Genomic DNA, 57,671 nt, shown 5'->3' with positions numbered 1-57,671 from the left:
CAGCCGCGGCCAGCGTATTGGCCGCGTGTCGTCAGAATGGTTCAACCGGCCGGCGGACGAGCGATACCTTTCGCTCAACGACCTTGGAAATGCGGTGAAGAGCCGGTCGGAGCGCAGCAAGACCCGCATCGTCGAAAGTGAGCTCATCCGCGTCGAGGCCAGCCGAGACGATCCGGAGCGCCTGAGGCTAATGCTGCCCGATGCGCCTGCCCCTGTTGCCCCCACGCATTGGAGTTTTGGCCAACTCGCCAGCCTGGTCGGCGCACCGGCCACCTATCTGCGGCAGCTTCCAGCCCCGCTCGCCGCGATCAATCTCCAGCACGGTCTCCTCAACCACCGCACCGAGCAGGTGAAGACGCTGGAAATTGAGAACGGACGCCTCGAGCTGCGAGCCGTAACAGGCCCAGATTACGGCAGAATATTTGACTCAGAACTGGTCGACGCCGTGCAGAAGATAGCCGGCAACGGTACCGGCGACACGCGTTGGAAGGTACCCGGCGTGCTGGACTGGTCGACGGGAATCTACAATCCGCACGTCGACATCTCCAGCGACACCACGACGCTCTACGCTTCTGATCGCGATATCTTCGTGTTCCTCGTCGATGATCTGAACCCGATCGAGGCCGGGCGGCTGCCGAATGGGGAACCGGATCTCTATTTCCGCGGCTTCTATTGCTGGAATTCCGAAGTCGGAGCCCGCACCCTCGGGATCGCCAGCTTCTATCTGCGCGCGGTGTGTCAGAATCGCAATCTGTGGGGCGTGGAAGATTTCGAGGAAATCACCATCCGCCATTCAAAATACGCGGCCTCCCGTTTCGCCCTGGAAGCCGAGCCGGCCCTGATCCAGTTTGCCGATTCCTCCCCCATGCCGTTCGTCAACGGCATCAAGACGGCGCGGCGAAGGATCGTTGCCAGAGACGAAGACGATCGCCAGGGCTTCCTGCGCAAGCGCGGCTTCTCCAAGTCCGAGACCACAAAGATCATCGATACTGTTCTCATGGAGGAAGGCAGACCACCGGAATCGATCTTTGATTTCGTGCAGGGCATCACGCGGGTCGCGCGCGACAAGTCGCATCAGGATGTCCGCCTGGACATGGAGGGCAAAGCCAAGAAGCTTCTCGATTTCGCCAACTGAGTCCACAGAAGCCGGCGGCGAAAACTCTCGCCGCCGGCCTCGCCTTCGGCCGTCTCCATCAATTCCAGCGCGGTCCTCCGCGAGGCAAGAGGACGGCGCTCTTTTCGTGGGAGAACCCGGTAACGCCAACAAGCAGGAGGCCCCTCGGGCGGCTCGGTCGAGTCGAGATCCGCGAGCCGGGGCCGGGTCGGCGTGAGGCTTGGAGGCAGAGGGGGGAGGGGAGGGTTTTTGACGGGCTTGGAGGTTCGGGGAGAGGCCCCGGGCCGCCCGTCATGGAGAACCTTGACCATGGCTAAGAACGCCATTCAGAAGATCGCGATGAACGCCGCGGAGAATATTCCCTATGACAAGCTGGTGTTGTCGCAGAAGAATGTTCGGCGCATCAAGGACGGCGTGTCGATCGAGCAGCTGGCCGAAGACATCGGACGGCGAAAGCTGATCCAAAGCCTGAACACCCGTCCCGTGCTCGACGGCGAGGGCGAGGAGACCGGCACGTTCGAGGTGCCCGCCGGCGGCCGACGTTATCTCGCGCTCGGCATCCTCATCAAGCAAAAGCGCCTGGCCAAGAACGAGCCGATCCCCTGCATCGTCAACCGCGGGCAAGAGACCTCGGCCGAAGAGGACTCGCTTGCCGAAAACCTGCGGCGCGCCGACCTGCACCCGCTCGACCAGTTTCGGGCCTTCAAGACGCTTAGTGATCAGGGGTTCGATCCGGAGGAGATCGGCGCCCGTTTCTTCGTGTCGCCGGCGACAGTGAGGCAACGCCTGCGGCTAGCATCGGTATCGCCGAAGTTGCTCGGCTTCTACGAGAAGGATGAAATCCGGCTCGAGCAAATCATGGCGTTTTCGATCTCCGACGATCACGCGCGCCAGGAACGGATCTGGGAGCGAATTGCCAGCTCGCACACGCAGGAACCCTATTACATCAGGCGCCTGCTGACCGAGACGACGGTGCGAGCCGATGATCGCCGGGCCGTCTATGTCGGTGCCGAAGCCTATGAAGCGGCTGGAGGTGTCATCCTTCGCGACCTGTTCGAGCAGGATTCCGGCGGCTGGTTCCAGGATGCCGCACTCCTCGAGCAGCTTGTCTTCGACAGGCTGAAGGTGGATGCCGAGGCGATCCGCGCCGAAGGCTGGAAATGGGTGGAGGCGGCGATCAGCTTTCCCTATGGCCACACCTCCGGAATGCGGCGCATCTACGCCGAGGCGCAGGAGCTCAGCGCCGAGGAGATCGAACGCTACGACGCCCTGAAGGCCGAATACGACAAGCTGGATGCGGACTATGCCAAGGCAGAGGAGACCGACGAAGCAATTGAGGCGAAGCTCGACCAGCTGGGTGCCGAGCTCGATGCAATCGATGATCGCCCTCAAAGCTACGACCCTGCCCAGAAAGCCATCGCCGGTGCATTCGTGACACTCGCTGCGAACGGGCAGCTGCAGGTCGATGCCGGTTTTGTGCGCGCCGAGGACGAACCGCGGCCCGAGACCAGGGAGGTCAATGATGACGAGGAAGGGGACGCCGAGGGCCGAGCACGATCCGACGGCGACGACAGTAATGGTGTTGTTGTCAACGGCAAGCCGGTGGGTGACAGCTCCGAAGACGAAAGTGAGGACGATGGCGTCAAGCCGCTGCCTGATCGGCTCATTTTTGACCTAACCGCGCAGCGGACGCTGGCGTTGCGCAATGCGCTCGCCGGCGACGTCGACATCGCCTTTGTAGCGGCACTTCATGCCTTTGTCCTGCAAGCGTTCTATCGCTTCGCCCCTGACACCTGCCTGGAGATGAGCCTGAAGAGCGGCAGCTTCAGCCAGGTCGACGGTCTTGCCGAGACGTCCTGGGCAAAGGAGATCGCCGAGCGGCACCAAGCCTGGGATCGCGACCTACCCGAGGAGGCGGAGGGCCTGTGGGCGTTCCTTCTCGATCTCGACGAGCCAAGCCGCAAGGCGCTGTTCGCGCACTGCGTCTCGCTGACCCTCAATGCGGTGGTCGAACCCTGGAACAGGCGAGCGAAGGCGCTCGAGCATGCCGACGTGCTTGGCCGCTCGCTCCAGTTCGACATGGTCGACGCCGGCTGGACGCCCACGGTCGAGTTCCTCGGGCGGCTCACCAAGGCGCGGATTCTACAGGCTGTCCGTGAAGCTCGTGGCGCAAACTCGGCGCAACTGATCGACCACATGAAGAAGGACATCATGGCCCGTGAAGCCGCCCGTCTTCTCGAAGGCTCGAACTGGTTGCCCGAGCCGCTGCGCGTTGAGGTCGATGAAGTGTCTGTCGATGCTGGCGACGCGGTCGCCGGCGACATGTCGGACGAGGCAGCCCTCGACGGCGATGCCGCCGAGCTGCCGGCCTTCCTCGCCGACGATGCGGATCCATCCTCCGATGAACCGGTGACCATCGACGGCGACGAAACGGACCACCTCGAGGCCGCCGAATAGTCGGCCTCCCGGTCCCACCGGTCCGGCACCTTCGCCGGACCCTTTTCAGTTCCAACTCACTCTTAAGCCCGGGATCGCCATAGCGCGCCCGGGCGTTTTTGTTTCATGGAGATCGACATGTTCGACTGGAAAAGATCCTGCTCCTACGACGAGCAGCAGAAGAGACGTTTCCACACCACAGCCCGTTCACAGCTGAAGAAACTCGCCGCCGAACTTGCGCTGCCGCAGGGAAGCTTTGACCTGCGCTCAAACAGGGCGGGCATAGCGGTTTGCGGTGAAATAACCCTGCACCATGACCGTGCCTACATTCAGGTCGGTCAGTTCGGTCTGTCCTCAGGTCACGGCATCCTGATCCGCACCTGCAAGGGCCGCAAGGACTGCACCGGCGGGGCCAACCACTTCGTCGCACTCGGCATGCTGGACGACATTCCGGCGCTCGCCGCCGCCGTCCGTGCCATCACCGGGGTTGGTCGAGACGCTTCGTGTTCCTCTGAGCGACGCGCCGCCTAAACCCCTGCAAATCCCATCATCGCCAGTGCACGCGCCGGCCGCGGGCTCTGCCCGTCGCCAGCCACAACACAGCAAGCAGTTGCCATGGCGCGGTAATGCCGCGCGTGGCCGAGCTGCGTTCAGGAGACCCCATGACCGCACATCCACCCTTCAGGAAGGTGCTCGACGGCGTTGCCACCCGCGAGCAGATGTTTCAACTGTTCAGCCGACACAAAGACACTCCCGGCATCGATCCGCTTTCCGGCACTCCCTATTCAGCCGAGTGGTTCGAGATCACCGCGTCCGAATACCATTTCATGCTCGATTTGTTGCCGCCGCTCTTCATGCGCACCGGCATGTTCGGCATGTCGGAGTATAAGGCCGGCAACGTGACCAGCGAATTCTTCGCGATCCGGATCCGGGGCCGCGAGCGCTGGTTTCACGGCTTCTGCGATCTCACGGATCGGCAGTCGCCAGACAAGATGCGCGCCGCCATCATCGCCCACGAGACCGGCGCGAGCGACAGCATGACCCGCTCGGAAGCTCGAGGCGATCTGGAACATAACCCCTGTCGAACTCAGGGGGACCGCCCGCAACGCAGACCCCGAGACCGGGTGGGCCGAACATCGCGGCAAACGCACGATTCTCATCAACGCCGGAAGGCATGATGCTGCCTTCAAGCTGCTCGATGATCTGTCGGATCTCGAGATCGACGAGTTCCTGTCCAAAGTGCGATTGCGTCGGAGCTGACGAAGGAAGGCGACGATGGACATCTATAAGAACCGCGCCTCGACGCCGAAACCTCTCCATCACGGTGACCGACTTTCGCTCAATGTATGCACCCGCGTGCGGCGCATCCTCAGCTGTTGAGACCTTCGAGATCGTATGGCCAACTGCCCCGAGTATACGAGTATATAAGCATCCGGCCCTCAGAAAAACTTCGGGTCAGTGCCAGCCACGCGGGAGGTATCCGGCATTGCGTAAAGCGCCGATGAACAGGCTGGCCGGGCCGGCGATACTCGTCCTGGCCTGCGTTGCGAGCGGCAGCGTGTTCCAGTCCTCCAAAGGAGCGATAAAGCTGGAGAAAGCGCCATTGACCATGCAATGGCTGGTCAAACGGCCTTGCTTATCCAGCACCAGAACGCCTGTCTGATTGCTGGGATACCGGATGGCGGCGACGCGCTGAAGTTCCATGTCGCCATTGATGCGCAAATTGAAAAGCAGGACGCCGTGGCTTCTGTGGGCGATTTCTGAAACTTTTTCCGCGAAAGGAACAGAAAGCGCACGAACGCTGTCGACCGCCATCCCGAAAACAAGCGCGTCCAGCTCATCCGCCGCCATGAGGAGATTAGTTCCCAAGAAAATAGGGATTGCAATCGCTCCAACCGGATTGTGCACAGTCATCGCACTCCGCCGGCTAGACGCCTGAACATCGGTGTATGAGGCAGCTCTCTCTCGGTAGGCATGTTTGCCCCCGTTGATTTAGCCGGTTGCCCTAGGCCCATGACACACCGCTTGCTCGTTGCGGGGCTTCTCCGATAAAGCACGGCGAGAGCGATAAGATACGTCGGATACTCGCTAACACGAACAGCGACTTGGCTTGCAAGTCATGTTCACATCAAGGAACAGACTATGAAGCGCCAGATCCGGCCATTCATCGTGGAGGTGAAACAGAGGCGCGGTAAGCAGAAGCCTAGCCATTCGATCTGGGGCGATCTCGACCTGTCCAAAATTGCCACGGAGATGACGCAACCGGCTCATGCTGCTCCGCTCCCAAATTCCCAGGTCATTGACTTCAGTATAAGACCCCTTGATGCTGAAGAAGGGGAAACACCACAAGCGGAGTATATGATGGCCGATTTTCACGACGCTCAGACTGTTCAGACGACAGGAGCCCCAGCCAAAGTGGAAGTGCCTGAATCCAAGAAGAAAGTTCCGCGAGCAAAGAAAGCGAAGGCAGAGCTCGTAAAGCCGGTCCGCAAGAACGGAGCGAAACCTACACCCCAGGCGGCGGAAGCTCCCGTGGCAGCGAAGACCGCCCGCAAGACATATTCCGAGAATGAACGCGCCCAGAAGCTTGCCCAGATCGAGAAATCGATCGCTGGCGGCGCGACCAGCAAGATTGCGGTTGGCCAGGCCGGCATATCCGAGCAGACCTACTATTATTGGAAGAGGGCTGCCGCACCTTCTTCAGACAGCGGCGATCTCCGTGATCTTGTCGCGCTCGAAGAAGAGAACAAGCGCCTCAAGAGCCTGCTTGCCGACCGTCTGCGCAAGGAAAATGCCGAGCTCAAGAGGAAGCTGGGCCTGGCCTAAGGCATACTGAAGCAGCCACGGAAATTCCGCCGACACTCAAGGCGGTAGCGGCGGCATATCGCCTTCGCCGACCCGCCACACCCAGGAGCCGATCTTCGGTCGCGCGGCGATCATTTCGTCGAGCGACACTTCGAAGTTCTGGTCCGCTCCGGCCGGAACGACAAAGAGCGCGATCGGCTCGTCCCTGGTCTGAAGCAACGCATTGGCGATCGGCTGGTCGGGTTGCAGGTCAAAGCGCAATCCCTTCACACTCTTCTCGCGAAGGCGGGCGAGCCCATCGACGAGCCTTTTCTCCGGGACAGTCTCGTAGGGAATCCAGTTCTCGGACACCACCATCAACGCGACCTCCTCGACAATGGCGAGGCCGGCCGGGTTCAGTCCGAACGTCGCGATCGTCATGAGATGCGAGCTGGAATCCGCTGCCCACAGCGACAATTCTTTTTCAAAACGCGCCTGCAAGCGGCGATGCAATGCATCGTCGATGATGAAGGGAAAACCAGGTAAGTGCCTGATGACGAGTTTCTGACCGGAGCGGGCGGGCACGATCTCCTTCACTTCGCCGACCAGGACGAGCAACTTTCGTGGACCTGATTTCGGCGGGAGCGCCGTGCCGAGAACCGCGTTGCGACGCTGCTCGATGGCTTGCCTGTTCTCGGCCCGAAACGGCTCGGGCACGAACAGGATATCGGCGAGTGGTCCGCCCCTCACTGTCATTTGCCCGGCAGCCTCGAGGAGATGCCAGCGGACATTCCACCAATGCCGTTTGCCGGCCCACCTCGATGTCCAGACCGTCAGTTCGGCCTCGTGCCAGAGATAATGAAGCAGGCTACGCAGCGACATTCTCCTGGGATCGGCGGTTACGCTGGCGGAACTTTGCCCCGCAGGCACCGATGCCGCGCGGCTCCCTGTCTTCGACAGGCTGAAGTCCAACTTGAGGGCGGCCAAGCCGTTTTGCGGATCGAGCTGTATCGCGCTGCCCATCAAGGCGCCCAGCCCGGACAGTTCGTAAGGTGATTCATAGGAATCACAGGACGGATCATGCCCGCCGCCGCTGAGCGGCATGCGCTTGATCAGATGAAGGTCGCCGATGCGGGCGATGTACATCGGGCAGCCTGGCTCGCGGCACAGGCATAGCGGACGCTCGGTGCGGGCATAGGCGATTGCAAGCGCCGCCTGCAGGTCAGGCGCTGCCTCATCGTAGACCGCACTGCCAATTCTGAACCGTCGCATCACCTCCACAGCTCCAGGTCGCCGCCGCATCCCTGTGTGCGCATTCAAGTCATGGGTTTGCGCAGAGCGCAACCCCTTTTGGTGCATCGGCGCCAGAGGCAGAGGGGAGGCCGGGACGAGTGTGGCCCGGCTGGCGCGGAGAGAGTGCCGGCGCGGGCGCCACACCCCTCTCGCGAAGGACATTTCCATGAACATTGTTTCGCCCACACCGGCCGTTGCCCGGACTGCTGCTCCCCTCGACGCGCCGACGCCTGCCTCCATCAACAACGCCCAGGCAATCCATCAGGCGGGAACGCTGCTTTTGCCTTTCCTAGAACAGGGCGAGCCTGTCACCACCGCCGCACTGCGCACCGCCATGACGACCAGTTTTGGCGGCAGCGATGCGCAAGGGTTGTGGGTCTGGAAGGACGCCTATGAAGCGCTCGAAGTTGCCCAGGTGCTGTTTTTGCGCCGGTTCGGCCCTGCGATCCTGTCGCGGTCGACCACGCCGCAGGCAACGCTGGCGATGATTAAGCGCATTGCCGAACTACTTCCCACCCATACGCGACGGTCCGACGAGAGCCAGGCCCTGCAGCAGCTCTCCACACCCTTGCCGCTGGCCTTCGTCACGGCGCACGCCGCGGCGGTCGCATCTTGCGACCTCGTTCTCGAACCCTCGGCCGGCACGGGCCTGCTCGCCGTTCATGCCGAAATGGCGCGCGCCTCGATCGCCCTCAATGAGCTTGCCGCGACGCGGGCCGATCTCCTCGGCCTGCTGTTCCCAAGGGTCCCCGTCTCGCGGCACGACGCCGCCCATATCGACGATCATCTCGACGCGGCCATCGAGCCGTCCGTCGTGCTGATGAATCCACCCTTCAGCGTCGGCGCCAATGTCGAGGGCCATGTCACTGATGCGGCATGGCGGCACCTCTCTTCCGCATTCGCACGCCTGCGTCCAGGCGGGCGCCTCGTCGCCATCACCGGCACCGGGCTGTCTCCGGAAAACCCCAAATGGCGGCCGGCCTTCGAACGCCTGCAGCAGCAGGGCACCGTCATCTTCACCGCGGCGCTCGACGGTCGTGTCTACGCCCGCCATGGCACCACCACTGAGACCCGCTTGACCATCATCGACAAAGTTCCTGCTACCGACCCGACCGGGTTCGTCCGGTCGCCGGGCAAGGCCACTGATGTCGAAACGTTGCTCGCCTGGATCAGGGATCTGCCGACCCGGCTACCGGGCGGTTTTCCCGATTCGATCGGCGCGCTGTCCAACGTCATCCCGCGCAATGCCGCCATGCACATGAGCGGCCGATCGGCCGCGAGAGCTTCACCCCTCGCTGTCTCAACGGCGGTCCGCCCGATTGCGCGGGCGAAACCAGCCAGCCAGGTCAAGGCAAACAGCACGCCGGCAGTCCCCCTCGCCTATGAGCTACGCGACTGGATGCCGGAAGAGGGCCGCCGCCTCACCGATTCGATCTACGAACCCTACGCGCTCCAGTCGATCGACATTCCCCGCGCAAAGCCGCATCCGACGCCGCTCGTGCAGTCGGCCGCAATGGCCGCCGTCGCGCCGCCAAAACCTTCCTATCGGCCGCTTCTTCCTGATGCGATCATCGATGAGGGCCTGCTGTCGGACGCCCAGCTCGAAAGCGTCATCTATGCCGGCGACGCCCATTGCGGCCATCTCGCCGGCACCTGGACGGTTGACGAAACCTGGCATGTCGTCTCGGCCGCCCCAGAAGGGGCTGCGAACGCTGTCCGCTTCCGCCGTGGATGGTTTTTGGGTGACGGAACCGGCTGTGGCAAGGGACGGCAAGTCGCCGGCATCATCCTCGACAACTGGCTGCAGGGGCGCCGCCGTGCAATCTGGATTTCCAAGTCGGACAAATTGCTGGAAGATGCCCAGCGCGATTGGGCAGCACTCGGACAGGAAAAGCTTCTCGTTCAGCCGCTGTCGCGCTACCGGCAGGGCACGCCGATCCGCCTTGCCGAGGGCATCCTGTTCACGACCTACGCGACGCTCCGCTCGCAGGAACGGGAGGGCAAGAAATCCCGGATAGCCCAGATCCTCGACTGGGTGGCCCAAGAGTCAGGGAGGGCCGAAGGCCCGACGGCGATTAAAGAAAACCCGACGAGGATTGGAGGAAACCCGTCGGGGGCCAAAAAATCTTTCGATGGCGTCATCGTCTTCGACGAGGCCCACGCCATGGCCAACGCAGCTGGCGGCAAAAGCGAGCGTGGCGACGTCGCCCCGTCGCAGCAAGGAAGGGCGGGACTGCGGCTGCAGCACGCCCTTCCCGACGCGCGCGTCGTCTACGTCTCCGCGACCGGTGCCACCGCGGTCGAGAATCTCGCCTATGCGCAGCGTCTCGGCATCTGGGGCAGCGAGGATTTTCCCTTCGCCAACCGCGCCGAATTTGTCGCCGCGATCGAGGATGGCGGTGTCGCGGCGATGGAAGTGCTCGCCCGCGATCTCAAATCGCTCGGCCTCTATGCGGCGCGTTCGCTCTCTTATGACGGGGTCGAATACGTCTTGCTCGAGCACGCGCTGACCGAGGAACAGATCCGCATCTACAACGCCTATGCAGATGCATTCCAGGTCATTCACAACAACCTGACCGCCGCGCTCGAGGCGACCAACATCACCAGTGAGTCCGGCACGCTGAACCGCAACGCCAAGGCAGCGGCGCGCTCAGCCTTCGAGAGCACCAAGCAACGCTTCTTCAGCCATCTCATCACCTCGATGATGACGCCGACCCTGATCGGCGCGATCGAAAAGGACCGGGTCGAAGGTCATTCGGCGGTCGTGCAGATCGTCTCGACCGGCGAGGCGCTGATGGAACGACGGCTTGCCGAGATTCCGACCGAGGAATGGTCTGACCTGCATGTCGACGTCACGCCGCGCGAGTACGTCGGCGGCTACTTGATGCACTCCTTCCCCACCCAGTTGTTCGAGGAATATTCGGACGCGGAAGGCAACGTCTATTCGCGGCCGGTCCACGACGCCGACGGCAATCCCGTCCAATGCCGGGAGGCCGTTCGCCGGCGCGACGAGATGATCGAAAAAATCGCATCGCTGCCACCGGTCGGCAGCGCCCTCGACCAGATCATCCATCATTTTGGCACCGACACCGTTGCCGAGGTGACCGGCCGCTCGCGCCGCATCGTGAAGAAGACCGGCCGCGACGGTATCGACCGGCTGGCCGTGGAAAACCGCCCTGGCTCGGCCAATCTCGCCGAGACCCAGAGTTTCATGGATGACGACAAGCGCGTACTGATCTTTTCGGATGCCGGCGGCACCGGCCGCTCCTATCATGCCGATCTTGGGGTGAAGAACCAGAGGCTGCGCAAGCACTATCTGCTCGAGGCCGGCTGGCGCGCCGACAACGCCATCCAGGGTCTCGGACGGACCCACCGCACAAATCAGAAGCAACCGCCGCTGTTCCGGCCCATGGCCGCCAACGTGAAGGCCGGCAAGCGCTTCCTGTCGACGATCGCACGACGGCTCGACACGCTGGGCGCGATCACGCGCGGCCAGCGTCAGACCGGCGGGGCAGGGCTGTTCCGTGCCGAGGACAATCTCGAAAGCCCCTATGCCCGCGCAGCGTTGCGGCAGTTCTATCATCTGCTGCACCAAGGCAAGATCCAGGGCTGCTCGCTAACGACCTTCGAGACCGTGACCGGGCTGTCGCTGACGAGTGACGAGGGGGGGCTGCGCGACGAACTGCCGCCGATCACGACCTGGCTCAATCGCCTACTGGCGTTGCGCATCGAAACCCAAAATCTGCTGTTCGAGGTGTTCGAGCAGCTAATGGCGGCTAAGGTCGAGGGCGCGATCGCTGCCGGCAATTATGACAAGGGCCTGGAGACGATCACGGCGGAGAGCATGGTCGTCACCGATCGCCGCGCCGTCTACGCGCACCCGGTCTCCGGCGCGCAGTCGCATGTGCTGACAGTCGCGCGCAAGGACCGCATCCGGCCGCTCGGGCTCATTGATGCGCTGGCCATTGCCCGTGCGGAGCCCCAATCGGTTCTGCTGGTGAACACACGGTCGAGCCGCGCGGCGATCCTGCTGCCGACGGCGAGCCTGATGCTCGACGACGGCGCGATAGAGCATCGCGTGCGCCTGCTGCGGCCGACGGACGAGCTGCGCTTCGGTCTCGACGCCCTTGCCGAAACACACTGGCAGCCGGCCGACCGAAAACTGTTCTGCGAGCTGTGGCAGGCAGAAGTCACCGCCGTCCCGGAGTTCACCACCAGCACCTTTCACATCGTGACGGGTCTGCTGTTGCCGATCTGGCGTCGGCTGCCGGATCATGATTGTCAGGTCTACCGGATCCAGACCGATGCCGGCGAACGCATCCCATCGGTCGTCACATCGCGCCGACGCTTGTCGCGACCATGTTCCGCAATCTGGGGCTCGACGATGTACCCAAGCTCGCCCCGCAAGATGCCTGGACTGGGCTCGTGGAAGGCAGGATCGGACTGCAACTCGCTGACGGACTGATCCTGCGCCGCAGTCGGGTGATGAACGACCACCGTATCGAGCTGATCGGCTTTACCGACGCTTTTCTTCCGCGGCTGAAGGCGCTAGGCCTGATCGCCGAGATCATCTCCTGGAAGCTCCGGCTGTTCATCCCGACGAGCGAGCAAGGACCGTCCATCCTCGCCGCGCTCCTCGACCGACACACACTGGTCGGCGTCACCGACCAGGCGGCAGCGGCGTGAGGGGAGAGACGATCATGACCGTCTCGGCCTCCGAGCTGGCACACCGCCTTGGCGAACATGCCGAGGCGGTGTGCCGCGAATATCTCTCCAACGGCCATCGCTCCGGCAACTACTGGATGGTCGGCGATGTCCGCAACACGCGCGGCCGCTCCATGCATGTGCGCCTCAAAGCGGTGGGCGGCAAGGCAGCCGGAAAGTGGGTCGACGAGTCGTCGGGGGAACATGGCGACCTGCTCGACGTCATCGAGCTGAGCTGTGGTCTGGTCGACTTCCGCGAGGTCGCGGACGAAGCACGTCGCTTCCTCTCCATGCCGCTGCCATCGCCCCAGCCCCTTGGCGCGCAGCGCCAGCCTGCCGCGTCACGCGGTTCCCCCGACGCCGCGCGTCGCCTGTTCGCCATGTCGCAGCCAATCGTTGGCACGCCGGCCGAACGATACCTCGCCGGCCGCGGCATTCTGCTCTCCTGGCATGAGCACGCGCTGCGCTTCCATCCCGGCTGCTACTACCGGGATTTCGTGACCGGCGAGACGCGGACCCTTCCTGCCCTCATTGCCGCTGTCACCAGCTTCGACGGGAAGATCACCGGCCTGCAACGCACCTGGCTTGATCCCTCGGGTCAGGGCAAGGCGCAACTCGCCGATCCACGCCGCTCACTGGGTCATCTCTTGGGCAACGCCATCTGGCTTGGCCTTGAGCCCGGTGCGCTCGCCCCGGTCATGGCCGCCGGCGAGGGGTTCGAGACGATGGCGTCGCTTAAGGTGGTGATGCCGGCGCTGCCGGTTGCCGCCGCCACTTCGGCCAATCACCTCGCCGGCCTGACCTTCCCGCCTGGCTGCCGTCGCCTCTACATCGCGGCCGATGCCGATGCCGCCGGCCGGCACGGCATCGAGCGTCTCAGCCAGCGAGCCGGCGAAGCCGGGATCCTCGCCCTGGTGTTGCGGCCGCAGCTCGGCGATTTCAACGACGACCTGCGTCATCTCGGCCCGGCCCATCTCGCAGCATGGCTCAGTGACCAGCTTGTCCCGGAGGATGCCCGTCTCTTCCTGCCGCCCGGATGAATGGGTCGGGCCGGCACGCGGGCCGGCGCGGCGTCGCCGGACAGCCTGCAGACATGGCGGCGCTCCACCAGAGAGGCCGCGCCCGCGGCCGGCCTGAGAGGCGACCCCTGCCACCCCCAGTCACGGCCGCAACGGCTTCGCCGTCCTCCGCTCGCGCTCCGGCCTTCGGTGCGGCCGCGCCCGGCGCGCGGCCGGGATGCGCTGTCAGGCCGCGATAGGCGCGGCCATAACCGACGGAGACACGCCATGACCTACGAGCTTCCTCTCGACGACGCCTACGAGCCCTACCACGCCTCCTCGCCGACCGACCGCGTCATCCTCGAACTGCAGATGTACGGCCATCGCCCGCATCAGGACGAACCTGATCCTCGGCCACTTCCCGACGACGAAGTGATCCGGGCCGGCCTCGCCGGAATCGTCGAGACCTTCGCCGGCATGCTTGGCGACACCAGGCTCGAACCCGATCTCGACGACCTGCTCTGGTCCTTCGCAAACGTCTTCCACCGTGCCGCCGAGCGCGTCGCCCGCAGCCTCGACCGCAACGAGGAGGCGCAGCGTTCGAGCCAGCAGGAGCAGGACGGCTCCGAGGTGAAGTCGGTCGAGCTGGAGCGGCTGACCGCGGAAGGCATCACCTATATCGAGCGCCGCAACGTGCTCGAAATCATGCGCGACGAGGCGGCCGACCTTTACGAGGCGCAGACCGGATCGGCCTGGCGGCCGCGCACCGGCTCCAAGGTTAGCCACCAGGCGATGACCGCGGCGGTGATCGACAGCCGCGACTTCCTCGCCGCCCGCCGACACGCCGAAACCGAGGTGCTGGTGCCTGCCGGGACCAAGATCGCCTTCGCCGGCGGCCTCGACTGCAACGATCACGACCGGATCTGGGATGCGCTCGACAAGGCCCGCGAGAAGCATCCCGACATGGTCCTGCTCCACGGGGGCAGCCCGCGCGGGGCCGAGCGCATCGCCGCCTGCTGGGCGGAAAACCGCAAGGTCACGCAGATCGCCTTCAAGCCGGATTGGAACCGGCACGCCAAGGCCGCACCGTTCCGCCGCAACGACCAGCTGCTGTCGGTGGTGCCCTACGGCCTGATCGTCTTTCCCGGCTCCGGCATCACCGAGAACCTCGCCGACAAGGCGCGTCGGCTCGGCATCCCCGTCTGGCGGTTCGCGGAGGACGGCGCGTGAGCGCCGTTTTCTTGCAAATCCAGAAAATCTGGATAATATGGAGACTGATCAAGGAGTCCAGCCATGCGCCAGTTCACGACGGGGGATCTCAACAAGCAGGTAGGCGACGTCACCGACGTTGCCAGCCGCGAACCCGTTATTCTCACCAAGCACCGGAAACCCCGGTTCGTGCTGATGAGTTACGAGCACTACGAACGGATGCGCATCGGCGGCGATCCCCGCCGCGCATACCATGTCTCCGAGATGCCGGAGGAACACGCGGAACTCTTCGACGCCGAGATCGACCGGTTGGCGCGCGGGGAAGGATACGATGATGAGCGGTAGATTTCTGCCTGGTCAGGTGATCTCCTACCCGTATCTTTGGGCATGGCAACACGAGCGCGGCGAAACGGAAGGCCGCAAGAGCCGACCGACCTGCGTGGTCATCGCTGTCCGCGGCGCAAGAGATGGCCTGACCCATCTCGCGCTCCTGGCGATAACCACCCAGCCACCGACCAGCGATCGGTCGGTTTGGAAGTCTCCGCTATCGAGTGCCGCCGCGCCGGTCTGACCGATCTCAAACGCTGCTGGATCGTGGTTGACGAATACAACTACGATATTGCCGAACGCTCCTGGTACATCGAATCCGACGGTAAGCCCCTCGGTCGTTTCAGCAAGGCATTCATGATGAAGATCGCAGGCGCCTTTATCGAAGCGCGCAGCGAGGGCCGCCGCGTCAGCCGTCTGGATTGACGTCCTCTTTTCGCGGCCATACGGACGGGTTGCCTCGCAGCGACCGTCGATAAGACTTTCGTAAAGCGACATATATATATTGCAATAGTAAGAGCTATTTACTTTTACTAATGAAAGTCGCATAATCTATCTTATGGAACTACCGAAATGAAGTCGCCCCCGTTGCCACGCCGCCGCCGCGCCGAACAGTCAGCGGAGTCGTTCCGGTCCACCCACGGAAGGCCCTCACAAAAGAATTGGCGTCTTCGAAGCCAAGCAACAAAGCTATTTCTGCGCTCGACATCATTGTCTTGCGCAAATAGTGCTCGGCCAGTGACGAGCGTACCGAATCGAGAGTTTGCTGGAACGAGGTGCCCTCCTCCTGTAGCCTGCGCTGAAGCATTCGGGTCCCAACTCCCAATCTTTTGCCGACCGACCGCATGGTAACGTCGCCAGCCGGCATGGCTTCAAGCAAGGCGCTCCTAACGCGCTCAACCATGCTCGCAGTCCGGTCAAGATCAGCCAATCTCTGGCGCAACCAAGGCTCGAAAAACAGCCAAATCTTGTGGTTTTCGGTCAGGAACGGACGATCGATATCCGATGCGGCGAATACCAGAGTGGCCTGGGCTGCGTTCTCAACGGCGACGCCGAAAAAGTCTTGATACAATGCTGCGTCATTTCCGGCTGCATCGACTGTCATCGGCCAGCCAACTTTAAGCGGTGTCACGCCGGTGCGCGTCGCAAGTCGTGCAAGCTGCACAAACAAGACCAGTTTGAAGGCCAAAAACACACTGGGCGGCGGCTTCGTCTGATCCAGGAAATCGATGGTGACGGTCGCTTGAACCGGGGTCCTGTCGAGCGTGATCACCATCGGCGCGATCAGCCGGACATACTTGGCAATTCGCTCGATAGCGTTGCCGAAGTTGGCGCTGCACCGGGCGGCAAATAGCTCGGGGTCAAACCAGTCGCTGGTCATGACCTGCGCAATCCGTAACGGCGCCAGCAAGGAGGCGTCCAGGGATCGCGCCTCAGCCTCGATCGCCTCCCAAAGCTTGAAGAATTCCACTGACGTCAGGCGAACCTGGTCACGCGCGAACAGATCACCTGGCAACTCTGCGCGGCGCAATATGGGCGGCGCAGCCAAGCCTGCGTCCTGCATCAGCAGTCGCCAGCCTGGCCATACCGCATAGTCCAGGGTCGAAATGGATCGGCCAGCGGCCGCTGCAAGCGGTTTCGTCATCTCCCGATTTTATTGTGCAGATCATGCCAAACAAAATTCGGAACACGCCAATCTTCGGTGGCCCGCATCCGGTGACGGGCTTCACACCAGCGGTCGCGATCATCGCGACCCGCGGCCCGTCTGCATCCGCCCCACCTGGCTGGATTCTGTCGCGCGTGCGCGTCTAGTGCCAGCCCGCGGCCATCCTGTCCTGGCGCGGAACGACGGACGCGTCGTTGACGTCGCGGCGAATTAGTTGTTGCCGGAATTAAGGCGCCGCAGCATGGCGCCGCGGCCTCTCAAGCCCTCGACTAAGATCTGGCGCTCAGCCTGCGTAAGCGTTTGGGCGAAATCGATGACGGCCTTTTCAAGACGCGTGCGCAAGGCAATGTCAGCCGTCCGGACTGCCGACAGCTGCGCTTCGACGGCCGTCCGGTCCAGCGGGTCCTGCGCGATAAGTCGCGCCAGTTCTGCGCGGCCGGCGCGTGCGGCTTCGAACCGTTCGGGGCTCATTGTGTCCGCTCCAGGCTAATCGTCACGCTCGGCCTCAAGATGATTGCGCAGATTGCGGCGGGCGCGCGCGAGAAGGCTTTCCAAGGCTTCGACGCTGATGCCCATGACATCGGCGGCGTCGATATTGGAAAGTTCCTGATAGTACTGGCGCTGCCGATCGGGAAGTATCGCCAGCGCTGTTGCGATCGATTGCCTTTCGCCGCGATCGCGCAATCTCTGGTCGGGGCCAGGCCCCGGGTCGGCCCGGTCGGGCGGCTCTGCGATATATATTTCACGGCGCCTGCGGAGGCGGTCATGGCAAAGATTGAGCGCCCACGCGATGCAGCCATGTGTCGAAGCGTGCGTTCCCCGCCTCCCAGTCCGGTGACTGGCGCCATATCCGGAGGAACACTTCCTGTGCGACATCCTCTGCCTCGCTACGATCACCCAGCATGCGTGCCGCAAGTCCGAGCACGCGGGGCAGCTTGCGGGAGATCATGCTGCGAACCGCCGCCTGATCGCTTCGCGCGATCCGGGCCAGAAGGTCCTCGTCTGTCTCCTGGCCACTCAAGGATAATGTGCCCGCAAATCTTTGCCTTCACTTCTTGGCCAATGCCTTTCGCGCTGAAAGCTCCTCAGCCGAAATCATGCCGTCTGCGTTTGTATCGATAAGATCGAAACGCCGTCTTGCCATCGGATCAATCTCGGCCTTTTCGAGAAAGCCGTCATTGTTCTTGTCCAGTGTTGCAAACACTTTTGAGGGGTCACGCTCGCCCTTGCCCGCGGCCGGACGCGCTTTCCATTCGTCCAGTGAGATTTTGCCGTCGGTGTTGGTGTCGGCACGCATTATCCGTATTTCGAACGCCGACTGAAATTCGGCCAAGGCCAGCTTGCCGTCGCCATTCTTGTCACCGAGCGGCGCGGCCGCCCCCGCCCCCGTGCAAAGCGGGATGATTGCGGGCATGGATATGCTGCGCTTGAGGAAGGTCTTCATTGCGTGGTCCTTTCGGTCGAGGTTCAGGCTCGATCGTTAAACGCCGGCAAAAACGATATCCGTCGCCGGTTGGACCGCTTTCTTTGGCTGGAGCACTTTGATCACCTGTGAAATTCAATAGGACGTGGAATGGCGTGGCCGCATGATGGTCGTGACGACATCACCAGCGGCCGGAGTCGCCCCCAAGCGGAAGCTCGCTCGCTCCGGGTCAATTCACGGCCGTGACCAAATGCAGCTTATCCCTGGCAGGCGGTCCGCCCCCTGCCAAGGGCAAGGTCGTCATCAAGGCAGATAGCGCTTTCCTTGTTCTTATTGTCTTCACCTCTCGCCCATCATCTCATGTCGCGCCAGATGGGGTGTGCTTCACGTGTACGACCTAAGCGAGACTCCGAGAGGCAAATTTTCCGGCCCAATAAAAGTCCCGCCGGACCCTTGATCGCCAGAAAATGAATCCCCAGTGGGCACCAACCCGCTGGTCCGGGCCCCTCTGGTGAGAGCCTCGGCACTCTTGCGATGTCGGACCGATTTTCTGACAACCCGTGCCGACAGGGGATTGCCCTTGAACCTCTCATTTTTGTTCGTCGAGTGGCTGGGAACGCCGCTCTGGATGTGGTCGAGCTTTTTTGCCCTCTTATCGCCATTTTGTCGTTCGACCTTGGAATTCTTCACAGGCAGGACAAGGAAATCGGCGTCCGTGAAAGCGTAATGCTTTCTGCCCTCTATATCGCCCTCGGGCTCGCCTTCGGTGGCTGGGTATGGTGGTATCTCGGCTCCGACGCCGGCCTCGCCTATCTGACAGGCTTCGTCGTCGAAAAGACGCTGGCGCTCGACAACGTCTTCGTCATTGCCCTGATATTCTCATTCTTTGCCGTGCCGCGCATTTACCAACACCGGGTGCTCTTCTGGGGCATCCTCGGCGTCCTCGTGCTGCGTGCCATCATGATCGGTGTCGGCGCGACGCTGGTCGTCGAGTTCGCTTGGGTCCTTTATATCTTCGCCGCGTTCCTGATTGTCACTGGCATCAAGATGCTGATCATCAAGGAGGCAGAACCTGACGTATCGAAGAACGTCCTCGTCCGCTTCATGCGCAATCGCCTTAACGTCACCGACGAGCACCACGGCGAGCGGTTTTTCGTCAAAAAGAGAAATCTCGGGACGCGCCGGACGAGCTGGTTCATCACGCCGCTCTTCATGGCGCTGGTGATGGTCGAGGTGGCCGACGTCATCTTCGCCGTGGATTCCGTCCCTGCGATTTTCGCGATCACAACCGATCCGTTCATCGTCTACACCTCGAACATCTTTGCGATCCTCGGCCTTCGCGCCCTTTATTTCGCGCTTGCGGCGATGATCCACCGCTTCCGTTACCTGAAGCCCGCGCTCGCTATCGTTCTGATCTTCATCGGCTCGAAGATCTTCGTCGCCGATCTCCTGGGCCTTGAAAAGTTCCCGGCCGCCCTCTCGCTCGGCATTACCTTTGCGATCATTGGCGCCGGCGTGGTCTGGAGTCTTCTCAAGACGCGGGATCAGCAGCGGCAGCCTGTGTGACCGGGCTCTGCAAAGACGAATACCGTTAGCTAAGGAACAGAAGGAAGAAGATATGATTGCGGAATTCATCACCTGGATTTTTGCCATGCTCGTCATCGGCCCCCTGCAAACCCAGATACAGGAACAAGCTGAGCGCGCGAGGCTTCCGGTGGAAATCGTTCGCCAGTCCCAGAACTGCCTGACGTCTCAAGGCCCGCAACTGATTGAGCGCGCCGCCGGCGACTACGGCTGGGCGGCGGTCACCGCCATCAACATAGCGATTGGCCGTACCGCGCCGGTGGAGCTTCTAGATAGCCAGGACCCGCAATGCGCAGCCCTTGTCCGGGCTCTGAACAGAGCTGGCGAGGATGCGTAAGGACCGGCTGCGTGCGCGAGACGTCCGATCAGGATGCGAACAGCAGACCGCCGCAGGGTGCGGCCTCCGCGCGGTTGAACGAGATGCTGGAACTCGCTCGCGCGAAAGGCGGCCTCTCGATTGGGAGGCTCTGGAGGCGATGGGCCAAACTGGCATCGGCTTCTCAATCCTGTTTCTGGCCATTCCGGCGCTGACGCCGATCCCGGGGCCGTTCGGCATGGTTTTCGGCAGCGGACTCGCGCTGGTCTCGCTCCAGATCGTCGCGGGCAACCGGAGGGTCTGGTTCCCCGCCATCATCAGCGAGCGCCAGTTTTCGCCTGCGGCGCTCGATCTTGTCGTCCGTCATTCGATGCCGATGATCGGCCGGGTGGAGAAAATGGTGCGCGCCGGTCGGCTGGAGATCCTGACGGGCCCGACGGTGCAGACCCTGCTCGGCGTACCGATCTTCCTGCTCGCCGTCGTTATCGCCCTGCCAATTCCCTTCGGCAATATCCTGCCGGTGCTCTCACTGGTGGTCTTGGCCGTGGCCTTGATGGAACGCGACGGTCTCGTCACCCTGATTGGACTGCTGCTCGCCTCGGCGTCGTTTGTCGCGACCGCGGCTCTGCTTGTTGTTGTGGCCTCAGCGCTCTCGACGTCCTAAGCGCCGGATTTGCGAGATTACGGGCGCGTCGGTCTTCTATATCGTCCAGGTAGTCGAACTGGCGGCTGGCGCGAAGAACCTCGTGTTGCTGGCTATGAGCATGCGCGATGGCCTGAATGCTACACGGTGGAGGCGGACCAGTTTTCTCAAACCTGCGCGGGCTTTCTCGACAACTTCGTTGCCCGAGACGAGAACGCAAAGGGCACCGTGGCCTTTCGGTTGAAGAAGCCCGACGGTTTGAGTTCGCCGCCGGCCAGGCCGTCTACGTCCGGTTGCCCTCTCTCAGGGAGAGCGACGCCAAAGGGCGCGCGAGAACCTTTTCCATAGCGAGTTCGCCGCTGCAACCAAAGCTGACAATCGTCACCCGATAAAGCGACTCGAGCTTCAAGCGCAGCTTGATGGACCTCTGCATCGGCGCGGTCGAGATTAATCGCAACCGCAATTTGCTGTCGATTGCAAGGTCGAACAACGCTCGATCACGCAGGCGACCTTCTCGATCGAGGAAAAACCGGACGGCCTATATCGGCCGAGGCTTCAGCGCTCGCGCCAACCTCCTTGCCTGCATTCCAAGCCCTTCGGTCCTGCTTTTCAAGATCATACCGTGAAAGTCCCATTGCATTTCTCCGTCGGCCGCATTGGCTGGAAGAGAAACGAACGATCGAGTGAACCTTTGGGCCGAAGCGGATTGGCAGCTTCGGACCCAGGACCTTCAAAAGATGGGGTATTCGGCTTGAGCCTCATCTTCGGGTGAGCGTGGATGGTGGATATGTTGAAGGTGCTGCGCTTCGAGCTGATGATAAACGTGGTCTGCATGGAGCAGCCACAAGCATCATCAGAGGGAGAAGCGCAGCATGAAATATTATGCCGGATTGGATTCGGTGAAAGAGACCGCAGTGTGCATCATCGACGAAACAGGCCAGATTTGCCGCGAGATAAAGGTGGCGAGCCATCCGGAGGATCTGGCACGGGTGCTCAAGGATCCCAACTGGCGGCTTGAGCGCGTTGGGCTTGAAGCCGGGCCCCTGTCGCAGTGGTTGTTCGAAGGCCTGGCCAGGGCCGGCCTGCCGGTGATCTGCATCGAGACCCGCCACACCAAGGCACTCCTTAAGGCGCAGGTGAACAAGACCGACCGCAATGACGCCCGCGGCATTGCGCAGATGATGCGGGTTAACCTGTTTCGCCCGGTGCATGTGAAAACCCTGACGAACCAGAAGCGCCGGGCGCTGCTGACCGCCCGCAAACTCTTGCAGGAAAAGGCCATTGCCGTTGAGAACGACCTCCGCGGCTTGCTGCGCAACTTCGGGCTCAAGGTCGGCCCTGTTGGTGCCGTCAAATTCGAGGTGCGCATCCGCGAACTCACCGCAGGCATGCCTGACTCGTTGAACCGCTGCTCGAGGCACCCAGCAAGCTGCGGCGGAACTTTGCCACGCTCCACCGCAAGCTTCTGACCCTTGTCCGCGAGGATGCGGTCTGTCGGCGGCTGATGACGATACCTAGCGTCGGTCCGGTGGTGGCGCTGGCCTAACCGCGACGATCGACATCCCGCAGCGGTTCAAGAGCGCGAAGGCGGTCGGGCCGGCTTTTGGCCTGACGCCGGTGCTCCACGAGTCGGGCGAAAGCCGGCGCATCGGCCGGATATCCTGCTGTGGCGACGGCATGCTGCGAACGCTGCTCTACGAGACCGCGCAGGTGCTGCTGACGCACGTGACGAAATGGTCGTGGCTGAAGGCCTGGGCGATGAACGTCGCCAAGCGGCGTGGCCGACAAAAGGCCATTGTCGCGCTGGCGCGCCGGCTGGCGGTGATCATGCATCGCATCTGGAGTGACGGCACGCGGTTCCGCTGGACGCGACAAGATATCCTGCCGGCGGCCGCCTGATCGCAGGCCCCGACTATTGCAGCCTGCCGCCGTGCGCTGGCCCGTCAAGGGCAAGTCGCTGGGCGATGGCCTGTCGGCCACCCCTGACCGGCCACGGCGCGCGGGCGGCAGAGCGGAACCCCGGGTCGGGACGAGAAGATGCTCACCAGACCTCGAACAAGGGGAGACGGGTATGAAACGAGCGTGACAAGGATCGCCCCCCATAAGCTTCCACTTGCCGGTGGAAAAGTGTCCTTCGCGGGACGATGGATGAGGTGAGTTCGCAATGTCCGCAGTACCGATCACATCACCGATGAGGTCCGAGCTGATCCACCGCCGTACGACGTCGGGCAATAACCTTCCGCTTTGCTGGGTCGAGTTCAACCACGTCGGGCCCACGTGTCTAAAAGGGACCGAACTCTCTCGCGAGGGGGTTTGTTCCTCATTAGCTATTCGCGGAGATCGAGCAGGACCGCGCGCCCCCCGGACGCGTCAGCGAGCCTTCGGCGAAGCCAACGTCGGTCTCGCTTACGTACGGGTGGAGGGCGCGACGTGCTGCGAAGGTACCTTTAAGAGAAAGCACCTCGCCGTCTGATGCAGCGGCGGAATAGGTTCTGACGCGACTAATCGGATGGCTGGCTCGCCTGCCCCTCGTTTCAATACCTCGCGGCCGGTCGGTTCGCCACAGGCTGCCACCCGTCGCCAAAATAGGCGACCCGAGAGCGCTGCCCCTAGGTGTGCCTCTGGCGGCCATAGCTGTACGGAGAGCGGTGACGGAGTGCCTCGTCATGCGCTCATAGGAGTCCGGAGATAAAGCTGATGATGGTGCAAGGCGCAGATGACGGCGCCGGTGATCTTCATCTTGCCGTCGGTCAGCCGTAGTGAAGTTTCGGTTTGGGCTCGGTGCCGGTGAATTTAACGCCGATACGGTCGTTGCGGCGCCAGCAAACCTCCGATCGATAGGCAAGTCCATCAACCGAGACGTAGAGCAAGAAGCGATCGGGAACCCGGGCTTCGGGCGCGACCTTCAGCTCGGCACCCCCCTCATGTTGATTACGCAAGGTGCAGCTGATTTCGGAATTCTGGATCCCGGTGATGATCGTGCCGCCCTTTAGCACACGTTGGCGGCGCTCGCGCCGATGCTCGCCGGAATTCTCATCAAGCGGGTTCGCAGTGTTTGCCATCGATACAGTGCCAAATCAGCTGAAGTCATCCCCTGGGTATAAAATACCTAAGACAGGAGCACGGCAAGGGGTGCGTCATGTTGCGTGTTACATGACATCACAGCGCATACTCAGTGAATCTATGGGTCGCGCAGAAACACGTAGTGATCTGGCAAGCTCGCGGCGCGAAGAGACTTCCGCACGTCGTGATGTGGACTTATGCAGGCGCGGGCCCTCTGAATGGCCGAATATCTGCTGCCGAAGATCTTGAAGGCGCCGCCGATCGCGTCACTTTCTTCCCCATCAAGACCAACGAACGCATTTTGTACATGAGATTGTCGACACCGCGCGCGTCGCAGCCTGCGACCAGGAGGCTCTCTCTCGTTCGCGTTCGCCCACCCCAGATTCGGCGATGGACTGGATCTCTGAGTTCCGGCCCGCCCAGGAGGGTGCAAGTGGAGGGAATTTCTTATTCCTTCTTTCATGTATTTGCGCCTACAAACCTCAATGGAATGGGGCGCCCATATCTTCGGCTGGTCCGGCAGCAGTCTACGACGACGCCTCGGGAATAACGGCAACGTAGCCGTTGTTTTCGCCCTGTCCTTGCCAGTGATTGTCGGCGGTGCGGGCTTCGGTGTCGAAACGTCCTATTGGTACTACAGCAGCTTGAAATTGCAGGCGGTCGCAGACGCGGCAGCCTATGCTGGCGCTTTAGAAAAGGTTTCGGGATCAGACAAGTCCGCGATTGTCTCCGCCGTGGCGCTGTCAGCAGCCTCGAACGGTTTTGCAGCGTCGGCAGGCACGATCGAAGTCTTCACGCCCCCGTCCTCCGGCCCGAATGTCGCCCAAAAGGCCGTCGAGGTTATCGTTCATCAGACCCTCGATCGGTTTTTTACATCGATATTCACGCAGAACGCGGTCGGCGCACAAGCAAGAGCGGTGGCCCTTATCACTGACGCCTCAAAAGCCTGCGCTTTGTCGCTCAATCCGTCCGCCCCGAAAGCGGCGCTTTTTTCGGGCAGTTCGATCATAAAAATGACGGGCTGTTCCGTGATGTCGAATTCGATAGCTGCGGACGCCATCAAGCTTCAAGGATCAGCAAACCTTCAGGCCGACTGCCTGATATCGGCCGGCGGTGTTTCGTTGAACAACCCTGTGACGACGGTGTGCGCCAGCCCGATAACCCAGGCCCTACCCGCCGGTGATCCCTTTGCCGACCTGCCGACGCCACCAGCCACAATCCCCTGTCAAAACTCGAGGCTGTCGACCCTTAGCCCCGGGACGTACTGCAGCGGGCTGAGCCTGAGCGGCAACGTTGCCCTCTCGCCCGGCGTGTACGTCATCCAAGGCGGTGATTTCAAAGCGAACTCGAACGCCAACATCTCCGGCGACGGGGTCATCATCTATCTCGCAGGCAGCTCGGGCGTCAGCATGAACGGCAACGCCACAATCAAGCTTAGCGCACCGACGTCGGGCACGTATTCCGGCGTTCTGTTTTATGGCAACAAAGGTAACCTGACGGGGTCGAACACGTTCAATGGCACGGCGGATTCGCTTTTGACCGGCGCTCTGTATTTTCCAACCCAGGACGTCAATTATCTCGGCAATTTTTCTGGCAAGGGTGGTTGCACGCAGGTCGTCGCCAGTACCTTGCAGTGGTCCGGCAACACGAGCATCAGCCAGGATTGCACCAGCCTCGGAATGCGAGACATTCCGGCGACGCAGTCTGTTCGGCTTGTCGAGTAATCTTCGTGGAACGGCGGTACGTCCGGAATTTCCGGTGCGATTCAGGTGTTGCTGCGGTGGAGTTTGCGCTGATTGTGCCGATCCTTTGTCTGGTACTTCTTGGCGTCATTAACGGCTGGACTTTCGTATCAAGCGCGCTGTCGATGCGTGCAGGCGTAAAAACGGCGGCGAACCTCGTGATGCAAGGAGCAGTCGAGGATGCGACTATCCAAGCTGTCGCTCTTTCAAGCTGGGAAAACCACCCCGCTGGCGCGCAGGTGACACTGAGCCGGAAATATATGTGCGGGAACATCGCGGTCGATCCATCGATCCTGTGCGACACTTTGAAAGCCCCCTCGGTCTTCGTCGTAATACAGGCGACAGCCATCTGGTCACCGCCCTTCATTTTTGGCGATTCCTCCTTCTCGCGCGAGCTCAATCATCAACAGGTGATTCGTGTTCGCTAAAGGTAGAGCTTTCACGGGGGATGCATCAGGCGGAGCCGGATTGGAGTTCGCACTGCTCGCGCCTTTTCTCATGATGCTTTTGTTCGGCATTTTCGCGTTCGGCTGGGCACTGAACGCCATGTCGAGCGTTCGATATACGCTGGAAACGTCCTCGCGTGCGCTGCAGATGAAGAACTCGCTGACGCAGGCTCAGATCCAAGCCATAGCCACGGAAAAATTACTGGATTTGGGATTGAAAGACGTCGAGGTTACGATTGGGATCGATCCCCCTAGCGGCGGTTTCCGCATGGCGCATCTGACCGCCACCTATGCTTTCGTCATCGAGTTCCCATATTTCGACCAGTATCCGATAAATTACGCAACGACAGTCACAGTTCCTTTGATTGGGACGTAAGGCTTGTTCACGTCGGACACCGCGGCTAACGCTCTGTCCCAGAAATACCTGCAGCGAAGCTCTTCCTCACGATTAAACTAGATGCTCCACAAGCGGACGCTACAGGCCTAGCTTCTCCCGGAGTGCATCAATGCGTTTAGAAGCTTCCGCCTTGCTGAAGCCGTCAGCATAAGCGTCAGGGTCGTCGGCCTGTTCGGCCAGAGTGTTCCAATACGAAGCTTGTGCGGGGTCATTGGATCATCTCCGCTAACCCAATCTTCTGCGTCTTTTTCGACGTTTGCTGATGCCCCGGTTTTTGGCTTATTGCGGGCCACTCACAGCTCATCTCCCTTGCTGACTAGCACAATGAGGCTGATCACGATTTGTTCCTGGCTTCGCGAAAAGGGCGATCTCGCGAAGGCAATTGCGCGAGGGGAGTGACCGGCGCCCTCCCTGAGCACGATCCTGATAGAATATCCCATGGCCGTCCGAATAGCGCTCAGCGCGCTGTCAACGGTTTCCAATCCGATCTTCATACCGGACTGTGTGGTGTCGGAAACAGGTGAGCAGGAATACTATCGGCGGCTTGGCGGTATGAAGAAATCTTAAGAAATGCATCCCGAGACAAGTTTCTGGATGCGAAGCTAACGACAATCTTCAACTTGGTGCGTATAGAATCGTGCATTGTGAACGCGCAGTTGAGGAGGTTCTAGAAATAACGTAAAGCGCAAAAGCGAAGCCAGTCGCAAGATAATTCTTGACGGATACGTTAATAACGAACCGTCGAAACATATTGCGACCACGATCGGACTAAGAATCAGTAAACCCCGAAGGAGGCGGGCCAAATTTCGGCGTGAATTTCACATCCGGAACATAACCACGAGTTAATGATATATGGATATTATAAATATCGCGATTGCACGCACACTTTTGAACTCTGAACGGTACAATCATCAGGAACGAGTAACTTATTACAACACCATCTGAACGAATCACGTTGAAGAACTTTCTGTAAATCCAGAATAACTTGCTTCATGCTGGTGAAATTGTGGGTAGGGGTAGAAAATGACTCTGATCGATAGGCACACTGAAGCTGCGGCGGGCAACCGATACATTCCGATGAGGACCAAGTATGACCGTGAGGCCGATACGAAGCGGCCCTCTTATGCCTATTCAGATCGTGCATCTGATCGACTGGGCGCAGGGGTCGGGGAGCCAAGAGCACGTAGCCTGGAATCCATAACCGGCATGCTTGATCGCATCGGCTGCGGCTATCTCGTGCTGAACCGAGAGAGGAAAGTGGTCGAATGGAACGCGGCCGCTCAAACCACGCTGGAGCGCCAGGGCGAAGTAGCCGATACGGCCAGCGGCCTTTCAGTGGCCTTGAGGCGGCTGATCGCGAATGTTCCGGCCCATTTCCTGCCGGGCTCACTATCATGGGTGGTGATCCGCAGCAGCGCCGACACGCCGGTGATATTGAACGAGAACGGGTTTATCGCTCCTGACGGAACGAGCATTGTGGCGTTACTGGACCGCGAGAACAGGTCGGGGCCAAATCCTCAGACACTGCAAAAGATGTTTGGCTTGACGGGCGCGGAAACGCACCTCGCGTTGCGCTTGGCTCAGGGCGATGCGCCTTTGGAGATCGCGCGCAGTTGGCGCCTCAGCCGCACCACGATCCGCTCCCACCTTGCCTCGCTGTTCGCCAAGACTGAAACGAAACGTCAGGCGGAACTGGTGGCTCTTCTTGGACGCATCTCAGTCTTGCCATAAGGCCGTCGTTTGGATGCATCCCAGCAAACAGCCAATCCCGAAACGCTTTGACTTTCCGCTGGGCAATGGCGCAGGGCGGGTAGACGATGAAGTATTTTGACGAGGCCTCGAGGGCGAGTTCAAGGGACGTACAAGTGTGCCGGCGGCAAGGTCAGCCGCGACCAGCATGGTTCGACCCAAAACGACGCGCTCACCTCGAACGGCGGGCTCGACGGCGAAAGTTGCGGAGTCGAACGTCACGCCACAACAATGCCGGCATTCGATAGCCAAGTCGCCCAAGTGATCGATGAGCGTATGGTGTCCGAGATCCTCATGGGCGTTCAAGCCTCCAAGGGCCACGCCAGCGGCGCACGTGATTTCTTCTGCGAATGCTGGTGCCAAGGTCGCGACGTGCAGGGCGCCTGATTGTGGCCCGTACGTCATGCGTCGGTCGTCGGGCTTCTCAACAAGCTTCATGCCGTGCAATCGACAGTCATCGGTTAGCGAAATATCAAAGCGCGCGATGACGCTCCTGGCGCGGCAGGCGGCTTCAGTCTAATTGACAATATGTGCAGGTTGGTGGTCCCCTTTTTGAAGTTGCCGCGGTTGGATCCGCGGTGGTTTTTGAAGGCAACGGGTTAGGCCGCCCTCGCCGCGATCTTCGCTGCAATCCAGTCGGAGACCTCTGAGTGAAGGACGCGGCGGTCGCCGAGTGAAACCGCAACCGGAAACCGGCTTTCGACGCGATATCTGTTGACCATCGTACGGCTCATGCCCGTTATCTTCGCGGCGTCATCAAGGACTCAAGTGCAGGCGAATTATCGTTCTTGGTTCCTCCTCGCAGCCAACAGATTCGGACGCGGTTCAACTGCTGATTGAAAGAGATGGGAGGTTTCGTCACAGTCCACATGGGAGCGGCGGGATGCTGGCCCGGCCATCCTGCAGGCGACCAACGGGCCGCACGTGTCGTTATCTTGGCATCCAGAAACTTATCTCGGAATGCATTTCTTGCCATAATCCAGCGTGATCGCCGTTTCGGTCGGCTCGAGTTCCGCCAGTCTTGCCAGATGCCTGAAAGTACACCACATGATTGAGAGGGGCACGGGCATACCCGATTCGGATATGGCACCACGCGATGGACACTAAGAGGCAAGACGAGGCCCCTGCAAGGCAGCCGCGAGACCGTGACCGACGTCGTTGGCCGCGCGAAGGTCAACCCCACAATGGGGACGCTCCATCACTCGAGCCGGCGCTCGAACCTCTGCCCTTTTCAACGCTTGAACTGGCGCCAGAAGGTCAATTCGCCGCTTGGCAAGAGCATATGGCGCCGCTTGTCGAGGTCAGGTTGCCGGATGGCAAATCGCTGAACGATGGCTTTCCCGCCGATCACATGGCTTGGAATCTCGGTGGCATGCTGATCGTTCAACAGCGCGCGCCGGCACATAGCTACTTGCGTTCCGCCGCTAAGCTCCGATCCAGTTCGATCGATCACTGGTACATCGTCTTGCCACGAACTGGCCGGTCGTGGACGGAGGTCGATCGCCGCGTTGCGGAAAACCAGTCGGGCAAATTGGAGATCAGATCGCTTGGCTACCCGTTTCGCGGGAGGGTAACGGACTCGGAAAGTCTCTTTCTGTATATGCCGCGTGATTTGTTCTCTGATGCGGCGTCAACCCTCGACGCAAAGAACAATTCAATTCTGTCCGGCAACTTTGCCAACCTCTTGGTCGACTACGTCAACAGCATAGAAGCAAGACTGCGCAGCCTCACGGCTGACGATCTGCCCCGCATCGTGCACGCAACACGCAGCATGATTATTGCCTGCCTCGGGCCTCCGGCGGAACAAGCTGCGGCCGTCGAACAATTGACGGGTGTCGCGCTAATGGAGCGAGCGCGTCGATACGTCCACCACAATCTGGATGCGGCTCATTTGACACCGGATTCAATGTGCCGGGCGCTCGGCGTCTCGCGCTCTCGTCTGTATCAGTTGTTCGAACCAAGCGGTGGTGTTCTCCATTACGTACAAAGTCGCCGCCTTCTGGCAGCCCATGTTGCGCTAAGCGATCCGGCGGACAGCCGGCGCATTGTTGAAATTGCTGAAGCCTTCGGGTTTAGTTCAGCGGCTAATTTCAGCCGGGCATTCAGCAAGGAATTCGGTTACAGCCCTCGCGAAGGCCGCAGCACGGTGGTGTTGCCGCGCCCCGCCAACTCTGTTTCGCTTGCCGGACAGGAGAAAGCCTCTTCCTTTGAAGGTTGGCTCAAAGCGCTCGGAAGCTGAGTACAGGATCGGCGATGCTGATGGGGCGGGCTCAAAACAGGCTTGCCGGGCGGGGAAGACCGCGCCGCACAATATCTTCGTGTCGCGTCCACCGCGCCATCAATCACATAGCTGATTCCCGCCAATTCGCGATTTATTAACGAACTGTGACTGTTCGACGTTACCGATAATTTGTCACCAGTCACGGCGGAGCATGCATTGCAACTGCGCTGCATGCGGCACTTGTTAAGACTGCGAGTTGAAAGTTTGCTAAGGTTGATAGTTATGCTATTCCTAGATTGGGGGCGCGAATTTGCACCGCCTATGGAGGTGGCTCTTGCGCCCACAGGCATCAGGCGTCGGCACAGAGAGTGAGGGGCCTTCCTCGAGCGATGCTCCACGTGCCGGCGATGGGATACTCGCTGACCTTTTGGCGAACACGACCGAACTTTTGTCAATCTATGACCGCGACTTCCGCCTGACGCACTACGCAACCAAGCTCAAGGGCGTGTACGGAGGCGCGGTGGCGCTGGGCGCCGCCGTCTGGGAGATCTACCCGAGCTTTCTCAATGCGAGGTATCGCGACGATTTCCTTCGTGTGTTCCAGGGCGGCTCTCCGGCAAGCATCGACTTGCCGTCGTCATCAGGCGAAGCGCCCCGGTCCGTTTTCGTCTTCCCCACTGCAAATGGTGTGGGAATCATCGAATCAAGGGAGCACGGCGGGCGGAGCGCAGCGGAGGAGGAAGAGCATGTAATTCTGCTTCATCAGGCGACACACGACGTGCTGACCGGACTGCAGAATCGGCGGCGATTCGGCGAGCGGCTGCAGCAAGCACTGGCGGCCCTCGGCAGACCAAAGCCGGAAGCCGCCCTGTTGCAAATCGACCTTGACGGTTTCAAAGCGGTCAACGACACGCTCGGCCATGGAGCAGGCGACACGCTTCTTCAGCTCGCAGCGGGTCGTATCCGCGACGCGCTGCAGGACGGAGAATCTGCGTATCGGTATGCCGGCGATGAGTTCGCTGTCATCCAATTGGGAAGGGGGCAGCCAGCAGAGGCTGAGCGCCTCGCCGAATCGCTGGTCGACGCGTTTAAGGAGCCGTTCGTCATCAACGGCATTCCCATCTTCGTCGGCTCGAGTATCGGAATTGCCTTCAGCCCGGAGCACGGGACGGATGGCGAGCAGCTGATGAAAGCCGCTGACATTGCTCTTTACGCGGCCAAGACAGATGGACGCGGCTGCGCTCGAACATTCAACCGTTCGATGCTGCTCTTGCTCGAGCAACGCGAGAATCTGAGGCGCAGCCTTCGAACCGCGCTGGAGCGGGGCGAACTTTATCTGGAGTATCAGCCGCTCAATCGGCCTCCCTCGTCGGTGATCGGTTTCGAAGCGCTACTGCGGTGGCGGCACCCCGAGATCGGAATCATTCCTCCCAACGTTTTCATACCGATCGCCGAAGCCGACGGTCTGATGGACGAGATTGGACGATGGGTGCTCGAGGAAGCCTGTCGCCAGGCATTGACGTGGCCTTCCTCGCTGACGGTCGCAGTGAACGTGTCGCCGGCTCAGTTCCTTAGCGGTTCGCTAACGGATACGGTTGCTCAAATCATCGACTCAGTTGGAATCCGGGCCGACCGACTTGAACTCGAGATAACCGAGCAGGTTCTTCTTGAGAAGACGATCGACAATATCGACACCTTAAATACTCTGAGCGTCTTGGGGATACGAATATCGCTAGACGATTTTGGAACATACTATTCATCGTTGAGCTACCTTAAGAACTTTCCCTTCGACACCTTGAAGATCGATCAGTACTTTATCACGGACTTGGAGACCGATCTCAAAAGCCAGACCATCGTGCGATCGATCATGAGTCTGGCGCACGGCCTTGGAATAAGCGTCACCGCCGAAGGGGTCGAGACGTCGGCACAGGCACGGTGGCTGATCAAGGAGAATTGCGATTGCCTGCAAGGGAATTTCCTGGGACGCCCGCTCGGAGCCGAGGCAACCAGCGATTTCATCAGGCGGTCCCCGCTGAGGGTGGTACGAGCGATGGAGCAATCAAATCGGGCGGTCTAGCGCCTTGCACCCTTTGTCAACGGCGAAGTGGAGATTTGTAGAACGATCGAGGCAGACACCGCGCAATTTTTGGAGTCGGTGCGAGACTGAGTCATAACGGAGCGCGGTGAAATTTTCCGCCTCGGAGGTCATCGCGCCGCCAGGGGTCAATACTGATAGAACAAGGGAGGATGCCGATGGGACCTGTTCATCATGATCTGGCTGGCGGGCCGACTTTTGAGCCCATGATCCAGATCGACATGCAAATCAAAGCTTTCGTCTCCGCTTGGAGACACTGCGATTATCTCTCGACATACATGGCCCGGATGATCAGTCAAAACAGGTCAGACTCGGTCCGGCATTCAAATCTCTTTTCCTCTGCCTTCAACGAATTGCTGGAAGTCGCCTTTCGTACGCGCCATGCCGACGGCGAACTGGCATGCAGGGTGTCTCGCCACGGCGCCACGGACAGGATCGAGTTGACGTTTCCTTGCCTGCCAGAAGAGCGCCAGTTCTACGAAGAAGCCGTGTCGCAAGTCGCAGGGTTCGAGGCCAGGGAGCGATATCTTAATTCTGTGTCTGGGGATCTCGCGCCCAGCCGGGAAATCGTACTCTTGGAACTGGCTGTCGACTACAACGCGACACTCAGGGTCGAGGAAGCCGATGGTGATGCAATCAAGCTTGTCGTGGATCTTCCGCTTGAAGGCCTGCAAAATTGAGCCCTTACGACCTTCTCCCCCGCTTCAAGGCGCAATACGACGCGAACAATCAGGAGTTCTCCATATCGGGGGTGGTCCGGCCTCAGGCGATCGATGAGCTTGGGTCCAGCATAGCATTGCTTCGCGATGCGATTCACCGTGTGCGGGGCGTTCTCTACGTCAATGTCCGACGCCTGACGCAGATGAATAACGCTGCATTTCACACCTTTTCGAGGATCATTATTGACGCCTGTCGCGCTCGACCCGATCTCAAATTCGTCGTCATCACGTCAAGCGTCGTCGGATGGACCTCGCGAAAATTCGGTCGCCTGAGCGGAATTGAACCGAACATCACGGTCGAGGAGTATGACACCGAATTCTATCCGGGGCAGGGCTTCCTTGAGGAAGGCGGGTTCGTACCGATCCTGCGTACTCAGACAAAGATGACATGGCGCCACGAGCGCGCAATCTTGCCGCGACACGGTATGAGGCCCGGGATCGTCATGGCCGACATCTGTTGCGGGATCGGCGATTTCGCTGTGCTCGCGCAGAAGGAGTTCCAGCCATCGCGGATCGTCGCCCTCGACCACTCCAGGTCGAGCCTCGCCTATGCGCGAAACGTGGCTGCGGAGTTCGATATCAAGGGCATCGAGTACACTTATGGCGATGCGTCAGAAATGCTGCTCGAGGAAAATCAGTTCGACCTCGTCACGTGCCGCCATTCGCTGCAGGTGTTCAACAAGCCCGAACTGATCCTCAGGGAACTGTTTCGCATCTGCAAGCCGGGCGGACGTGTCTACATCACCAACGAAAAAAATTCGCATTGCCTGGGCGAACCACGCGCCGACAGCATCCAGTGGACCTATAACGAGGTCGCCAAGCTGTGGGCCCACTTCCAGATGGATATTGAGCTCGGCCCGAAGAGCAAACGCTACCTGACCGAAGCGGGGCTCGAAGACATTCGGGTCGAGTCCTTCATGGTCACCAACCACGACGGCGATCCACAGGACTTCGCGGACGTCATAGCGGCATGGGAGGATGTTTATGCAGGCGAGATGGCTACCAAGCGAGGTGACACACCGGCGTTTATCAGGCGGTTCCGACAGGGCTTCCAGGACCACATCTTCGCTGCGCTCCACTCCAAGGGCTATGCCGGCTGGCCGATCTGGGTTGCATCGGGACGCAAGCCGGTATGACCGATTTGGATGCAACACCGCCCAGACCCTGGCCTGTTCTCCGGCTTAACAGCTTCCGCGCTAAATTCTTGATCGTTGTGGGTGGGGCGGTGCTGTTCGACCTCCTCGTCGGCGGCGGCGTCGCGCTGTGGAATGTGAACCGGCTTTCCCGGGACGCGACGCACCAGATCGAGAGCGGCCTCACCAAGGCAAGCCAGGAATACCTCCAGAACTATATCGAGACGACGGCGCTGCGCGCCGATCTCCTGTTCGGCCGCATGCACTCCGAGGTGACCGCACTTGCAGCCTCCATGCAGAGACTAATAGATTACCCGGAAGCAAAAGATGCGATCGGCAAGGCGTTGGCGAAGAACCCCTATTTTAATGCGCCGCTTGCATATGACGCCACGGGAAACTGGGTACAGACCCAGCAAGGGTCACCTTCGGTCATGAGTGTCTGGGGATATCTCCTCTCCGGCGATCACCAACCGAAGCCCGAAATTCTCCGCGACATTCAGGAGAGTGCGATCTTCGATATTTTTGGCACAAGCCAGATGTCAACTGGCGCCAAGAAGCTGCAGGTCTACTACGTAGGGCCGAAGGCAGGGCCGATCATGCGCACGATTCCTTATTCCGATCAGGCGCAGACCTTCGACAAGCTTTATCCAGGCCACGACAAAGCGAATTTCTGGGATTTCTTCTTTCCTGGCGTCTATGAAGGCTGGGAAGGCTGGATCAGGGAGCCCGATTCGCGCCCCGTAAAGGGCGATGACATCACTGCGACTGCTCCTTATATCGACGCGATTACCGGCAAGCTCATAGTGAGCTTCTTCCACCCACTCTGGACGAAAGACCGCAGTAATGTGGCCGGCATGGTCGCTGCCGACGTTACGCTCGATCAACTCGCTGACATCGTCGAAAGCGTGAAGGTCGCCGATACGGGCTTCGGTTTTCTCACCATGTCGAACGGCAATGTGCTCGCGATCAAGCCTGAAGGCGAGAAAATGCTCGGGCTCAAGATCGCAAGTGGTGCGGCAGGTCAAGGCGTTACCGGCCTCGATCGCTCGCTCAAAAAGAGTACGCACGCGACCGTCGCAGCGCTCGAACTTCCCGCCGACGACAAGACAGTCATTAAGCATATTTCGATTGAGGAAAACGGCAAAGCCCAACCGTACATCGTCGCACTTCGCCGACTAAACCCAGTCAATCTCTGGAATAGTACGGGGTCCATCACGGCCGAAACCCTGATGCTTGGCTTCGTCGTCCCCGAACGGGAAATTTATGCTTCCCTCCTTGCAGCGCAGCAGAGCATTTCAAGCGCAACCAACCGGATCCTGATCACCCAGGTCATCGCAGTTATCGTTTCGCTCCTGATCGTCTTTGCGGCTGTCTTCGGAATTTCAAAGCGGATCACTGCAGGCCTCAGTGCGCTTGCCGGGGCCGCCAAGCGGTTGCAGGCGAAAGACTATTCAGTCCGGGTAAGCATTCCGACGCGCGACGAGGTTGGAGCGGTGGGGGTTGCTTTCAACCGGATGGCCGAGCAGATCAGCTTTCACACAGAAAACCTCGAGCAACTCGTCGACGAACGAACCAGGGAACTCGGGGACGCCAATCAGGAGATTTCCGCACTCAACGAAAAGTTGCAGGACGAGAACATCCGCCTTGGCGCCGAACTCGCGGTCGCCAGGCAGATACAGATGATGGTCCTGCCGAAACAATTCGAACTCGAAGCGATTCCGGGGCTGGAGATCGCGGCCTACATGCGGCCGGCCGACGAGGTCGGCGGTGACTATTATGACGTCCTGCAGAACGGGTCACGGGTCAAGATCGGCATCGGCGACGTGACTGGTCATGGTCTCGAGAGCGGCGTGCTGATGCTGATGGTCCAATCCGTTGCACGTGCGCTGCAGGAGACCAACGAGGCGGATCCGCACCAGTTTCTGGATCGGCTGAACAGAGCGATCTACAAGAACATCGAGCGGACGAACACCGGCAAGCATCTCTCGCTGGCCTTCCTTGACTTCGAGGATGAGCGGGTAACGCTATCCGGCCAGCATGAGGACGTTCTCGTCGTGCGTGCGGACGGGGACGTCGAACGCATCGACACGATGGATCTGGGTCTGCCGGTTGGCCTGGAGAATGACATCTCGAAGTTCATTGCCACGCGCGACATCCTGTTCGGCAGTGGCGACGTGATCGTGCTGCACACCGACGGTGTGACCGAGGCGGAAGACCAAGACAGAAGGCTGTTCGGGTTCGAGCGCCTCTGCCAGAGCGCACGAAAACGTCAAGGCGGGAGCGCCGAGGAAATCAAAACCGGGATCATCGAGGATCTCATGGCCCATATCGGGATCCAGAAGATCCACGACGACATCACCCTCGTGATCATAAGGCACACATAGCCATGACAACGCTGTTCGGGACCCCTGACGTTGCAATCGGGATGAAGGAGAGCGTCAGTCGCGTGCGGCTGTTCGACGGACCTCTCGACTTGAGTTGGCGTCATTGTGCCACGACCTCGGACTTCATCGCCGATCTTTTCGCATTGCGCTTCCGGTCGTCCCGCAATGACTACATGGAAGTGCGGCACAGCATTGGATATCTGGTCAACGAACTCATCGAAAATGCCGTCAAGTTTCGCGCACCGGGTGAGATCTTGATCGAGGCGTCGATGGATTCGGAATGCTTCAAGCTCAAGGTGTCGAATGACCTCGATGGTGAAGATGCGTCCGAGTTCCAAAGTCTCCTGGAGGACATCACGGTTGGCGACCCCATGGACCTGCTGATACAGCGAATTGAAGCCAATGCCGCGAACCCCGACGTAGGAGGCTCCGGACTTGGATTGCTGACGTTGATGAGCGACTACGGCGCGCGCCTGGCTTGGATATTCAGCGCCGCCAACGAAAGCGATCGGATTTGCGTGGAGACATATGCCTCCATTCCGATCTCGCAAATTCACAATTAGAGGAAACGAAGCCAGGCTATGGAAATCAAGACAGACGACTACCGCGTATGGACTGAAGGAAGCGAAATTTTCTTCGACGGTGCAATGCGGCTTGCCAGTTCCGACGCCGGTGCGCCTATCACGGCGTTGGCGACCAGTGTGCTTGCCTCGAATCCCGCTTCCATTACGCTCAATCTGAAGGACCTTCACTTTCTCAACTCTTCCGGCATCAACCTGCTGGCGAAATTTACTATCGAGGTGCGCAAGCATCCCGATGTTCGACTCGTCGTGCGTGGAACGCCCGACATACCCTGGCAATCGAAATCATTGCCGAATCTGAAGAAGCTGCATCCCGCTCTGGTGCTTTTGATGGACTAACCAGGTCCCGAAATTTGCCAGGGGACTGCGTGGGCTTGCGGCAACCCGAGATAGTATAGGTCAGCCGGGGACGATGCGTGAGCCCGGCACCGATAGTGAGAAGGTGCAGGAGCGCGGCGCCTACAGCGAATATGTACACCAGGACAAGTATTTGGACGCCAAGCTAAAGACAATCCGGCCTCGTGCGCAGATGCTCGCAATGGCTCGGCGGGGGCTCGGCACAGGCGGCAGGCGTCCAAGTTGGGGGGATGTCGGGCCTGTGCCGATCAGCCGCCGCGCGATCAAAGGTGGCGTCATTGAGTAAGCGTGCCAAGGTGAACGGCGGCCAGCTGGAGTTCATTCCGCCGCAGATCCCGACTCGGGTCACGGAGCCGCCCGAAGATGACGGATGGGTTCACGAGGTCAACCTTGACGGCTACCGAACGCAGATCATCATCGATAAAGGCGGCGTGCGTCTGTACAGCAAGAACGGCCGTGACTGGACCACGAAATACTGGCCCATCGCGCTGGCTGCCGAGCTGCCATGCCGGGCTGCCATTATCGACGGCGAGGTCATTGTTCCAGGCGAGCAGGGCGCTCCCCATTGCCCTGCGCTGGAAGCCGCGATCTGGCACGAACCGAGCCGGCTGGTGTTCGTCGCGTTCGATATCCTCCATCTCGACGGTCGCAATCTAGCCTCCTTGCCCCTGCTGCAGCGCAAGCAGGCGCTGTGGCAACTCGTTGAGCACGGCCTCGGCAAGATCCAGTACAGAGAGCATTTCGAGAGCAGTGCGCTAGCGATCTTTCGGGCCATCGAGAAAGTGGGGCTCGAGAGCATCATCTCGAAGCGCGCCGACAGCGGCTACAGGAGCGGATCGTCGAACACATGGCTGAAGGCCAAATACTTCGAGGAAGCCGATTTCTGAGCATCGACGACGCTTCTGCCACAACCGCGACCTCAGCTCGGCACCAGCAACTCTGCTTTTGATAGAGCGGTGCCAGGTCAGTTCTAAATTTTAGAGTAGTGACGATGCTCTGGTGCGCGCACGCAACGGGTCTGCTTCGTCCCTCGTCCCATCGTCGAAAACTAGGAAGACTTCCGCAGCCAGGTATTCCCGCTGTTCCCTGTCTTTCTTGGCTAGGCGGCCCTCCTTGCAGAGCCGGTCAAACGCCCGCCGAAGCAGTCCAGATCAACTGGCCAGTAAACACCACTGCAACGCGACAATGACCGCGATAGGCTCATATCATATGGTACGTGCAAAGTGGGCGCGCGACCTAACTCCCGGGCTTCCCAAAAAATCCTGTGTCACCTTGGTTGAGGTCAGAGTCGAGCCATTCAGCCTCAACCGCCCGCGCACTCACTACCCGCCGAGCGTCGAGTCGCGGGAGCCAAATTTCGATCAGGGTGAAATGCCGAATTGGGCCCGGCCTGCAGTTGCTTTTATGGCGACTTCTGGGCAGCGACAGGCTGGTCCAATCTGTCCCAAGGGTCGACGGTCTTGTTTTCTGCAACAATACGGCCATGGAACTGACTACGGCATCTATGGGCAAAGAACACTGATTTGAGCGCGAGCGGCCTATCGCGGGTAGATCAACCGTACTATTAATAACTCGATCGCGGCCGACGGATCGGACGAACAAACCGCCACAAGCTGTTCGCGCAGCCAAGCGTTTCCAGCGTCCCGGTTAAATCGTCGGTGCCAGTACATTGTGACGTCCATAGAAGGCGATTCCATCGGCAGCATGAAAATGTCCAAGTCGAGACGTTCGGCCATCAGACGCGCAAAGTGAGCCGGGATGCTGCCGAGCAACTCGCTCGTCGCCACGGCAAGCGCAACAGCCTGCAAATGCGGAACGGTGATGACACCTTGCGTGACAGGCCGAGCCTTTCGAGCGCGGGATCTATGGTTCCAGTCTTGCTCCCGTCAGCCGAACGCAACGCCTGTGGGATCGCGCAGAAAATGTCGGTGGGGATGGTCTCGCCAGTTCGTACACCCCTTGCACGCAGCAACGGATGCCCACGGCGAGCGATGCAAACGAGCCAGGAACGGAACAGCTTGTGGCTGGCGATCCACTCCAGCGCCTCCAACGCCCGGTCCACGTCTGCCCTGTCGTCGCTCAGCAGGTCGAAAACGTCGCTGGAAGACAGAACCGGCCAAAGTCACTCTGTTTTTGCAGCCCCGATCCCGAAACCCTGCCGGGCAGTGCCCGCCGCCCGGGATAGGGCAGCTAATCAGGGCCGATTGCCTCTAGGAGCGTTATCACGCTCGATCTCGTCGGAGACATAGTCGACAGCGTCCAGATCAAAGCCGGTCCAGCCGCCTGCCTCATATGTCCTGCGGCGTTAGGCTAGGTCGACAGACCTGGCTTGCCCCAGAATCTGCTCGGCGGCGGGTGGATGAATGATCAATAGGAAATTGCGCTGGCAGCGTTGCAAACAAGGGACGTGCGCAGTGCGACCGGGGAACCTTTCTCAAGCGAGAGGGTTCCGAATGCACGGCCGAAAAGGATAACGCTCCTGTTATCCAGATGTCGCCAAGGAGGTCCGCCATGAAGCTTCGCGAGTTGTTGGACCGAGTGAAGGACCTGCCACCGGATACCTTGGTCTGTGTCGCCGAAATCGATGAGGCCTTCGGGGTCAACGTTGCCGTCGTTGAATCCATCGACGATGCCAAGATCCAAGGCCGCAAGCCAGAGGGCACCGAAGCTGTCGAACTCGGCAACGGGACCGAGAAGGTCGTCGTGATCCGTTGGTAAAAGCCGGAGATTGCCGCTGCCCGTCGGGTCATACGAGATCGGCGGTCTTGGTGGGTTCTCTTAGCTCACGACCAGTCTCGCAAAGGAAGGAGTTTCGGCACGAAAGCAGATTTTCCGCATCCGTTCGCTTCTGCGGCGCTACGCCGAACGAGCAGGAGGCATCTGATCTGATCGGAACGGAGATGGAAGACGACGAGGACGCTTGCCGTGCCGCCCATCCGGCCATCTACTCACGATTTGGACGCATGTTCGGCTTTGCCCTTGCGCTTGGTCGACGCCATTTTGTGAAGTTCCTTCTCGCTCATCGGCCTGACCATCGACTTGGACGCGCCCTTCAACTCGCTCTCCTTCTTTTCACCGCGTTTGGCCGCAAGGGCGGCGCCTGCCGCCATCTGCTGGGCCTTGGATTTGGCTGGCATTTAATACCTCCAATATCACCGCCTTGTCGTGAAACGCGGTTGACCTGCTCCGCGTTCCGTTGCTGGGCAACGGCCGCAAAGAACAACGTATCGACCGAAACGAATAGGGGAGTTCTCGATTGCTCTTTCAGCGCAGGAGCGAGTCGCTACCTGAACGTTTGAACGGCCTGTTCATTTTCCCTGGGCGATAGTGCTCCCATTTAGGGACACGCGACATAGTGGGAAGTTGAGATCAGCGAGCATATCAAGCCTATCCAGAGGAGCGGAGCATGCCCTCCTCGCTGGCAGCGGCCTCGAAGGCCATGCGGACCTCCTGAGGCGACACCCTGCCCTCAAACCCATCTATGCAGGACTGCAGCGCCAGCTTCCACTTAGGTCCCCTCTTAGGCCACTTCATGAGTTCCTCGGCAGCACCCTCGACGTGATTGACGCCGTAGGTGACCCCGGGTCGGTCGGTCTTCACAAATACTGGAGGGTTGAACCAATGGAGTGCCATGAGTCGGAACATAACGCGCTACCGGGTTGGTCTGGAACTAGCGGAAAGTGCTCAACCGGAAGGGCTGCGGCAGCGAATGCTCATTCGCCTGGCGATATTGTTCCTGTGAGGGCGTACGCGCCATGATGCGGAGGTTGAAAACGAACAGCCGGCACGCTCGACCTTTAACCAGGAGCGGCGTAGCATCTCTCCTTCCTAGGCAGCAGCCAATGGGTGCCATGGAGCTGGATTAGAGGGCAAAAGTCCGTTCGCGCCCCGCGCAAAGTTCATTTGGCACATATCAGCAACAAAAAAGTCGGCCCGATCTCGCGCTGCAGTGCAACGGGCGAACAGCCCCTTCTGTATTGACGCGAGGATTTCGTATCGAGCGAAATGCCCGCTAGAATTCCCTGCCGATCGGAGGTCACGTTCAATCCCATCTCGGCAGGGAGCGGGCAACAAGCCGAAGGCGTTCATAAAGAAGGCGCCTCGTCGAACTCGCCGTCCTAGCCTAGAAGAGTGCCATTGCGCTCACGCTCAGGCGCTCCGCCTGCATGCTACTAACGGAATACCTGCCTCGGCGCAGACACGATCAAGACCTGCTTCAACAAAGCCAAATCGCCAGGATACCCAATGCCACTCATTGAGACAGGCCCATGACAGCAGATACTTCGATAATCGCCTCGGTTAGCTCTTCGTCGGATGCGGCCAAATAAGGCGCAGCCCGCCTAATTTCCTTCAGTGCCGCTTTGATCGAAACGGTGTCGTCATACTCGGCCCTGTTTAGAAGTGCAGCGATTGCTTGTTCTAGAACTGGAGTTACCCTTTGCAAATTGCTCATCCAACCCTCCCCAAAGACACGCCCCAGCCGGATATTAATTTATTCTTGGTTGGCGTCAATTGGATATAAGAAACGTACGGTTGGTCATCGTTGCTTTGCCGTCAGTCCGGAATATTTCGCGCAAAAATATTCCGCATGCTCGTCTTGATGCGGCCCCGCGAGCAAAAGTCAATTGGCTGATCTTTGTCATTGCGGCGATCGGAGCAAATTCCCGCGAGGGCATTTTTGGAGCAAGACAATACGCCCTTCCCTGCCTCCGCTAGGCGGCGGCGATTCACCGGCTGGTCGTGGTTTTTGCGAGGATGATCTCACCCGAATGAATATTCGCCCAGCGCACGTTCCGGATCACCATACCAGCGGGCGGTGCGCCCATGGCGACATCAACCAACTGCGGCGCGCATTTCGACCCACACCTTGATCATCTGTTACTTTCTCCTCCGGGGCGTTGGCCCCCAAAGGGCCGCACGACCTCGACGCAATACCTGGGTGAACTGTAAGCGGCGCGCTGCCGATAATAGTCCAGGCAGAAATCCAGAAAGGCGGCGAACTTGCGCGACACATAACGGCGTCGCATATAAAGCAGGTTTATCGGGACCAGGGGCGAGTGCCACTCCGGCAGTACTGGCACCAGGTCGCCGTTCATGCACTCGATCTCGGTAAAGAAGGCTGGCAGATAAACGATACCCTCGCCGGCGACGGCGAAGTATTTCAGCATCCAGTAGTCGTTCGCCATGCACTGGGCCGTGGGTATGAAGTCGACCGTTTCCCCGCCGCGCTCGAGATGCCAGGATTGCACGCCCCTTGGTTGGCGGAATGCGACGGCGCCGTGACCGGCCAGGTCCGCGGGCATCGCCGGTTCCCCGAAGTTTTCAATATAGCGCGGGCTGGCATAGAGGCAGAACGACGCTTCGCCGAGCTTGCGCGCAATGTAGTCGGAGTTCGCGGGCTCGCCCCAATGGAATGTGCCGTCGAAGGGCTGGTGCTTCTCCGGCGCAAGGAAATAGCCGAGCGAAAGGAAGATCACGTCGACATGTACCTGCGGATACTGCTGGCGGAAGGCGAACAGCAGCTCCGAGGTGAAGGAGGTGCCGAACTCGCCGGTCGAGCCTATCGTCAGCGTGCCGGCGATATCGTGACCCGCCTCGGCGATCGCCGCCTTCGCTCCTTCGCAGGTTTCCTTGATACGCTGGGCATGGTCGAGGAACTCGACCCCGGCATCGCTCAGATGCAGTTCCCGCCCGTCGCGCACAAACAGCGCGACACCAAGCGAATCCTCCAACGCGCGCACCTTATGGCTCAGGCTAGACTTGGGCAGCCCATACAGTTTCGCGGCGTGCGAGAGCGACTGCGCCTCAGCCACCTTAATGAAATAGTCAATTGCTTCAAAATCCATCGGTCGTCCAACAATTTGAACGTTATGTCCAGAAATGACTAGAAGCTGAGGTTTGCATGGACGACCCTAATACGACAGGATCACAGCGCGCAAGCTGGGCTTTGGCGCAGAACGAGGCTAGGTCCCTACCGCGCGAGATTGCATGAACGGGAGATAAGTTGTCCGATTTACGCGAATTTATCCGCGCCGGTCGCGCGGAGTACAAGGCAACGCTCATCGTCAGCGGCGGCACGCTGGTCAATGTCGCGTCGGGCGAGATCTATCCCGCCGACGTCGCCGTCTACAAGGACCGTATCGTCGCTGTCGGACATGTCTCGGAGTATCGCGGGCCCGAGACCGAGATGATCGATGCGACCGGCCATTTCCTCTGCCCCGGCCTGATCGATGGCCACCTCCACGTTGAATGCTCCAAAATGTCGGTCACCAGCTTCGCCAAGGCGGTGGTGCCGCTCGGCACCACTTCGATCGTGTCTGGCTTGGACCAGATCCTCGTGGTGTCCGGCCTCGAAGGCGCGCGCGAATTCCTCGACGAAGCGAAAGGAACTCCCCTCAAGATCTTCTGGGGCGCGCCCTGCAAAACGCCCTATACGCTGCCGCGCTCCAATGTCGGCTACTATTTCGGACCGGACGATCACCGCGCAACCCATTCCTGGCCCGAATGCGTCGGCATATGGGAGACGGTGCGAGAGTTCGTCGACACGATGGACGAACACGTCCTGCAGGCGGTGGAGATCGCCGAAAAGAGCCGCCTGCCGATCCTCGGCTGCTCGCCGATGTGTCGCGGCAATCGATTGAACAGTTACCTGCAGGCCGGCGTGCGCTCCGACCACGAGAGTTACACCGCGGACGAGATGCTGGAAAAGCTGCGCAAGGGCATGCATGTCGTCATTCGCGAGTCCTCCATCTCGCATTTTCTCGAGGAGAACCTGCGCATCGTCACCGAGATGGGGATAGGGGCCACAAACCGCATCAGCTTCTGCACCGACGACGTGGTCGCATCGGACATCCTTGGCCGCGGCCATCTCGACAACATGATCCGCATGGCGGTCACGATGGGAGTTCCGCCACTCACAGCCATCCAGATGGCGACCATCAACGGCGCCGAAGCGCTGCGTATCGGCCAGAAGGTCGGTTCGATCTCGCCCGGGCTCGCCGCCGACATCCTGCTGGTCAAGGATATCGGGGATTTCCGCGTCTCGGCCGTCATCGCCAAGGGAAGGCTTGCCGCGCGCGATGGCAGGCTCGTGGACGATCTCACGCCGCCGGCGCGCAGCACTCTTGTCACCGACACGTTCAAACTTGCGCCCGTTTCACGCGAGGACCTTTTGGTGCGCGCGCCCGAGGCGGTCGACAAGGCGCCAGTGCTGACGATCGCCGTCACGCCCGAACAGATTTTCGTACGCAGGCAGCGCGATGTCGTGCTGCCGGTGCGCGACGGCTATGTCGAGGCCGATCCGTCGCAGGACGTGCAGTATCTCACCGTCGTCGAGCGCTATGGCCGCACCTCCAACCGGCCGGTCGCCTTCGCCTCCGGCTTCGGGCTGCGCTCCGGCGCGCTCGCCACCTCGGCGGCGCCCGACGACAACAACATTGTCTGCCTCGGCACCAACCCCGATGACATGGCATTGGCGATCAACCACATCGTCGAGAACAATGGCGGCCAGGTGGTGACGGACGGCGGTCGCATCGTGTCGTTCCTGCCGCTGCCGATCGGCGGCATCGTGTCGGACCTCGAGCCTTCAGAGATGGCGAAGAAGGAACTGGAACTCGACGATGCGGCACGCGCGCTTGGCTGTACGCTGCCATGGCCCTTCATGTACATGTTCGTACTGCAGATCACCGCGATTCCCGATTTCGCGATAACCGATCTCGGCTTGATCGATTGCGTCAACCTGAAGGTAGTCAATCCGTTGAAACGAGCCTCATAAGCCGGGAACACGACACAAAGGGAGGAAACTATGCTGAAGACATTTCTCGTAGCGGTTTCGTTCGTCGCCGCGACATTGTTGGTGGGCGGCCGCGCGCAGGCCGAGGAGCCGACAAAGCTCAGGATCGCCGGCATTCTTTCTGCCGGCAAGGAAGCACCGTGGGAATCCTCCTTCGTGAGCTCCATGGACCGGATCATCGCCGCCAAGCCGCACGGCCTCGACATCGAGATCAACTACACCGAGAACGTCTACGACAATGCCGAGCAGGTGTTCCGCACCTATGCGGAGACGGGCGAATACGACATATTGTTCGGCGACACCGCCTATGTCGATGCGATCGAAAAGCTGAAAGACGAGTTCCCCGACACGATGTTCGTCATGAGCGGTTCGGGCAATCGCGGCCTCGGTGGCAACGCTTATTGGATATTCATCCATGCGCACGAGCCTGCCTATGTGATGGGACAGCTGGCCGGCAAACTGACCAAGTCAAATGTCGTCAGCGCTGTCTCCACCTTCCCGGCCGAAGACACCAATGACCAGATCAACGCCTTCTTCGCCGGTGCCAAGGAAGTGAACCCGAAGGTGAAGCAGAAGATTAGCTTTATCCAGTCCTGGTTCGATCCGGCCAAATCGAACGAAGCCACCTCGGCGCAGATCGCCGCCGGTGCGGACATGATCTACCAGATGTCGGGCGCCTTCGAGGTGTGCGAGCAGCGCAGTATCGGCTGCTTCGGCAATTATGTCGACATGTCGAAGGTCGCACCGAAGTCGATCATCGCCTCGACCATCGTCAAATGGGATCCGCACATCAACTGGATCATCGACGAGTGGTGGAAGGCAAAGACCACTGGCGCCAAGTTCGACGCCCCGAAGGAAGCGAAGTGGTTCACTTGGCAGGAAGGCTCCGGCGACCTTGCCCTCAATCCGGCATGGGAAGCCAAGATGCCCGACGACGTCAAGGCGCTTACTGCTGAAACGGCCAAAGCTATCCAGAGCGGCGACAAGAAGATCGGGCTCAAATTGGACGAGCCGAAATCGGACTGAAGCGGGAGATCGCCGATCCGAGATGAGCCAAATACCGCGCCTATCGGTCCGGCACCTGACGAAGCGTTTCGCTACGCTTCTCGCCAACGACGACGTCTCGCTCGACGTGATGCCCGGCGAATTGCATTGCCTGCTGGGCGAGAATGGCGCCGGCAAGTCGACGCTGTCGTCCTGCCTTTACGGGCTCTATCAGCCCGACGCCGGCGAAATTCGGGTGGACGGCAAGACCGTCCACCTGCGCTCGCCGGGCGAAGCCATCCGCGCCGGCATCGGCATGGTGCACCAGCATTTCGTTCTCGTTCCCGGCTTCACTGTGCTGGAGAATGTGGCGGTCGGCACCGGCTCCGGCTGGCGGCTCGGCCGGGCCGACGCTCTCTCAAGGATCGAGGCGATCTGTTCCACCTACGGCATCTCGCTCGATCCGCACCGGCCTGTCGCCGATCTTTCCGTCGGCGAGCAGCAATGGCTGGAGATCGTCAAGGCACTCTACACCGGCGCCAGGCTGCTCATCCTGGACGAACCGACGGCGGTGCTCACGCCTGAAGAATCGCGCCGGCTGTTTGCGACGGTCCGGCGGCTCACCACCGAAAGCCTGTCGGTCGTGCTGATCAGCCACAAAATGGCGGAAGTGATGCAGTCCGACCAGGTCAGCGTGCTGCGCAAGGGGAGACTGGTCGGAACAGTTTCAACCTCGGACGTCAGCCGCGACCAGCTCACCACCATGATGGTCGGCCGCCCCGTTGCCTCACCGGCGCGCGCGCGAGATGCGAAAGCGCCCGGCGAGACGGTGCTTTCGGTGCGCGGGCTCACATACCTGCGCGAGCAAAGGGCGGTGCTGGACAATGCGTCTTTCGACATCGCCGGCGGCGAGATCTTCGGCATCGCCGGCGTTTCCGGCAGCGGCCAGGACGAGCTGTTCGAGTGCCTCGCAGGCCTCATCTCGCCCGATCGCGGCACGATCTCCCTCGATGGCGAAGCGCTGCAAGCGAACTCCCCGGCGACGGTAGCGGCCAAAGGCGTCGGCTACGTGCCGAGCGACCGTTTCCGCGACGGCCTCGTTGCCGACCTCGACATCGGCGAGAACCTCGTCCTCGGCCAGCAATGGCAGGCGCGCTGGCGCAAAGGGCCGTTCATCGACGCCGCGGCGCTCGAAGCCAATGCGCGCGCGGCGATCGACGCCTATTCCATTGCAGCAACCGGTCCGTCGGCACTCTCCCGTAAGTTGTCGGGCGGCAACGCGCAGAAGGTCATCCTCGCCCGCGAGTTCGCCAAGGCGAACCGGCTTTTGCTGTGCAACCAGCCGACGCGCGGGCTCGACGTCGGCGCCATCGAGTTCGTCCATCGCGAACTCCGGCGCAAACGCGACGAAGGCTGCGCCATCCTGCTCGCGAGCGAGGAACTTGAGGATCTTTTCGCTCTAAGTCGTCGCATATGCGTGATGTTTCGCGGCCGCATCCTTGCGGTGCTCGATACCGATAAAACCACCTATGACGAAATCGGCAGCTTGATGGCGGGCCACGAGAGCGAGGCTGCGGCATGACCGATTTCAACCTCGTGGAATGGCGCCTCGAGCGTCGACTGGAGAGGCGGCCGACCGCGCTCGTCGTTGCGCTTGCCGCGGCAGGAGCAGCGGCGGTTCTGGTGTGCAGCCTGCTTTTTGCCGCCGCGGGCGCCAGTCCACGGGCGGCTTTCGAAGCTCTCCTGAAGGGCGGCTTTGGGTCGTCGCGCGCCGCCGGCGAAACGCTGGTCAAGGCCACGCCTCTGATCTTTACCGGACTTGCCGCTTGCGTCGCCTTCCGCGCGCGCATCTGGAACATCGGCGCCGAAGGCCAGGTCTTCGCCGGCGCCATGTTTGCCTACTGGTTGCAGCACAACCTCATTGGCTTTTCACCTTTCATCCAAATTCCTGTGGTCATAGTCGGCGGCATTGTCGGCGGAGCACTCTATGCCGGCCTGGCGGGCGTGCTGAAGACCCGCTTTTCGGTCGATGAGGTGATTTCGACCGTTATGCTCAACTACATCATCGTCTATGTCATTTCGCTGCTGCTGCTGCGCGGCCCGTGGAGCGAGGCCGGCGCCTTCTTCGAGCAGACGCCGAAGGTCGATCCGAGCTCGGTGCTTCCCGTGCTGTTTTCCGGTTCGCGACTGCATGCCGGTTTCCTGCTGGCGATCGCAGCGGCTGCCCTGGTCCACATGCTGTTGACGCGCACACCGCTCGGCTACGAGATCAAGGCTGCCGGGTCCAACATGCGCGCGCTCGACGTACAGGGTACCAATACACGACGGCTGATCCTCGTGGTGCTTATGGTTTCCGGCGCGCTTGCCGGGCTCGCAGGCATCACGGAAGTCTATGGCGTGCACTACCGCCTGAAGGCGGGCGTCATAGCAGGCTACGGCTATAGCGGCATCATCGTCGCCATCCTCGGCCAGTTGCATCCGCTTGGCGTCGTCGTCGCCGCGGTGCTGTTCGGCGCGCTGCTCAACGGCGCCACGCTCATGCAGATCAAGACCGGCGTACCCTCAGCGCTGATCTATGCCATCCAGGCGATCCTCCTTTTGTTCTACCTAGCCGGCTGGGCGGCGTGCAATTTCCGCCTACGGAGGGTCGGCCGTGCTTGACGCTCTCTTCCAAGCGTCAATCCTGATCAGCGTGGCGGCGGCGACCATCCGCATCGCCACCCCGCTCCTGCTCGCCGCAATTGGCGAGCTCGTCGCCGAGCGCAGCGGCGTATACAATATGGGTCTCGAAGGCATGATGCTTATGGGCGCGTTCACCGGCTATCTCGCCGCATACGAAAGCGGCTCTCTCTGGCTGGGTGTCCTTGCAGCCGGGTTCACCGGCGCGCTGATGGCGCTCGTGTTCGCCGTGCTGGTGATCACGTTGAAAGTGGAGCAGATCGTCACGGGGCTTGCCGTCAACCTGCTCGGCGCCGGCCTTTCCACCTATTGGCTTCGTTCCGCGTTCGTCGGCCACGGCGAGACGCCGACCATCCCCTTCTTCGCCGACGTGCCGATACCGGGCCTGAGCGATATCCCGGTGCTCGGCCCAATCCTGTTCGACCAGCGGGTGCTGACCTACATCGCCTTCCTAATGGTGCCGCCGGTATGGCTCTTTCTGTTCCGGACGCGCTATGGGCTGATCGTACGTTGCGCTGGCGACAATCCTAAGGCCCTTGATGTTAAGGGGGTGAAGGTGGCCTCGGTCCAGTATGCTGCTGTGGTCTTCGGTGGCGTGATGGCAGGCTTCGCCGGCGCGTTCCTGTCTGTCGGCCAAGCGGCGCGTTTCGTGCCGGACATGACCAACGGACGCGGCTGGCTGGCGATCATCATCGTTATCGCCGGTCTGTGGCGGCCCTACCCGATTTTGGTAGCGGCGCTGGTGTTTTCCTTCCTCGACGCGCTGCAATTGCAAATCCAAGGCATCGGCATCGCCATTCCTTACCAATATATGTTGATGATGCCCTATGTTGCGGCGATCGTGGCGCTGATGATCCGTCGCTCGCGAGCCAGTGCTCCGGCCATGCTGGGCGTGCCGTACACACGGGAATAGGACAGCGCTGTCACCGCCGATTGCGTCCAGCTTGTCGGCCGCTCGCGTCAGCCGAATAAGCTGCCGTTGCATTGCTTCATCGAGCAGGCAGTCGAAATCGAGCGCCTCTCAACCTTGTCTGGAGCTCAGAATGCGAAGCGTGCCGGCTTGATATTTGCAAGGAATGAGGTTTGTTGACGGAAATAACGAATTGTTTGCGTGATTCCGCAATAAACAGCTCATCCGTCCACGCGCCCATTAGACAAGAGGAAAACTCGATGAACGTTTCTCCAGACCAACGCGACCAGGCTGATCTCGTATCAATTACCGCCGACATCGTTTCCGCCTTTGTTTCGAATAATCCCCTGCCGGTCAGCGAGTTGTCGAAGCTGATCGGCGATACCTATGTCGCTTTGCAAGGGATCGGCACAGCTGTGGCTCCGGCCACGGCCAAGCTGGAGCCGGCGGTGTCGATCAAGAAATCAGTCTCGCCAGATTTCATTATCTGCCTGGAGGACGGGAAGAAATTCAAATCCTTGAAGCGGCATATCGGAACGCATTACAATCTGAGCCCTGACCAATACCGCCAGAAATGGAACCTGCCCTCGGATTATCCGATGGTGGCGCCGAACTACGCGGCCACCCGCTCGGCCCTGGCGAAATCAATGGGCCTGGGGCGCAAGGCGGCAACGCCTTCAACGACTGCGGCAGAAAAACCAAAACGAGCTGCTCGCGCGGCAGCAGCGACGACAGTCGCAACCGCAATCAAGGCGCCGCTGAAGAAGGCGCGTAAGGCACCCGTCAAAGCATAGAGTGCTGCACCTGATAAGAGCGTCTATGCAGTGGCGTACCTGACATCGAGAAGCCCCGCCTTTTGGGACGGGGCTCCGTGATCACTCAGCGGCGTCGCGGGACCAGATGAGCTTGTGCTCGTCGAGGGCGAAAAGGGCGAGCACAAGCTCATCTGGTCGCGGTGACCGAACAAGGGCGCTCCGCTCACAGTGGGGCGCCGCTACTCGATCATGTAGCCGAGCGCACGATAGCCAGCGCGTCGTTTTGCGGCCATCCGGGCGAAAACCGGACCCGTCTGATCGACATAGTCCACGACCAGAACATCCCTTTTTCCGTCATGTTCGCGAAGCAGCCGGCCGACATACTCAGTGTCCCCTCCAGGCGATCAGGAACAGCGTGTCGAGTCGGAAATCATCGAAGCCTTTGCCGATGTAGCGGCTTGTCTCGAGGATTAGACGCTCATCGTCATCTGAGACATTGAGTGCCATGCTGGCGGCCTTGCGATCCTTCGCCGACATGCCGCCGCGCGGGACTACAAGGTTTTCACGAATAGCGAGAATCTCTTCTGAAGAGAATCGAGGTGGTCTTTCCGCTCCGTCAGCACGATGTGAGATCGTTTCGCCTCGAGAGATTTCAGAACTGTAGGCGATGCAGTGGTAATTGTCCTCGGATAGTGAGCTGCGCGGGGCAAGCCGCAGGTATCAATTAGCGGATATCTGATCAATGCAGGAGGCGGCCGAAAGGGGCCGCCATATTTCGCCTGGCCTATTCGAAGGAATAGGTAAACCCTTGGCCTGAGGCGCCAACCGTGACCTTCGTCATCTTTTCGCCAGTGAGCGACCGGTTCAGCACGCCGCGGCTCAGTTCCGGAAGAAGCGTGTTGGTTAGGATGGCGTCAATCATTCTGCCGCCGGATTCGATCTCCGTGCAGCGAGTCTTGACCAGATCCATTACACCGTCGCCGATTACCAACTCCGCATCGTTGGTCGCACGCAGCCGGCGAGCAATCTTGGCGAATTGATGACGGGTGATCGCTTCGATCATCGAATCCGAAAGCGGAAAGTAGGGGATGGTCACCACCCGGCCGAGAAAGGCCGCAGGGAAGACTTTCAGCAATGGGCTGCGTAACGCGGTGTCCAGATCGTCGAGCCCTGCCCGGACCGCGCCATTCCTCGTCCGGTCCATGATCACTTCGGAGCCGACATTCGACGTGAGAAGGATCAGCGTGTTCTTGAAGTCGATCCGTCGGCCTTCACTGTCGTCCATCATCCCTTTATCAAAGACCTGGAAGAAGATTTCGTGCACGTCCGGATGCGCCTTCTCGACTTCGTCGAGCAGGATCACCGAATAGGGCTTGCGTCGCACCGCCTCGGTGAGAATTCCGCCCTTGCCGTAGCCGACATAGCCGGGCGGCGCGCCCTTCAAGGTAGAGACCGTATGCGCCTCCTGGAATTCAGACATGTTGATCGAGATCAGGTTCTGCTCTCCGCCGTAGAGCGTTTCGGCCAGTGCCAAGGCGGTTTCGGTCTTGCCTACGCCCGAGGGGCCGCAAAGCAGGAACACACCCACCGGCTTTTCCGGAGCGCCGAGACCGGCGCGGCTGGTCTGTACGCGCTTGGCAATCATCTCCATGGCGTGATCCTGTCCGACAACCCGCTCGGACAGAGTGGACGCGAGCCGCAGCGCCTTCTCGGTCTGACTCGACAGCATCCGCCCCGTCGGTATGCCCGTCCAGTCCTGAACCACGGCCGCTACGGCGTTGCGGTCGACCGATGGTAGGATGAGCGGTGTTTCGCCTTGCGCCTCGGCTAGTTCTCTCATCAGTTCGCGCAGCCGAGCGAGATCGGCAACCGGATCGGGAGGCGGAGTACCACCTGCCGCCGGAGCCTTCGTCCCGGCATTGGACTGTTCGGTCTCCGGCACCTCCCCAATCTCTGTCTCGGTGGCGGCCTCCTGCCCTTCCACGGCATCGAGCGGCAGGCCGTTGCCGCGCAGCCTGACACGCAATTCAAGTATCTCGGCCACCAGCGCCTTTTCGCTCTCCCAGCGCTGCTGCGCGGCTGCGAGCGTGCGTTCTGTCTCGGCAAGTCCGGCTTCGACCCGTGCCTGCCGCTCGGCCACTTCGATGCCGATTGCAGCCTCGCGGCCGATAATGCCGCGCTCGACCTCCAGCGCCTGACGACGGCGCATGATGTCCTCGACCTCGGCCGGCGTGGCGTGCTGCGATACGGCGACACGCGCGCAGGCGGTGTCGAGAAGGCTGACCGCCTTGTCCGGCAACTGCCGCGCCGGGATGTAGCGATGCGACAGGGCGACCGCCGCGTCGATCGCCTCGTCCAATATCTGCACTTCGTGGTGCTGTTCGAGAACGCCGGCTACGCCGCGCAACATAAGGATGGCAACCGATTCCGAAGGCTCGTCGATCTTTATCACCTGGAAGCGGCGGGTCAGTGCCGGGTCTTTCTCGATGTGCTGCTTGTATTCCGACCAGGTCGTTGCCGCTATCGTGCGAAGTTCGCCGCGCGCCAGCGCCGGCTTGAGCAGATTGGCAGCGTCGCCGGTTCCGGCAGCACCACCGGCACCGATCAGCGTATGGGCTTCGTCGATGAAGAGGATGACCGGCGCTTCAGAGGATTGAACTTCCTCGATTACGGCCTTCAGTCGTTTTTCGAATTCACCCTTTACGCTAGCGCCTGCCTGCATCAATCCAACGTCGAGCATGCGCACGCTCACTCCCTGCAGTGGGGGCGGCACATCGCCTTTGGCGATGCGCAGAGCAAAACCCTCCACGACTGCGGTCTTGCCGACACCCGCCTCCCCGGTCAGGATCGGGTTGTTCTGGCGGCGCCGCATCAGTATGTCGACAATCTGCCTGATCTCCGGATCGCGGCCGACGACCGGATCAATCTTTCCGTCGCGGGCGCGCTGAGTCAGGTCGGTGGCATATTTGGCCAGTGCCGAATCCCCGCCCGGAATCCGCCGCGGCGCCTCTGCCGCGGTTACCGCAGGAGAAGCGCCGGCTTCGAGTGAGCCCTCCGTGACATCGGCGAAGCGCGCCACGACGGCGTCGGCGTCAATTTTGTCGAACTCGCCGCTGATCTTCGACAGCAGGCCTTCCAGCACCGGTGTCTTCAGGCAAGCAAGCAGAACATGTGCGCTGCGGACCTCCTCCACGCCGAATTCCAGTGTTGCCAGATTCCATGCCTCCTGGATGGCGTGGAAGATATGGTCGGAAAACTCCTCGATCGAGGTTGCGCCATAAGGCAGCTTGTCCACCGCGCGCGTCATATCGGCCGTAAGTCGGCTCGCATCCAGTCCCGCATCGGCGATCATCATTTGCACATCCGAGCGGTCGGAGAGCACCAGCTGCTCAACGAAGTGGACGAGTTCGACGTAAGGATTGCCACGCAGCTTGGCAGTGTCGGCCGCTGCCTTGAAGGCGCGCAACCCTAGAGGATTGAGCTTGCCGACCAGTTCCTTGCGTTTGAAACTCTGCGATGACCGGCGCTGTTCCATCGAACGTGCTCCTGCACTCTGCAAGTGGATAACCTGCCACATAAGCAGCCGCTTGACAAAGTGCGGGATGAACAAAGGTTTCGATCCCCGATTATGCGGGCTCCCATCATTGGTGGAAGATCCTGCATCGCCGGCTGCAAACAATCACGAGCCTGACATCCCAGGCACGACATTTCCGGCCCAGGCCTAGGCAATCTCGCCCCTCGGATTCCACAATCAAGACAAGGCTGCATTAGCTTTTGTTAATTTTTTCCGCACTCGCTGAATTGTGGAAAAGCGCAACCGTGTGATAACGTAGGGGCAGGTCGGCCTCAGGGCCGGTGACTGGGGGATCGGTGTGATCGACGTCGCACTCTGGCTTGCTCCGCTCGATGGTGAAAATCCGTCGGGAGAGGATTTGCGTAACGATCCGGCGTTTCACGAACTGGAGCGTCTGACGGAGCCTCAGGTCAAGGTTGTCCATGACGGCAACAACAGGCCGGTCTCGCAAAGCACCATTCCCGTCGACTGGCCAGCAGTGCTCACCAAGGCCGAGGAATTGCGCGCGCGTGGCCGCGACTTGCGCCTGATTGTAATTGTCACACGCGCACTGGCCAACGAGCAGGGACTGGCCGGCTTGGCGCAGGGTCTGACGCTTATTGGGCGGACATTCGACCAGCATTGGGAAACCATGCACCCGGCGCTGCGCCCCAACACGTCGCCTCGCGAGGCCGCCTTGCGCCGCATCAACGCGCTGCTCGACCTTCAAAATGGTCAGGACGGGTTGCTGGCCAACCTACGGCAAATGACTTTCTTTGCGCCACGCTCGATCGGGCCGATCAGCGGACGCGACCTGGAACACGCTGCGCTCGACGACCGCGTCATGCTGCAAGAAGCAGCGTCAGGATTGAATGCGGCCGAAAAGGCAGCGCTTGTCAGTGCGCACGGACAACTGTTGAATCGGGTCCGTGCCGGGTGCGCGGCACAGGCGGATCAAGCCAATGAGGAAATGCAGTCGCTCATCGCCAATGCGAGCGCGGCGGTCGCGGCATTGGAAGCCGTCGAGACAGCCCTCAACGCTCGCCTTGAAGGCAGCGGCGGGACCACCATTCCGGAATTAAAACGGTTCCTGCAGCGTTTGCTGACAACCCTCGAGCGCAACTCGGCTGCCGGCGCGATGGCGAATGGCTCGGCAAAGCCGTCCCCTTCGCTTGCAGAACCGGTAATGCCTGCCCGAAACCGTCATGGAGCCGATGCAATGGCAAGTATGGCTAGCCGCGCGGACTCGAGTACCGGACTCCCTGACAGGATTTCTTCGCGCGACGACGTGGTAAAATGCCTGGACCTCGTCGTCGCGTTTTATGACCGCACCGAACCGTCGAGCCCGATTCCCCACCTCGCCCGCCGTGTGCGCCGGATGGTGCATATGGATTTTGTTGAACTGATGGAAGATCTCGCCCCGTCGGGATTGAAGGAGTTCCGACTTCTTGCCGGCGTTCCCGATACCAAGAAGACGGCTCAGAAGGACGAAAGGTAGCAAGCAATGCCAGCCGAAAGCAAAGCCAAGGTCATCGAACGAAATCGCGCGCCGCGGGTGCAGATCGCCTATGACGTGGAAACCTATGGCAGTCCAACGACAATCGAGCTGCCGTTTGTCATGGCCGTCATGGCGGACCTTTCAGGCGCTTCGCAGACCAAGGAAGCGTCGAAGTCGATACTGGACCGCTCCTTTGTCGAGACCGATGCTAACCGTTTCCCGCGTTTCATGGAGGCACTTGGACCACGCGTGAAAGCCCGCGTGAAGAATACGCTGCCCCAGGCCGAAGGCGCCGAGCGGGACGAGGAGCTGGCGCTCGACCTTACCTTCACCAAGATGGGCGATTTCGCGCCGGACAAGATTGCCGAGCAGGTCCCACAGTTGGCCGAAATTCTCAAGATGCGCCGCCAGCTCGAGGAACTTCTCGGCTTCATGGACGGGCGTGTGGATGCCGAAAAGCGCATTGCGCAACTGCTGAACAATGAACCGCTTCTTGGCAAGATCGCCAGCCAGGCACTGGCGGACGACAAGGCAGGGGAATGACCATGGCCGAACAGCAAAAAACCGCCGCCGTCGCCGAGGCGGAAACCATCGATCTCGGAGAATTCAGCGGGCTCCTCGAGAAGGATTTCAAGGTCAAGAAGGACGACAGCGAAAAGCTGCAGCAATTGGTGCGCAATCTCGCACTTGCAGCGCAGACGCGTTCCGATACCACGACCATCTCATCGAATGCGATCAAGTCGATCAAGTCGTTGATCGCCGGTATCGACAAGATGCTTTCCGAACAGGTCAACGAGATCCTGCACGCGCCGGAAGTGCGCGAAATGGAGGGCACATGGCGTGGCCTGTGGTATCTCGTCAACAATACCGAGACCGATCAGAAGCTGAAGATCCGGGTGATGAACATTTCCAAGGAGCAGCTGGCCGATACGCTTGAGGATTATGAGGGCCAGATGTGGGATCAGAGCCCAATCTTCAAGAAAGTCTACACGGACGAGTATTCGATGCTTGGCGGCGAGCCGATCGGCTGTGTGATTGGTGCCTACGAATTTTCCAACCACCCGCGCGACGTCGGTCTGCTGCGCAACATCTCCGGCATCTGCGCCTCAGCGCACACGCCCTTTATCGCAGCCGCCTCTCCGCGCCTGTTCCGTATGGACAGCTGGCAGGAATTGCCGAACCCGCAGGACCTGCAGCAGATCGTCTCCAACCCAGCCTATGCCTCCTGGCAGTCGCTGCGCGAGAGCGAGGATGCACGCTACATCGGCCTGACCATGCCTCGCGTTTTGGCACGGCTGCCGTATGGCACCGATACCGTTCCGGTGAAGGGCTTCACCTTCGAGGAGGAGGTACATGGCGACCATAACAAATATGTTTGGATGAATGCCGCCTTCCCGATGGGCGTGAACATAAACCGCAGCCACAAGCTCTATGGCTGGGGCACGCAGATCCGCGGCGTCGAAAATGGCGGCACCGTCCTCAACCTGCCAGTGCACAGCTTCCCAACCGATGATGGCTCGATAGCGATGAAGTGTCCGACGGAGGTCGCCATCGACGACCGGCGCGAGGCGGAGCTGGCCAAGCTCGGCCTGATGCCCATCCTGCATAGAAAGAACACCGATCTCGCCGCCTTTATTGGCGCCCATTCGCTGCAGGACGACGAGACAAGGGCGGGACGACTGGTCGACCCCGATGCGCAGGCCAACGAGCGGCTGAGCGCCAACCTTCCCTACCTTTTCCCGGTCTCGCGCTTTGCCCACTACCTCAAGGCGATCGCGCGCGACAAGGTCGGTTCGTTCAAGGAGCGCTCCGACATGCAGATCTGGCTGACCGAATGGATCAACCGGTATGTGCTGGCCAACCCGGCCTTTGCCGACGACAAGGCGCGCGCCAAGCGCCCGCTCGCCGCCGCCGAGGTTCAGGTGGACAGCGTGGAGGGGCGCCCCGGCTACTACAATGCCCGCTTCTATCTGCGCCCGCATTATCAGCTGGAGGGTATCAATGCCTCGCTCCGACTGGTTTCGGAACTTCCGTCCGTAAAGACTTGATCTGCAGCAACAACATCTTGGTTTTGAAAGCGGTGGAGAAAGACAATGCCCACAAATACGAAGATTGA

At 60.4% G+C, this 57,671-nt stretch carries 48 protein-coding genes and 6 pseudogenes (2 of these 54 cut by a window edge); 38 read left to right on the top strand and 16 right to left on the bottom strand.

Annotated features, from left to right (window positions below):
• The 4 genes from NKH43_RS19755 to NKH43_RS19740 form a co-directional block, all read left to right on the top strand.
• Positions 1-1,135: the 3' portion of a DUF932 domain-containing protein gene (locus tag NKH43_RS19755; RefSeq protein WP_352859510.1), read on the top strand. It extends 62 nt beyond the left edge of the window; only the last 1,135 of its 1,197 coding nucleotides appear in the window; its start codon lies off the left edge, out of view; the stop codon is at positions 1,133-1,135.
• 288 nt (positions 1,136-1,423) lie between these two features.
• Positions 1,424-3,571 carry a ParB/RepB/Spo0J family partition protein gene (locus NKH43_RS19750; RefSeq protein ID WP_352859508.1) on the top strand — a complete coding sequence of 716 codons (2,148 nt, stop codon included), beginning with the start codon at positions 1,424-1,426 and terminating at the stop codon, positions 3,569-3,571.
• Positions 3,572-3,688: 117 nt separating this feature from the next.
• Positions 3,689-4,081, top strand: coding sequence for a hypothetical protein (locus NKH43_RS19745; RefSeq protein ID WP_352859506.1), 393 nt, complete (start codon positions 3,689-3,691; stop codon positions 4,079-4,081).
• A gap of 131 nt (positions 4,082-4,212) precedes the next feature.
• Positions 4,213-4,728: a DUF1419 domain-containing protein gene (locus NKH43_RS19740; protein WP_352859504.1), complete on the top strand. Its 516-nt coding sequence runs from the start codon at positions 4,213-4,215 to the stop codon at positions 4,726-4,728.
• Between the two features lie 277 nt (positions 4,729-5,005).
• On the opposite strand, the gene NKH43_RS19735 is transcribed toward NKH43_RS19740, so the two are convergent.
• The gene (locus tag NKH43_RS19735) at positions 5,006-5,464 is read right to left on the bottom strand and encodes a hypothetical protein (RefSeq protein WP_352859503.1); all 459 of its coding nucleotides are present in this window, start codon (positions 5,462-5,464) and stop codon (positions 5,006-5,008) included.
• A 228-nt stretch (positions 5,465-5,692) separates the two neighbouring features.
• On the opposite strand from NKH43_RS19735, the gene NKH43_RS19730 reads away from it, so the two are divergent.
• Entirely contained in the window at positions 5,693-6,376 is a 684-nt protein-coding gene (locus NKH43_RS19730; RefSeq protein WP_352859501.1) for a transposase, read from the top strand.
• A 36-nt stretch (positions 6,377-6,412) separates the two neighbouring features.
• Here the strand turns inward: NKH43_RS19730 and NKH43_RS19725 are convergent, their stop codons facing one another.
• Positions 6,413-7,606, bottom strand: a complete 1,194-nt coding sequence (locus tag NKH43_RS19725; RefSeq protein WP_352859499.1) for a DUF1173 domain-containing protein — start codon at positions 7,604-7,606, stop codon at positions 6,413-6,415.
• Positions 7,607-7,793: 187 nt separating this feature from the next.
• Between NKH43_RS19725 and NKH43_RS19720 the strand changes: the two are divergent.
• The 5 genes and pseudogenes from NKH43_RS19720 (at position 7,794) to NKH43_RS19700 (ending at position 15,291) form a co-directional block, all read left to right on the top strand.
• Positions 7,794-12,313 (top strand): annotated as a pseudogene (locus tag NKH43_RS19720) (strawberry notch-like NTP hydrolase domain-containing protein).
• 14 nt (positions 12,314-12,327) lie between these two features.
• A complete protein-coding gene (locus NKH43_RS19715; RefSeq protein ID WP_352859497.1) occupies positions 12,328-13,371 on the top strand; it encodes a DUF7146 domain-containing protein in 1,044 nt (347 codons plus the stop codon).
• Positions 13,372-13,617: 246 nt separating this feature from the next.
• Positions 13,618-14,559, top strand: a complete 942-nt coding sequence (locus tag NKH43_RS19710) for a DUF2493 domain-containing protein (RefSeq protein WP_352859496.1) — start codon at positions 13,618-13,620, stop codon at positions 14,557-14,559.
• Between the two features lie 63 nt (positions 14,560-14,622).
• Positions 14,623-14,883, top strand: a complete 261-nt coding sequence (locus NKH43_RS19705; RefSeq protein ID WP_352859494.1) for a type II toxin-antitoxin system prevent-host-death family antitoxin — start codon at positions 14,623-14,625, stop codon at positions 14,881-14,883.
• Positions 14,873-15,291 (top strand): annotated as a pseudogene (locus NKH43_RS19700) (hypothetical protein). The gene NKH43_RS19705 and the pseudogene NKH43_RS19700 overlap by 11 nt, the downstream one beginning before the upstream one ends.
• Positions 15,292-15,430: 139 nt before the next feature.
• Here NKH43_RS19700 and NKH43_RS19695 read toward each other — a convergent pair.
• The 4 genes and pseudogenes from NKH43_RS19695 to NKH43_RS19680 all read right to left on the bottom strand — a co-directional run bounded on the left by NKH43_RS19695 (position 15,431) and on the right by NKH43_RS19680 (position 17,975).
• Positions 15,431-16,510 (bottom strand): AraC family transcriptional regulator, encoded by a 1,080-nt coding sequence (locus NKH43_RS19695; RefSeq protein ID WP_352859492.1) that lies wholly within the window; start codon positions 16,508-16,510, stop codon positions 15,431-15,433.
• A 231-nt stretch (positions 16,511-16,741) separates the two neighbouring features.
• Positions 16,742-17,002 carry a periplasmic heavy metal sensor gene (locus NKH43_RS19690; RefSeq protein ID WP_023720391.1) on the bottom strand — a complete coding sequence of 87 codons (261 nt, stop codon included), beginning with the start codon at positions 17,000-17,002 and terminating at the stop codon, positions 16,742-16,744.
• Positions 17,003-17,017: 15 nt separating this feature from the next.
• A pseudogene (locus NKH43_RS19685) lies at positions 17,018-17,552 on the bottom strand (RNA polymerase sigma factor).
• 27 nt (positions 17,553-17,579) lie between these two features.
• Positions 17,580-17,975: an EF-hand domain-containing protein gene (locus NKH43_RS19680; RefSeq protein WP_352859490.1), complete on the bottom strand. Its 396-nt coding sequence runs from the start codon at positions 17,973-17,975 to the stop codon at positions 17,580-17,582.
• A 559-nt stretch (positions 17,976-18,534) separates the two neighbouring features.
• On the opposite strand from NKH43_RS19680, the pseudogene NKH43_RS19675 reads away from it, so the two are divergent.
• The 3 genes and pseudogenes from NKH43_RS19675 to NKH43_RS19665 all read left to right on the top strand — a co-directional run bounded on the left by NKH43_RS19675 (position 18,535) and on the right by NKH43_RS19665 (position 20,518).
• Positions 18,535-19,520: pseudogene (locus tag NKH43_RS19675) on the top strand (TerC family protein).
• A 52-nt stretch (positions 19,521-19,572) separates the two neighbouring features.
• Positions 19,573-19,875, top strand: coding sequence for a hypothetical protein (locus NKH43_RS19670; RefSeq protein WP_352641946.1), 303 nt, complete (start codon positions 19,573-19,575; stop codon positions 19,873-19,875).
• Positions 19,827-20,518 (top strand): annotated as a pseudogene (locus NKH43_RS19665) (exopolysaccharide biosynthesis protein). Before NKH43_RS19670 ends, NKH43_RS19665 begins: the two are co-directional and overlap by 49 nt.
• A 262-nt stretch (positions 20,519-20,780) precedes the next feature.
• On the opposite strand, the gene NKH43_RS19660 reads toward NKH43_RS19665, so the two are convergent.
• On the bottom strand, positions 20,781-20,987 hold the full coding sequence (locus tag NKH43_RS19660) for a hypothetical protein (protein ID WP_023720383.1): 207 nt from the start codon (positions 20,985-20,987) through the stop codon (positions 20,781-20,783).
• Between the two features lie 382 nt (positions 20,988-21,369).
• Between NKH43_RS19660 and NKH43_RS19655 the strand changes: the two are divergent.
• A pseudogene (locus NKH43_RS19655) lies at positions 21,370-22,396 on the top strand (IS110 family RNA-guided transposase).
• An 851-nt stretch (positions 22,397-23,247) separates the two neighbouring features.
• On the opposite strand, the gene NKH43_RS19650 reads toward NKH43_RS19655, so the two are convergent.
• A complete protein-coding gene (locus NKH43_RS19650; RefSeq protein ID WP_023720380.1) occupies positions 23,248-23,559 on the bottom strand; it encodes a PilZ domain-containing protein in 312 nt (103 codons plus the stop codon).
• 486 nt (positions 23,560-24,045) lie between these two features.
• Between NKH43_RS19650 and NKH43_RS19645 the strand changes: the two genes are divergently transcribed.
• Genes NKH43_RS19645 through NKH43_RS19635 form a run of 3 tightly spaced genes read left to right on the top strand, consistent with a single transcriptional unit; the run spans position 24,046 to position 26,124 of the window.
• Positions 24,046-25,284 carry a pilus assembly protein TadG-related protein gene (locus tag NKH43_RS19645; RefSeq protein ID WP_352483397.1) on the top strand — a complete coding sequence of 413 codons (1,239 nt, stop codon included), beginning with the start codon at positions 24,046-24,048 and terminating at the stop codon, positions 25,282-25,284.
• A 56-nt stretch (positions 25,285-25,340) separates the two neighbouring features.
• Complete coding sequence (locus NKH43_RS19640; protein WP_023720378.1) at positions 25,341-25,730, top strand: TadE/TadG family type IV pilus assembly protein; 390 nt, start codon at positions 25,341-25,343, stop codon at positions 25,728-25,730.
• A 40-nt stretch (positions 25,731-25,770) separates the two neighbouring features.
• Complete coding sequence (locus NKH43_RS19635) at positions 25,771-26,124, top strand: TadE/TadG family type IV pilus assembly protein (RefSeq protein WP_023720377.1); 354 nt, start codon at positions 25,771-25,773, stop codon at positions 26,122-26,124.
• A gap of 99 nt (positions 26,125-26,223) precedes the next feature.
• Here the strand turns inward: NKH43_RS19635 and NKH43_RS19630 are convergent, their stop codons facing one another.
• A complete protein-coding gene (locus tag NKH43_RS19630) occupies positions 26,224-26,325 on the bottom strand; it encodes a DUF3072 domain-containing protein (RefSeq protein WP_348633238.1) in 102 nt (33 codons plus the stop codon).
• Positions 26,326-27,351: 1,026 nt separating this feature from the next.
• On the opposite strand from NKH43_RS19630, the gene NKH43_RS19625 reads away from it, so the two are divergent.
• Entirely contained in the window at positions 27,352-27,876 is a 525-nt protein-coding gene (locus NKH43_RS19625; RefSeq protein WP_352483396.1) for a helix-turn-helix transcriptional regulator, read from the top strand.
• Positions 27,877-28,125: 249 nt separating this feature from the next.
• The gene (locus NKH43_RS19620; protein WP_352859489.1) at positions 28,126-28,281 is read left to right on the top strand and encodes a hypothetical protein; all 156 of its coding nucleotides are present in this window, start codon (positions 28,126-28,128) and stop codon (positions 28,279-28,281) included.
• A 212-nt stretch (positions 28,282-28,493) separates the two neighbouring features.
• On the opposite strand, the gene NKH43_RS19615 is transcribed toward NKH43_RS19620, so the two are convergent.
• Entirely contained in the window at positions 28,494-28,628 is a 135-nt protein-coding gene (locus NKH43_RS19615; protein WP_352859488.1) for an AlpA family phage regulatory protein, read from the bottom strand.
• Between the two features lie 362 nt (positions 28,629-28,990).
• Between NKH43_RS19615 and NKH43_RS19610 the strand changes: the two genes are divergently transcribed.
• The 9 genes from NKH43_RS19610 (at position 28,991) to NKH43_RS19570 (ending at position 40,102) form a co-directional block, all read left to right on the top strand.
• Positions 28,991-30,133, top strand: a complete 1,143-nt coding sequence (locus NKH43_RS19610) for a helix-turn-helix domain-containing protein (RefSeq protein WP_031194403.1) — start codon at positions 28,991-28,993, stop codon at positions 30,131-30,133.
• Between the two features lie 409 nt (positions 30,134-30,542).
• Positions 30,543-32,192, top strand: a complete 1,650-nt coding sequence (locus NKH43_RS19605) for a putative bifunctional diguanylate cyclase/phosphodiesterase (protein ID WP_352859487.1) — start codon at positions 30,543-30,545, stop codon at positions 32,190-32,192.
• A gap of 176 nt (positions 32,193-32,368) precedes the next feature.
• The gene (locus NKH43_RS19600; protein WP_352859485.1) at positions 32,369-32,890 is read left to right on the top strand and encodes a ubiquinone biosynthesis methyltransferase UbiE; all 522 of its coding nucleotides are present in this window, start codon (positions 32,369-32,371) and stop codon (positions 32,888-32,890) included.
• Complete coding sequence (locus NKH43_RS19595) at positions 32,887-34,065, top strand: methyltransferase domain-containing protein (protein ID WP_352859484.1); 1,179 nt, start codon at positions 32,887-32,889, stop codon at positions 34,063-34,065. Before NKH43_RS19600 ends, NKH43_RS19595 begins: the two co-directional genes overlap by 4 nt.
• Positions 34,062-36,446 carry a SpoIIE family protein phosphatase gene (locus NKH43_RS19590; protein WP_352859483.1) on the top strand — a complete coding sequence of 795 codons (2,385 nt, stop codon included), beginning with the start codon at positions 34,062-34,064 and terminating at the stop codon, positions 36,444-36,446. Before NKH43_RS19595 ends, NKH43_RS19590 begins: the two co-directional genes overlap by 4 nt.
• A gap of 2 nt (positions 36,447-36,448) precedes the next feature.
• Entirely contained in the window at positions 36,449-37,009 is a 561-nt protein-coding gene (locus tag NKH43_RS19585) for a slr1658 superfamily regulator (RefSeq protein WP_031194400.1), read from the top strand.
• A gap of 18 nt (positions 37,010-37,027) precedes the next feature.
• Complete coding sequence (locus tag NKH43_RS19580; RefSeq protein ID WP_023720364.1) at positions 37,028-37,366, top strand: slr1659 superfamily regulator; 339 nt, start codon at positions 37,028-37,030, stop codon at positions 37,364-37,366.
• Positions 37,367-37,680: 314 nt separating this feature from the next.
• Complete coding sequence (locus NKH43_RS19575; protein WP_352859481.1) at positions 37,681-38,271, top strand: ATP-dependent DNA ligase; 591 nt, start codon at positions 37,681-37,683, stop codon at positions 38,269-38,271.
• A 1,624-nt stretch (positions 38,272-39,895) separates the two neighbouring features.
• Positions 39,896-40,102 carry a hypothetical protein gene (locus NKH43_RS19570; RefSeq protein WP_023720360.1) on the top strand — a complete coding sequence of 69 codons (207 nt, stop codon included), beginning with the start codon at positions 39,896-39,898 and terminating at the stop codon, positions 40,100-40,102.
• A 230-nt stretch (positions 40,103-40,332) separates the two neighbouring features.
• Here the strand turns inward: NKH43_RS19570 and NKH43_RS19565 are convergent, their stop codons facing one another.
• From NKH43_RS19565 to NKH43_RS19550, 4 genes are all read right to left on the bottom strand, one after another.
• Entirely contained in the window at positions 40,333-40,521 is a 189-nt protein-coding gene (locus NKH43_RS19565; RefSeq protein ID WP_352859479.1) for a DUF3008 family protein, read from the bottom strand.
• A 250-nt stretch (positions 40,522-40,771) separates the two neighbouring features.
• The gene (locus NKH43_RS19560) at positions 40,772-41,029 is read right to left on the bottom strand and encodes a DUF982 domain-containing protein (RefSeq protein WP_352859478.1); all 258 of its coding nucleotides are present in this window, start codon (positions 41,027-41,029) and stop codon (positions 40,772-40,774) included.
• 607 nt (positions 41,030-41,636) lie between these two features.
• On the bottom strand, positions 41,637-41,837 hold the full coding sequence (locus NKH43_RS19555) for a hypothetical protein (protein ID WP_352641628.1): 201 nt from the start codon (positions 41,835-41,837) through the stop codon (positions 41,637-41,639).
• 418 nt (positions 41,838-42,255) lie between these two features.
• A complete protein-coding gene (locus tag NKH43_RS19550) occupies positions 42,256-43,230 on the bottom strand; it encodes a LysR family transcriptional regulator (protein WP_352859477.1) in 975 nt (324 codons plus the stop codon).
• Positions 43,231-43,388: 158 nt separating this feature from the next.
• Between NKH43_RS19550 and NKH43_RS19545 the strand changes: the two genes are divergently transcribed.
• The 6 genes from NKH43_RS19545 to NKH43_RS19520 all read left to right on the top strand — a co-directional run bounded on the left by NKH43_RS19545 (position 43,389) and on the right by NKH43_RS19520 (position 50,543).
• Positions 43,389-45,158, top strand: coding sequence for an adenine deaminase (locus tag NKH43_RS19545; protein WP_352859475.1), 1,770 nt, complete (start codon positions 43,389-43,391; stop codon positions 45,156-45,158).
• Between the two features lie 30 nt (positions 45,159-45,188).
• Positions 45,189-46,202 (top strand): BMP family ABC transporter substrate-binding protein, encoded by a 1,014-nt coding sequence (locus tag NKH43_RS19540; protein WP_023720352.1) that lies wholly within the window; start codon positions 45,189-45,191, stop codon positions 46,200-46,202.
• 22 nt (positions 46,203-46,224) lie between these two features.
• Positions 46,225-47,742: an ABC transporter ATP-binding protein gene (locus NKH43_RS19535; protein ID WP_352859474.1), complete on the top strand. Its 1,518-nt coding sequence runs from the start codon at positions 46,225-46,227 to the stop codon at positions 47,740-47,742.
• Positions 47,739-48,821 carry an ABC transporter permease gene (locus NKH43_RS19530; RefSeq protein ID WP_352859473.1) on the top strand — a complete coding sequence of 361 codons (1,083 nt, stop codon included), beginning with the start codon at positions 47,739-47,741 and terminating at the stop codon, positions 48,819-48,821. Before NKH43_RS19535 ends, NKH43_RS19530 begins: the two co-directional genes overlap by 4 nt.
• Positions 48,814-49,752: an ABC transporter permease gene (locus NKH43_RS19525; protein WP_352859472.1), complete on the top strand. Its 939-nt coding sequence runs from the start codon at positions 48,814-48,816 to the stop codon at positions 49,750-49,752. The genes NKH43_RS19530 and NKH43_RS19525 overlap by 8 nt, the downstream gene beginning before the upstream one ends.
• Positions 49,753-49,925: 173 nt before the next feature.
• Positions 49,926-50,543 carry a Ros/MucR family transcriptional regulator gene (locus tag NKH43_RS19520; RefSeq protein WP_502904705.1) on the top strand — a complete coding sequence of 206 codons (618 nt, stop codon included), beginning with the start codon at positions 49,926-49,928 and terminating at the stop codon, positions 50,541-50,543.
• A 345-nt stretch (positions 50,544-50,888) separates the two neighbouring features.
• Here NKH43_RS19520 and NKH43_RS19515 read toward each other — a convergent pair whose 3' ends face one another.
• Both NKH43_RS19515 and tssH read right to left on the bottom strand, forming a co-directional pair.
• Positions 50,889-51,041: a hypothetical protein gene (locus tag NKH43_RS19515; protein ID WP_352859471.1), complete on the bottom strand. Its 153-nt coding sequence runs from the start codon at positions 51,039-51,041 to the stop codon at positions 50,889-50,891.
• A 247-nt stretch (positions 51,042-51,288) separates the two neighbouring features.
• Positions 51,289-54,039: a type VI secretion system ATPase TssH gene (gene tssH / locus NKH43_RS19510; RefSeq protein WP_352859470.1), complete on the bottom strand. Its 2,751-nt coding sequence runs from the start codon at positions 54,037-54,039 to the stop codon at positions 51,289-51,291.
• A gap of 337 nt (positions 54,040-54,376) precedes the next feature.
• Here tssH and tssA point away from each other — a divergent pair, with 337 nt between their 5' ends.
• The 4 genes in view from tssA to NKH43_RS19490 are tightly spaced (at most 45 nt apart) and all read left to right on the top strand, a layout consistent with a single transcriptional unit that may run on beyond the window.
• Positions 54,377-55,555 carry a type VI secretion system protein TssA gene (tssA, locus tag NKH43_RS19505; RefSeq protein ID WP_352859469.1) on the top strand — a complete coding sequence of 393 codons (1,179 nt, stop codon included), beginning with the start codon at positions 54,377-54,379 and terminating at the stop codon, positions 55,553-55,555.
• A 6-nt stretch (positions 55,556-55,561) separates the two neighbouring features.
• On the top strand, positions 55,562-56,098 hold the full coding sequence (tssB, locus tag NKH43_RS19500) for a type VI secretion system contractile sheath small subunit (RefSeq protein ID WP_352508039.1): 537 nt from the start codon (positions 55,562-55,564) through the stop codon (positions 56,096-56,098).
• A gap of 2 nt (positions 56,099-56,100) precedes the next feature.
• Positions 56,101-57,603: a type VI secretion system contractile sheath large subunit gene (gene tssC / locus NKH43_RS19495; protein ID WP_023720342.1), complete on the top strand. Its 1,503-nt coding sequence runs from the start codon at positions 56,101-56,103 to the stop codon at positions 57,601-57,603.
• A 45-nt stretch (positions 57,604-57,648) separates the two neighbouring features.
• A protein-coding gene (locus NKH43_RS19490; RefSeq protein ID WP_023678576.1) for an Hcp family type VI secretion system effector crosses the window boundary here: on the top strand, positions 57,649-57,671 show its 5' end (the start). The gene runs 439 nt beyond the window's last position; 23 of the gene's 462 nt are visible here — the first part of the coding sequence; it begins with the start codon at positions 57,649-57,651; its stop codon lies beyond the right edge, outside the window.

This window comes from Mesorhizobium sp. M1163, from assembly GCF_040318415.1.
Classification (GTDB): domain Bacteria; phylum Pseudomonadota; class Alphaproteobacteria; order Rhizobiales; family Rhizobiaceae; genus Mesorhizobium.
This window is presented reverse-complemented; position numbering and strand designations above follow the sequence as displayed.

Coding starts and splice junctions, on each gene's coding strand:
- NKH43_RS19610 (WP_031194403.1), top strand. CDS start 28,991: ATGGACACTAAGAGGCAAGACGAGGCCCCTGCAAGGCAGCCGCGAGAC.
- NKH43_RS19620 (WP_352859489.1), top strand. CDS start 28,126: ATGCCGGCATTCGATAGCCAAGTCGCCCAAGTGATCGATGAGCGTATG.
- NKH43_RS19715 (WP_352859497.1), top strand. CDS start 12,328: ATGACCGTCTCGGCCTCCGAGCTGGCACACCGCCTTGGCGAACATGCC.
- NKH43_RS19670 (WP_352641946.1), top strand. CDS start 19,573: ATGATTGCGGAATTCATCACCTGGATTTTTGCCATGCTCGTCATCGGC.
- NKH43_RS19695 (WP_352859492.1), bottom strand. CDS start 16,510: ATGACGAAACCGCTTGCAGCGGCCGCTGGCCGATCCATTTCGACCCTG.
- NKH43_RS19580 (WP_023720364.1), top strand. CDS start 37,028: ATGGAAATCAAGACAGACGACTACCGCGTATGGACTGAAGGAAGCGAA.
- NKH43_RS19625 (WP_352483396.1), top strand. CDS start 27,352: ATGCTTGATCGCATCGGCTGCGGCTATCTCGTGCTGAACCGAGAGAGG.
- tssB (WP_352508039.1), top strand. CDS start 55,562: ATGCCAGCCGAAAGCAAAGCCAAGGTCATCGAACGAAATCGCGCGCCG.
- NKH43_RS19740 (WP_352859504.1), top strand. CDS start 4,213: ATGACCGCACATCCACCCTTCAGGAAGGTGCTCGACGGCGTTGCCACC.
- NKH43_RS19530 (WP_352859473.1), top strand. CDS start 47,739: ATGACCGATTTCAACCTCGTGGAATGGCGCCTCGAGCGTCGACTGGAG.
- NKH43_RS19555 (WP_352641628.1), bottom strand. CDS start 41,837: ATGAGCAATTTGCAAAGGGTAACTCCAGTTCTAGAACAAGCAATCGCT.
- tssC (WP_023720342.1), top strand. CDS start 56,101: ATGGCCGAACAGCAAAAAACCGCCGCCGTCGCCGAGGCGGAAACCATC.
- NKH43_RS19550 (WP_352859477.1), bottom strand. CDS start 43,230: ATGGATTTTGAAGCAATTGACTATTTCATTAAGGTGGCTGAGGCGCAG.
- NKH43_RS19540 (WP_023720352.1), top strand. CDS start 45,189: ATGCTGAAGACATTTCTCGTAGCGGTTTCGTTCGTCGCCGCGACATTG.
- NKH43_RS19725 (WP_352859499.1), bottom strand. CDS start 7,606: ATGCGACGGTTCAGAATTGGCAGTGCGGTCTACGATGAGGCAGCGCCT.
- NKH43_RS19590 (WP_352859483.1), top strand. CDS start 34,062: ATGACCGATTTGGATGCAACACCGCCCAGACCCTGGCCTGTTCTCCGG.
- NKH43_RS19535 (WP_352859474.1), top strand. CDS start 46,225: ATGAGCCAAATACCGCGCCTATCGGTCCGGCACCTGACGAAGCGTTTC.
- NKH43_RS19710 (WP_352859496.1), top strand. CDS start 13,618: ATGACCTACGAGCTTCCTCTCGACGACGCCTACGAGCCCTACCACGCC.
- NKH43_RS19565 (WP_352859479.1), bottom strand. CDS start 40,521: ATGCCAGCCAAATCCAAGGCCCAGCAGATGGCGGCAGGCGCCGCCCTT.
- NKH43_RS19615 (WP_352859488.1), bottom strand. CDS start 28,628: ATGAGCCGTACGATGGTCAACAGATATCGCGTCGAAAGCCGGTTTCCG.
- NKH43_RS19600 (WP_352859485.1), top strand. CDS start 32,369: ATGGGACCTGTTCATCATGATCTGGCTGGCGGGCCGACTTTTGAGCCC.
- NKH43_RS19735 (WP_352859503.1), bottom strand. CDS start 5,464: ATGACTGTGCACAATCCGGTTGGAGCGATTGCAATCCCTATTTTCTTG.
- NKH43_RS19645 (WP_352483397.1), top strand. CDS start 24,046: ATGGAATGGGGCGCCCATATCTTCGGCTGGTCCGGCAGCAGTCTACGA.
- NKH43_RS19585 (WP_031194400.1), top strand. CDS start 36,449: ATGACAACGCTGTTCGGGACCCCTGACGTTGCAATCGGGATGAAGGAG.
- NKH43_RS19730 (WP_352859501.1), top strand. CDS start 5,693: ATGAAGCGCCAGATCCGGCCATTCATCGTGGAGGTGAAACAGAGGCGC.
- NKH43_RS19745 (WP_352859506.1), top strand. CDS start 3,689: ATGTTCGACTGGAAAAGATCCTGCTCCTACGACGAGCAGCAGAAGAGA.
- NKH43_RS19680 (WP_352859490.1), bottom strand. CDS start 17,975: ATGAAGACCTTCCTCAAGCGCAGCATATCCATGCCCGCAATCATCCCG.
- NKH43_RS19560 (WP_352859478.1), bottom strand. CDS start 41,029: ATGTTCCGACTCATGGCACTCCATTGGTTCAACCCTCCAGTATTTGTG.
- NKH43_RS19570 (WP_023720360.1), top strand. CDS start 39,896: ATGAAGCTTCGCGAGTTGTTGGACCGAGTGAAGGACCTGCCACCGGAT.
- NKH43_RS19690 (WP_023720391.1), bottom strand. CDS start 17,002: ATGAGCCCCGAACGGTTCGAAGCCGCACGCGCCGGCCGCGCAGAACTG.
- NKH43_RS19705 (WP_352859494.1), top strand. CDS start 14,623: ATGCGCCAGTTCACGACGGGGGATCTCAACAAGCAGGTAGGCGACGTC.
- NKH43_RS19650 (WP_023720380.1), bottom strand. CDS start 23,559: ATGGCAAACACTGCGAACCCGCTTGATGAGAATTCCGGCGAGCATCGG.
- NKH43_RS19515 (WP_352859471.1), bottom strand. CDS start 51,041: ATGTCGGCGAAGGATCGCAAGGCCGCCAGCATGGCACTCAATGTCTCA.
- tssH (WP_352859470.1), bottom strand. CDS start 54,039: ATGGAACAGCGCCGGTCATCGCAGAGTTTCAAACGCAAGGAACTGGTC.
- NKH43_RS19750 (WP_352859508.1), top strand. CDS start 1,424: ATGGCTAAGAACGCCATTCAGAAGATCGCGATGAACGCCGCGGAGAAT.